The following is a 55,519-nucleotide window of genomic DNA, read 5'->3' as shown; positions in this document are numbered from 1 at the left end:
TCGATCACGAGATAGCAGAACAACTCGTCGGCGATGCGGAACTTGTGCACCCAGTCGTCGGAGACGCGGCGCCGCAGTTCGGCGGTGACCTCGTCGAGTCCGGCGCCCTCGGCGCGCACGCCCGCGTCCACCGCCTGCCGCCACCCGGTGTCCGGCACACCGTCGGCGAGGATCACGCCGCCGTTGCTGGCGATCGCGTAGCGCCACGGTGCGCCGGGCAGCGCGATGCGCCGGAACTGTTCCGGGGTGCGCGTGGTGGTCGGCACCACCACCGCGGCGGCGGCCAGGTCGCGCAGGCGCTGCGCGGACGTGACGGTCAGGTACGACAGGGGCGCACCGTCGTAGTGCTCGACACACACCAGATCGCCGTCGACGACGGGCGATTCGCCCATCGCGGCGCGCGAGTAGATCATCGTGCGGTCGAGGTCGGTCGCGACGAGGGCGGTGGTCACGGCAGATCCTTGATCAGTCCCATGCAGGAATACGCCAGGTCGGGAACCGTTTCGACCGGCACGTCGCGGGCGGCGGCGAGCATCCGGATGTGCGCGTGCTCCTCGGCATCGGCCTCGCGGACCAGCACCCGCCACGGCACGCGCCGCAACAGCACCCGGGTGGTCTCACCGACACCGGGCTTGACGTAGTTGACGGTGGAGATGCCGTACTCGGCCCGTACCCTCTCCACCGACTCCCAGCCCGCCCACGTGGGGGTGCGGTCGGACCGCAGGATGTCCCCGGCGGCGGTGACTGCGGCGTCCCGGTCTCCGAATTCCGCGGCGACGGTGTCGAGGAGGACGGCCGAGACGTCCTCGCCGGCAAGTTCGGCGTAGAACTTGGCGCCGTGGAACTCGCCCGGGCCGATCAGGGTTTCGTTGAGGACGGTGCGTGAGACCAGGCCGGAGACAGTGGAATTCAGGCACGCCGAGGCGATGAGGAAGTCGTCGCGGGTGCCGTAGGTCCGCACGCAGTACCCGGGGTCGGCGAGCACGGCGAGGTCGCCGGAGAGTTCCGGACCGCCCGCGGCCCGGTACTCGGCCAGGGCCGCCGCGAGTTCGCGGGCGATGGCGCCCTTGCCGGTCCAGCCGTCGACGAACACCACCGAGGCCGGATCGTGACGCGCCGTCACGTGGTCGAGGGCGGCGACGTCGATGCCACGGCCCCGCACGATCGACACCGCGTAGTGCGGCAGGTCCAGCCCGTGGTGCCGCTGCGCCCAGCGACGGATCAGGATGCCGACGGGAGTGCCTGCGCGGGCCAGTGATACGAGCGTCAGGTCCCGGCCCCGTTCGGCGAGCAGCAGTTCGGTGACCGTACCGACGGCGTGGGCGAGGCGCCCCGCCGTCGCGGCGAGTACCTTGTCGAACAGCTCGCGGTAGGCGGCATCGGGTTGGTATTCGATCGGCAGCGTCTCGGCGTAGTGGGCGAGACCCGACTGGATGCGGCGTTCGCGCTCGGCGATGTCGGCCTCGAGGGCGACGTGCGAGAGGTCCTTGAGGAGCCACCGCACCTCGTCCGGGGCGTAGGAGCCGAAGTCGGGTCCGGCCAGCGGAACGGTCATCGTCCCTCCCGGGCGGCGCGCAGCACCGACGGGTCGGTGGCGGGCACGACGGCGACGACCACGTCCTCCCCGGCGGCGGTCAGCACGTCGAGCAGGCCACCGTCGGCCCGGAGGCGATCGGTGTCGGCGGGATCGTCGAGCACCAGCAGCAGCCGTGCCCGTTCCTCCGGCCACCGCGCGTTGTACAGGTACCGCGGGACGTCGTCGGGTTCGGGTGCGATGAAGGTGAATCCGCGCCGAAGGGGGTAGCAGGGCACGTCCCGGACGTACGCAGGGGAGCGGGTGGTGGTCTGGAACCGCGTGGGGATCCCCCGGCGGGCGAGCGCGTCGGCGATGCGCAGCGGCAGGTACATCAGTTCCTCGTGGCCCACCACGACGACCGGCCGTCCCGGTCCGAGGGCGGTGGCCACGGCCTCGGTCGTGTGCTCGATCGCGGCGTCGAAAGCCACGGTGTCGGTGCGCAGGAAGCCGTGCCGCCCGCCGTCGGGCACGGTCGCCGGCCACGGCAACGTCACGAACTCCACGGAGCCCCGTTGTGAGGCAACGGGATTCATATCCGGATCGGGCAGTGCGGCGACCCGCTCGACGAGCCCGTCGGGAAGGATCGTGTGTCCCGCCGCGAGGCTTACGTGGTCGATCCGGGCGCCGAGTTCGGCGGCCGCCTCGTCGACCGCGCGACGGTGATCGGCGGTGCGCATGTCCACCAGCGACGCGACGACGTACCGGGCGCGGGGATGGTGCCGGTGCAGGGACCGGATCGCGTCGACGGCCGTGGCGCCGGTGGAGATCTCGTCGTCCACCAGGACCAGCGGTGCGTCGTTCGCGAACAGCTCCGGCGACGTCGGCTGGAGCAGGTGCGACGTGGCGTGCGAGTGGCCCTCCTCGAACCCGGCGAAGGTGCCGGCGCCGGGCACGTCACGCCGGGTGGAGTGCAGGTAGCAGCGCGCTCGCAGCCGGCTGGCCACACAATGACCCAGGCCCGTTGCGGTTTCGGCGAATCCGAGTACGACCGTGTCGTGCGCGGCGGAGCCCAGCAGGTCCGCGACGAGATCGCCGAGCCGGTCACCCGCGCCGATGACCGCGGCCGGGTCGGTGGGAATGTGCTTGCCGAGCACCGTGGAGACCAGCAGGTGTGCGCGACGGGGGTTGCGGCGCAGCCCCGGCACGACGAGGTCCGGCACGGTGTCGCCGGTCGCCGAGTCGAAGTGCTGCAGTTCCAGGCCGAATTGCTCCGTCGCCCAGGGTGACTGCAACCCTGCGGTCACCGGTCCACCAATGCCGTCAGCAGGTCCACGAAAGTGACTCCCTTGTTGGTGACGCCGAACACCGAGGCGCGCAGCAACGTCTGCTGCGCCCAGGTGCGGTGCGGACGCCGCTCGTTCATCTTGTTGCGGTAACCGGAGGCCTGCACGCCACCTGCGTCGCCGCCGAGGATGTCGACCGCGTCGTGGTACTCCTCGTGGGTGACCGCGGACAAGGCGTGCACCGCGGCCACATGGGAGGGATGGATCACGGTCTTGCCCTGGATGCCGTTCGCCCGGTCGAGGGCGATCTCGCGGAGCAGCCCGTCGAGATCCCGGCTGACGAGCTGCTGGCGGAACATCACCGCGTCGTGCTCGGCGAACGGCGTGGCCCGCAGCATCGGGCGGAACATGCGCTCGTGATCGGCGAAGTACTCCCAGACGGGACCGGTGATGACGAATCCGGTGCCGTCGGTGCGGCCGAGGTAGTTGACGACATCCGCAATGACATCGACGACCACGCGCACGTCGTAGATGGTCAGATCGCGGTCGCGGCGGATGCCGAACGTGCCGCACATGTCGGTGGCCCCGATCCGTACCGCCAGCACGCGGTCACGGTGTCCGGCGAGCAGTGCCGCGATCTGCTGCAGCTCGCCGTCGCGGGTCTGCCGGTGCACCAGCTCGGCGGACTCGAGCACCGGCATCGCGTACAGGTGCTTGCCGAGCCGCTCGGACGCCGCCGCCACCGCATCGAGGAAGGCCGGCCCCGACGCCGCGGTGAACTTGGGCAGAACGAATCCGGTCAACGCGGTGACGCCGGGCCCCAGGATGTCGGCGATGCGGTCGACACCGTCGGGGGTGCGCACCCGGACGAACAGCAGCATCGTCGCGGCCGCGGTGCCGGCGAGCTCGTCGAGGGTGGCGACCGCGTTGCGCAGGCCGTCCTCGACCTCGTGATCGGCGACGGCGTCCTCGAGGTCGATCACCATCGAGGCGACACCCTCGCGGGCTCGGCGGGCGATCGTGGCGGTCAGATCCGCGCGGGTGGCCGGGACGTACAGGGTGGCCCCGAGCGCGACGGCGAGCCGATCGCGCTCGTCGGCATCGGAGAATGCCTGCGGCGGATGCAGGAACAGCGTGTCCCGGGTCGCGCGGTCCATGTGGTGGAAATGGTGCATCGTGCGCATATCGGCGAAGGTTCCCCCACTCATGCCTCTTCCGTTCGTCCTCTCATTCGTTGCACCACGCCGGCGATGAAGCGCGAAACGGCGTCGAGCTCTCGGACGTACGCCCAGTAGTCGGGGTGTACGCCGGTGAGCGAACCGACTGCCCTGTCGATCCGATCGAGCTGCGCGTCGAGCACCGATCCCCATTCTGCGGTCAACCCCCGTTGCACCGCGAGTTGTTGCGCGTCGCGCAGACGGAACCGTACCTGCTCCACCTTCGCGGCCGGATCACGGCGGACCGCGCGGAGGACGGACAGCCGCTCGGTGACGGCGTCGACGTAGCGTTCCGCCTGGGTGAGCGATGCCCGGGCCGCCGCGGTCAGCTCGAGCGCCTGCTCGGGCCGGTTCCCGGCCGAAGCCGTTCGCGCCGCGGTCACGTCGGCGTCGGCCCGGTCGAGGAACTCGCGGGCGGCGCGCTCGTTGCCGGACAGGTCGGCGGAGCTGGCCGCGTTGAACTCGCGCAGCAGGGCCGAGAACGCCGGCGCCAGGCTCTCGGCGCGGGTGCGGACCGCCGACAGGCGGGTGGTGACGGATGCCACAGCTTTCCGGGCGGACTCGGCCTTGTCCGGCGCCTGCGCGAGGGCGCGACGCAGGGCGATGGCCGCCTCCTCGGCCCGCCGTGCCGCCGTTCGGACGGCGCCGGTTCCCACCGCCGAATCCAGGGCGCGGACCTCCGCGTCGAGCGCGTTCGCCGCGGACCGCACGGACGGGTAGTCGGCGTATGCGGCGTGCTCGGGCGCGTCCACCAGCGCCGCCGCGGCCTGCGCCTCGGTGCGGACCTGCCGGGCGAGCTGCGGGACGGTCTGTGCCACCGCGACCGAATGCTCGAGGTGTGCGCGGTGGCGATCGTAGAACTGGTCGAGGGTGCGGGTGGCGAGACCGATCTGCTGCAGAGCCTGTTCGTAGGCCGGGGCGGGAGCGAGCGGATCGGTCGGTTCGGTGCGGGCGAGGTGCAGGTACGTCTCGGCCGCGCGGTAACAGGCTTCGCGGACGGGCTCCCACTCGCGGCGCAGCCCGCGCTGCGGCGCGAGGTCGTGCGAGGCCGTGACGGCGGCCTCGGCGACGGACTGGCGGCGGTCCATGTCGAGGAACGCGGCGACCATCGCGTCGTAGGCGCCACGGGCCACCGGATCGTCGGTGCTCCCACCGCCGAAGAGGCGGCGCGTCCATCGGCTCGCCACGCCCCGAATGGTACTGGTCCGCGCGGTTCGGCCCCGTGCGCGCGCCTCGAGCATGGGGCGTCGGCGCGGAACAGCTATTAGGGTGGAGTGACACGCGCAAATCGGGCGTGCCCGCCCGGGCACCTCGTCCGGACCGACAGATCGAAAGGACCCCGCATGGGCGTCAGCTTGACCAAGGGCGGCAATGTTTCCCTCACCAAGGAAGCGCCGAACCTCACCGCCGTGGCCGTCGGCCTCGGCTGGGACATCCGCAGCACCACCGGTGCCGACTTCGACCTCGATGCCAGCGCGATCGCGACCGGCGCCGACAAGAAGGTCGTCTCGGACCAGCACTTCGTCTTCTTCAACAACCTCAAGTCCCCGGACGGCTCGATCGAGCACATCGGCGACAACCGCACGGGCGAGGGCGAGGGCGACGACGAGGTCGTCAACGTCGACCTGAGCGCCGTGCCGGCCAACATCGAGAGCATCTTCTTCCCGGTCTCGATCTACGACGCCGACTCCCGCAGCCAGTCGTTCGGACAGGTCCGCAACGCGTACATCCGCGTCGTCGACCGCGCCAACGGCAACGAGCTCGCCCGCTACGACCTGTCGGAGGACGCCTCCACCGAGACCGCCATGGTCTTCGGTGAGCTGTACCGGCACGGTGCGGAGTGGAAGTTCCGCGCCATCGGCCAGGGCTACGCGTCCGGCCTGGCGGGCATCGCCCGCGACTACGGCGTCAACGTCTGACGTCGCATCCGGATTCCGGATCCGGCCCCCGGCTTCGTCGCCGGGGGCCGCTTTCCTTGGTTCACCGATAATTTGCTGCAGTAACCACCCTGCACCGCCCCGATCCAGACAGAAAGGCCACGCTTCGTGGTTCTGCGCATCTTCGGCATATCGTTTGCCGTCACCGTCGTCTCCCTGGTGGTCGCCTTCCTCTACGGCGGACCCCAGGCCCTGTTCCTCGCCGCGATCCTCGGCATCCTCGAGGTCTCGCTCTCGTTCGACAACGCGGTCATCAACGCCACCGTGCTGCAGCGGATGAGCGAATTCTGGCAGAAGATCTTCCTCACCATCGGCATCCTCATCGCCGTGTTCGGCATGCGGCTGATCTTCCCGCTGCTCATCGTGTGGATCGCCTCCGGCCTCGGTCCGATCGAGGCACTCGACCTCGCCTTGAACCCGCCGCCGAACGACGCCGCGTACTTCCCCGACGGCAGCCCCAGCTACGAGACCATCATCACCGACGCCCACCCGCAGATCGCCGGGTTCGGTGGCATGTTCCTGCTGATGCTGTTCCTGAACTTCATCTTCGAGGAACGCGAGATCAAGTGGCTGGCCTGGCTCGAGCGTCCGCTCGCGCGGGCCGGCAAGCTGGACCAGCTCGAGGTCGTCACCGCCTCGGTGCTGCTGGTGCTGACCGCCACGATCCTCGCTCCCGAGGACAAGGTCTCCACCGTGATGATCGCCGGCGTGCTCGGCATGATCACCTACATCGTCGTCAACGGGCTCGGCGAGCTGTTCCACATCCCCGAGGAAGAGGAAGAGCCGACGGGCGGGCCCACCCAGCTGGCCAAGGCCACCGGCAAGGCCGGGTTCTTCCTGTTCCTCTACCTCGAGGTGCTCGACGCGTCGTTCTCCTTCGACGGCGTGATCGGCGCGTTCGCCATCACCTCGGACCCGATCATCATCGCCCTGGGCCTCGGTTTCATCGGCGCGATGTTCGTCCGCTCGATCACGGTGTTCCTCGTCCGCAAGGGCACCCTCTCGGAGTACCGCTACCTCGAGCACGGCGCGCACTGGGCGATCGGTGCGCTCGCGTTCATCCTGCTGTACTCGATCGGCCATCACGTGAACGAGATCGTCACGGGTCTCGTGGGGGTCGCGCTCATCGGTGCCGCGTTCGCCAGCAGCATCCGCCGCAATCGTCAGGAGGCGAAGGCGACCGTCGCCGCCTGACCCGCCCGGGTGAAGGGACCCTCCGATCGGTTCGACCGATCGGAGGGTCCCTTCACCGTTTCGCGGACAACTCGCGCAGCAGCGTCTCGGCGTCGGCGAACGCCCGCGCCCGTCGCACGACGGTCGGCGCCGCCGGCGGATGCCCGTCCCACCCGTGGAACAGCGTGCTCAGGCTCAGGACGATCCGCTCCGGGTGGATCCAAACGCCCCACCGGACGAATTCGGGATCCCGCACCAGCTGCCGGGCCGCCTCGAGCGGCCCGGCGCCGCGCGCGTACTGTTCCCGGCCGGCCTGCTCGAGCCACACCCAGTAGGCGCGCAACTCGCGGATCTCCGCGGGTCCGCACAGCGGCCCGTGACCGGGCACGTAGAGGTCCGCGTCCAGGGCCAGCAGCCGGTCGATCGCGGCGAGCCAGTTCTCCAGCGGCCCGTGCCACAGGATCGGGGTCGAGCCGATGAACAGCAGATCGCCGGCGAACACGATGCCGGCGTCCGGCACGTGCGCGATGAGGTCCCCGGCGGTGTGGCACGGCCCGAGGCGCTCGAGCTGGACCGGACGTTGCCCCACATCGAGCCGCAGGACTGTGTCGAAGGTGTGGTCGGGCAGCCGAGGCGATCGCAGCGGCAGGCGGGCGCCGCCCGGCACCCGGCGCATGTAGGCTGCCGCGGCGCCCAGCATCCCGGGCAGCGCGGCGAGCGGACGTCCGGCCGCCGCGAGCGCCGCCACCGCGGCGGGAGGGAGATCCTCGCGCATGCCGCGCAGCGCGGCCGCACTCGTCGTGATGCGGGCCGTCGCCGGAAGCGTGTCGTTGCCCCACCAGTGGTCGCCGTCGGAATGGGTGTTGACGGCCTCGGTGATCGGTGCCCGCGACACCAGCGGCTGCTGTGCCTCGGCGATCCGCCGCGCCAGCCGCGTGTCCCACGCGGTGTCCACGACCAGCGACGCCGTGCCCGCATCGACGACGAGACCGGTGTTCGCCTCTCCCCAGCCGCCCGGCGTCCGTACAACCGCCCACACCCCGTCGCCGATCTGCGTCAACCCGCCGTCGCCCACCGTTCGCCCCCCGTCCGCAGTGGCGGTGAGTCTAACCGCACGAGCCGGACCGTCGTTTGCCCCCGGCCCGGCCCGGGAACGCGGTATGAATCGCACGGACGGCGTCACGAGCGAAGGGGATCCCATGGGAACGACGGTTGCGGTCACCGGCCCCACCGGCGAGATCGGCAGGGCCGCGGTCGCAGCCCTCGAACAGGACCCGCGCATCGACCGGATCCTCGGCATGGCGCGAGGCCCGTTCGATCCTGCCCGGCAGGGCTGGACCAAGACCGAGTACCGGCAGGGCGACATCCTCGACCGCGGCGCCGTCGACGCCCTGGTCGCGGAGGCCGACGTCGTCGTGCACCTGGCCTTCGTCATCATGGGCTCGCGCGCCGAGAGTCACCGGATCAACATCGCCGGGACCCGCAACGTCTTCGAGGCGACGGTTGCCGCCGCCCGGCCGCGGCGTCTCGTGTACACCTCGTCCGTCGCCGCGTACGGATACCACCCCGACAATCCGACCCCGCTCTCCGAGGACGTGCCCACGCGTGGCTCGCACGAGCACTACTACTCCGAACAGAAGGCCCAACTCGAGCGGGTGCTCGACGAGGTCACCCGCGGATCGGACCTCGAGGTGTTCGTGCTGCGGCCCTGCATCGTCGCGGGGCCGCACGCGACCGCCCTGGCCGATGCCATGCCGTGGCGGCAGGTCGCCGGGCATCTGCCCGGGGCAGTGCGGAAGGCTGCCGGCGCCCTGCCCCTGCCGCGCCCGGTGTTCCCGGACCCCGGTCATCCGCTCCAGCTCGTGCACCACGACGACGTCGCGAGTGCCGTCGTCGCCGCCGTGACGTCCGAGGGGCCGCCCGGCGCGTACAACATCGCCGGCGACGGGGTGGTGTCGCTGTCGGACGTCGCGGCCGCGCTCGGCGCCCGGCCGATCCGGGTCCCGGCGTCGGTCGCGACGGCCGCGTCGGCCGTGGTGGCGCGGCTGCCGTTCCTGCCCTCCATGGTCGAGTGGATCCACACGGGCCGCACGTCCGTCGTGATGGACACGACGAGGGCCCGGACGCAGCTCGGCTGGCAGCCGCACTACACGAGCGCCCAGACCCTCGCGGCGCTGGCGAGCGCGGTGGGTGGCGCCCGGTAGCAGTGGGTCAGCGTCGTGCGGCCGCGTGCGCGGCCATGCGGATCGGGGCGTTGACCGTGCCGTGACCCCGGTAGCCGCCGCGCCGCTGCACCAGTTCGAAGAACACCCGGGCACTGACGACCTTGGTGAACACCTGGAACAGCTCGCCGCCGTCCTCGTCCCGATCGTAGAGCACGTTGTATTCCCGAAGGGCGGCAAGCATTTCCGGATCCGGAGCCAGGCGCGCATCCAGATCGTCGTAGTAGTTGCGGGGGATCTCGAGCACCGGTGCTCCCGAATCATGCAGGGCGCGAGCGGCTTCCACCGCATCGTCGACACCGAACGCGATGTGCTGGGGGTGCCGCACGCCCGGTGCCCATTCGCCGCGACGGAGCACGGGTGCGACCAGGCCGACCTCGAAACCGTCCGTGGCGAGGACGCGGCTGCGCACCAAGCCGAACGGTCCCGCGTATTCGGCGGCCTCGGCGTCGGTCAGGCCCAGCACCGACCGGTAGAACAGCGTGGCTTCGTCGAATCGGTCGTAGGCCTGGGTCAGCGCGACGTACTCGGTGCACCGCACGCCCACCGCCGTCGTCGGCGTCGTGCCGGTGGGGCGGAAGTCGTTGCGCCAGTTCGCCGGGCCGTCGCTCCGCGACGACAGGAACAGGGCGGTGCCGTCCGGGGAGACCACTGCGGACAACGGTGCCTCACCCGGGCCGACGACCCGCGCCAGCTGCGGTGCCAGCAGCTCGTGGGCGTGCCGGGAGACGGCGCCGACGTCCGCGACCTCGATCCCCAGAGCGGTGACGGCCGCGCCCTCGGCCGCGCTGTGGGCCGGGTTCGAGGTGTTCACCAGCACCCGCGCGTCCCCCTGCTCCCACAGCTCCACCGGCTTGCTGTGATGCTGCCCCGAGTGGGTGAAGCCGAGCGAGGCGAGGGCCGCACGGACCGGCTCCGCAGCGGTGGGCGGAGTTCCGATCTCCGTGAACGCGTGCCCGCGCACCTGTACCGGGTTGGGGTCACCGTCGAGCCGCAGTTCCAGATCGAGCAGCGAGCGCATCGCGTCGATCGCCGTCGGCACCGGCGCCGACTGGCGGAACACATCGTTGAACACCTCCAGCGAGAGCGGCCCGGTGTAACCCGCCGCGAGGACGTGCCCGACGAGTCCGACGAGATCGAACTCGCCCTCGCCCGGGAACACCCGGTAGTGGCGGCTCCACTGCAGGACGTTCATGTCCATCTCCGGTGCGTCGGAGAGTTGCAGGAAGAAGATCTTCTCGCCTGGGATGTCCGCGATGCCGGCGACGTCCTTGGTGCGGGAGAAGATGTGGAAGCTGTCGAGGCACAGCCCGAGGGCCGGATGATCGGCCCGGCGCACGATCTCCCACGAGCGCTGCCAGGTGTTCACGTGGCGGCCCCACGCCAGCGCCTCGAAGGCGATCCGCATGCCCCGCTGCGCTGCCGCATCCGCCAGTTCCCGCAGCTGCGCGGCCGCGAGATCGACATCGTCGACGGTGTGCGGCGACACCGACGAGCACACCAGCACGAGGTCGGTGCCGAGCTGTTCCATCACGTCGAACTTGTGCCGCGCGCGGCGCATGTTGCGGGCGTGGATCTCGGCCGGGACGGCCTCGAAGTCGCGGAAGGGCTGATACAGCGGGATGCTCAGCCCGAGTTCGGCGCAGCGTTCGCGCACGGCCGCGGGGGTGAGCGGGGAGCCGATCAGGTCGGGTTCGAACAGCTCGATGCCGTCGAACCCGGCGTGGGCGGCGGCGACGAGCTTGTCCTCGAGGGTGCCGGACAGGCACACGGTGGCGATTGCCTTGGCGCGCTTGGTCCCAGGACGGGGGTGGGTCATGGTCGGGCTCCTCCACGGTGCCGCCTGTGCGGGCGGACTTGGAATCGGGGACCGGTGCGCGAGGGCGGGTTTGCCCCGCACACCGGTATCGGCAGGGTGGCTCGCCGCGGGTCGCGCGCGAGGGGACCGGTCTCGGGGTGTGGGGGCGCCGGTTACGCCTGCGCCGTGCGCTGGGCCACGAGCGCGCGCAGCGCCCACTCGTAGCCGGCGACGCCGAGACCCACGATGATCCCGGATGCGACCGGGGAGATGTAGGAGTGGTGGCGGAACCCCTCGCGGGCATGGACGTTGGAGATGTGCAACTCGATGAGCGGTACGTGGGCGCCCTTGATCGCATCGTGCAGGGCCACCGAGGTGTGCGTGTAGGCGCCCGCGTTGAACACCACCCCGAGGGACTCCCCGCGGGCGACCGCGGCGCCGGCGTCGTGGAGGGCGTCGATGAGGACGCCCTCGTGGTTGGACTGCCGGAAGTCGATGTCGACGCCCAGTTCCTTGCCGACGTTGCGGCACAGGGTCTCCACGTCCTCGAGGGTCTGCGCGCCGTACACGCCGGGCTCGCGGGTGCCGAGCAGGTTGAGGTTGGGGCCGTTGAGGACGAGCACCGAGGTCATGGACGAATCTCCTTTGCTTTCTTCGTGTTCCGGGGGCATCTCCCGGCCGGGTCTGTCAGCCGACGGGCAGGCGGGCGGTCACGGTGCTCGAGCGCACGACGAGGTGGGTGCCGAGTTCCACGGGCGCAGCGCGGGGTGTGGTCTTTCCGTCGAGGACGTCGCACAGCAGGTCGATCGCAGTCACGCCGGCCTCGTCGAACGCGAGATGCACGGTGGTCAGCGGCGGCGAGGTCATCTCGCAGAGCCACGAGTCGTCGAACCCGACGACGGAGTAGTCGCGGCCCGCCCGCAGTCCGTGCTCGGCGAAGCCTTGCATGAGGCCGACGGCGGCCTGGTCGTTGTACGCGACGACGGCCGTCGTCCCGGTGCCGACCAGTTCCTCGGCCGCCTTCCGGCCCGCGACGACGAAGTCGGGCTCGAGGGGGCCGAGCACCGTGCCGGTGATGCCCCGGCCGGCGCAGGCCTCCACGAAGGCGGCGCGGCGGCGGCGCTGGGCGAGCCAGTACTCGGGGCCGCCGAGGTAGGTGACGGCGGTGTGCCCGGCGTCGGCGAGATGCTCGACGGCCTCGACCATGCCGTCGTCGGAGGACAGCAGCACGGCGGGCAGATCGCCGGCAGTGTGGTTGACGAGCACGACGGGCGTGACCCGTGCGAGGTCCTCGAGGTCGGTGTCGGACATGCGCGGGGCGATCAGAACCAGTCCGTCGACCTGCCGGGCGATCGCGCGGACGAGGTCCAGCTCGTCCGCGGACCGTCCCTCGCCCGCCGCGACGAAGAGGGAGTAGCCGCGCGCGCGGGCCCGGTCCTGTGCCGACTCGACGGCGGGGCCGAACACGGGGTTGCGGATGTCCGGGACGAGGAAGCCCAGGTTGTGGGTGCGGCCGAGGGCGAGCGAGCGGGCGGTGGGGTTGGGGGTGAAGGACAGTGCCTCCGCGGCGGTGAACACCTTCGCGCGCGTGTCGGGACTGACGGCCTCCGGGCGGGAGAACACGCGTGAGACCGTGGCGGTCGAGACGCCGGCGCGCGCTGCGACCTCGCGAAGCGTCGCCATGGGTTCTCCTCAGGTGTGGGGTCCACCCACTGTGCAAGCGGTTACATCGCTTTGTCAAGCTGCATGTAACCGCTTGCACGGAGGGGCGGCCTGGGCGTCGCCCGCCGACCGTACCCAGCGGGCGACGCGTCGCTCACCCGTCGATGCTGGACATGTCCCCGTAGCGCTCCCCCACGACCGCCTCCCGGGGTACCGCCGACTCGATCGCGCCCAGCTCGTCCGCGGTGAGCGACACGGCCGCGGCCGCGACGTTCTCCTCGAGGAAACGCACCCGCTTCGTCCCCGGGATGGGGACCACGTCGTCGCCCTGGGCGAGGACCCACGCCAGTGCCAGCTGACCCGGGGTGCAGTTCTTGGACCGGGCCAGGCGGCGGACGGCGGTCACGAGCGCCAGGTTCGCCTCCAGCGCCGCACCCTGGAATCGCGGGAAATACGCGGTGCGGCGAGAATCCGAGCTCTCGAGATCGGACGGCGCCGTGATCGCGCCCGTCAGGATGCCGCGCCCGAGCGGCGAATACGGCACGAGCCCGATGCCGAGGTCACGCAGGGCCGGCAGGATCTCGTCCTCGATGTCGCGGGTGAACAGCGAGTACTCGGTCTGCAGCGCGGTGATCGGGTGGACGGCGTGGGCCCGGCGGATCGTCTCCGCGGACGCCTCCGACAGACCCAGATGGCGGACCTTCCCCGCCTGCACCAGTTCGGCCATCGCGCCGACGGTGTCCTCGATCGGCACGGTCTTGTCCACGCGGTGCTGGTAGTAGAGATCGATGTGGTCGACGCCGAGGCGGCGGAGCGACGCGTCGCAGGCCGTGTGGACGTATTCGGGCCGGCCGTTGATGCCGAGGCGGGTGCCGTCCTCGGCACGCTCGTTGCCGAACTTGGTCGCGAGGACGACGCGGTCGCGGCGATCCGCGACGGCGCGGCCGACGAGGTTCTCGTTGGTGAACGGCCCGTACATGTCGGCGGTGTCGAGCAACGTCACGCCGCGCTCGAGGGCCCGGCGGATGGTGGCGACGGCCTCGGCCTCGTCCCCGGTGCCGTAGAACTCGGACATGCCCATGCACCCGAGTCCCATCGCCGAGACCGTCAGCGGCGACGCGGTGCCGAGCGTGCGGGTGCCGAGTGGGGGCCGGGAGGTGTTGTTCGTGGTCATGGCGTCGAGTCAAGACCTTCGAGCGCGCTCGAAGTCAAGCGCGAGCGCTCTCGCACGGTCCGTCGTCGCGGCCGCTCGTCCGGGAGAGGTAGATCTCGATCTTGCCGTCGATCGCGGCGAGGTGCTCGGTCACCTCGTCGAGTTGGGTGAGCACCCGCGCCCGGTGCGCGCGGAGCAGCGCGAGGCGGTCCTGTTCGTTGCCGCCGCCGGCCCGGCAGAGGGCCGCGTACTCGCGGATCTCGCGGATCGGCATGCCCGTCGCCCGCAGCCGGGTCAGCAGCACCACCCAGGAGAGGTCGTCCTCGGTGTAGAGCCGGTGGCCGGAGGAGGAGCGGCCGATTTCACGCAGCATGAGGCCGTCGCGCTCGTAATAGCGGAGGGTGTGGGTGGTCAGACCGGTGCGCTCGGCGGCCTCGGCGATGGTCGCAACGGTCGTCGCGGAAGGGGCGGTCGTCATGGCTTCATGATCCGCCTCGGGGGTGGTCCTGCGCTCCGAAGGCGATCCGGGGTGGCCGCATCGGCACCACAGGGTGCCTGTCGAGGACCCGGATGGCGGCCGACGATGGGCGAACCCCGTTTCTCACCACCCTCAGGAGGCTGCCATGAAGACCCGGATCCGCACCACCGTCGCGGTCGTCGCGACCTTGTTCACCGTCGTCCTCGGCACCGCAGGCGCCGCGAACGCCGCCACCGCGAGCGCGTCCGTCAAATGCGGCCACGTGACCATCCACTGCCCGGGCTGAGCACGGGCGGCGTCGGGGACGTCGCCGTTCCCGACGCCGCCCACCGTGGGCGCGGTGCGCGGCCCTCCGCGATGACGAACAGATGGATGATGAACAGATGATCGAGACACCCGTGATCGTGGGCATCGTGTCCATCTGCGTCGGATTCGTGCTCTTCGTGCTCGCCGCGAGCGGAACGCGCGGCGGATGGAACAGGAAGCTGACGATCACGCTGTTCGTCCTGTCGGTCCTGTTCCTGACGCTCGTGCCGGTGACCGGTGCGGTCTTCTTCGCCACCTGATTTCCGGTCACCTATCGAGGACCGAAACTGTCCGCATTCGTCCCTACCGTCGTAGTCGTAGCCGCAGAATCGACATCACGAAGGGCGGAAGCGACATGACCGAGCGGACCCTCTCCGGAGAACGGGCCGACATCCTCGACATGCTGGCCGAGCAGCGGAAGATGTTTCTGATCACCCTCCGCAACCTCGACGACGAGCAGGCCCGCACCCGCAGCACCGTCAGCGACCTGACCCTGGGTGGGCTGCTCAAGCACGTCTCGACCACCGAGCAGCACTGGATCGACACGATCCGCACACTCGACGACACCGCCGAGTTCGACATGGAGTCCGCGATGGAGCAGTACTACATGCGCGACGACGAGACCGTCGCCGGTCTGCTCGAGCGGTACGAGGCGATCGCGGAGCAGACGGAGGCCTTCGTCGCCGGCCTCGCGGACCTCGACCTGCAGGTGCCGCTGCCCACCGCGCCGTGGGCGCCGGAGCGACAGTGGTGGAGCGCCCGAAAGATGCTGCTGCACATCATCCGGGAGACCGCCCACCACAGCGGTCATGCCGACATCATCCGCGAATCCCTCGACGGGGCGAACACCACCATGCAGCAGGGAACCGACGCCGGCATGACCTTCGACTAGACGTCCGCGCGCGGCGGTGCTTCCCGCGCGCGTCCGTACGAGCGCGGGAAGCACTTTCGGTCGCGGGACGGCAGCCCGATCCGCGACACGCGCACGAATGTCGTTGGCCGTGCGCTCGACACGGAGCAGTATCGGGCCATGTCGGCACTCTGGGACGAAGACGGCCGCGTCGCCTGGGAACTGCACGCGTCCGGGTGGGACTGGGAACAGATCGGTCGCGAACTCGCGTGCCCCGAACACATCGCACGCGAGATGTGCGAGAGACACGGCGCGGTGCTCGCCGAACAGGCGCAGCAGGACCATCCGACGCTGTTCGACCTGCCCTGACGACGGCGACGCGACGGGCACCCCGCTCGGACCTGGCCGAGTGCGGGTGCCCGCCTGCGTCGTCGTCAGTGGGCGGTCGCGACCTCGGCCCCGATCCCGGTTTCCGCGCGCACCAGCATCTCGGCGAACTTCTCGTCCTCGTGCGCGGAGCGTCCGCGTCGCTTCTCGGCCACGAGTGAGCCGACGACGCACGCGGCAAGGCCGAGCGGCATGGTGACGATCACCGGAAGCTGGATCGTCAGGGGTGCCGGGCCGCTGCCGAGCCACAGCGCCTCGGTGAGCATGAGACTGACGATGGTCGAGACCAGGCCGGTGAGGATTCCCCACACGGCACCGGTGCTGTTGAAGCGCCGCCAGTTCAGGCTGAGCACCAGCGACGGCAGGTGGGCGCTGCCGGCCACCATGAACGCCATTCCCATGAAGTAGGTGATGTTCGTGTCGTCGCCGATCAGCATGGTCAGCCCGATCGCGACGGCGCTGAACGCCACCGCACCGAACCGGGCGACACGGGCCTGGGCGTTCTCCTCGCGCGTGCGCGCCGTGACGTCGAGTTCGTCCACCGGCGGCTTGCGGGTCAGCGCCGGCCAGATGTCGCGGGCGAAGGTGCCCGCGGCGGAGATCACCACGCCGGCGACAACGGCGACGATGCTCGCGAACGCGACCGCCGCGACCATCGCGAGGGCGATCGAGCCGCCGATCGTGCCCACGCCCCCGCCGAGTTCGGTGACGAGCACGGGCGCCGCGAGATTGCCGCCGGCGCCGACCCGATCGGCGCCGCCGTCCCCCAGCAGGGCTGCGGCGCCGAAGCCCATCACGATGACGATCAGGTAGAACATGCTGCACAGCGCGACGGTCCAGCCCAGCGAGCGTCGGGCGGTGCTCGCCTCGGGGACGGTGAAGAAGCGGATCAGGATGTGCGCCATGCCCGCCGTGCCGAGCGCGAACGCCAGCGAGTACGAGACGAGGTTCAGCGCGCTGGTCTGCCCGAAGATCAGGCCCGGGGACAGGACGGCCTCGCCCGCAACCGCGTGCTCGGTCGCGGTGTCGAGGACCTTCGGGAAGCTGAACCCGAACTGCGCGAGAATGCCCAGCCCGACCACGATCGCGAGGACCGACAGGATCGTGGACTTGATGACCTGCACCCACGTGGTGGCGAGCATGCCGCCGACGAAGACGTAGATGCCCATGAGGGTGCCGGCGACGATGACGGACAGCCAGAACGGGATACCGGAGACCGACTCGAGCAGCACCCCGGCCGCAACGAGTTGCGCGAGCAACACGAAGGTGCCGGTGGCGATGGTGCTCAACGCCACGACGACCCGCACACTGCGTGCCTCGGTGCGGAACACGAGTACGTCGGCGAGGGTGTACTTGCCCACGTTGCGCATCTTCTCGGCGAGCAGGAACAGCACGGGCAGGAACGAGATCACCGAGGTACAGAGGATGACGGCACCGTCGACGCCCTTGTAGAAGATCAGGCCGGTGGTTCCGAGAAAGCTTCCGGCCGAGATGAATTCACCGGCGATCGCGAAGCCGTTCTGCCAGCTCGAGATCGAGCGGCCGGCGGCGAAGAATCCGTCGGCGCTGCGGGCCCGCCGGGACACGGCGAACGTGACCCACAGGGTCAGCGAGATCACCGCCGCGCAGATCGCGATCGCGAGGTAGTCGGCGTCGCCGGTCATGCCGCACGCTCCTGGTTCTCGAGGACGGCCGCGACGGCGGCGTCGGCGGCGGGCTGGATGTAGATGCGGGTGAGCCGGAAGTAGGCGTAGACGAGGACCCACGTCCCGGCGAACTGGGAGAACACGACCCACAGCGAGAGGGGAACTCCGAGGAGCTCGGTGTCACCGAGGAATTCGGGGAAGTAGGCGAAGCCGACGAGGAAGGACGCGAAGAGCGTGATCGCGAGGGCGCCGAGGGAGTTGGTGACGGTGCGCCGGCGGCGGCGCAGTTCGACGACCTCGGGCAGGGAGAGCATCGCGCTCCAGGTCGGTTGCGTTCCGGTCTGCAACTCGGTCACGGCCGCACCGCCGCCCGGCGTGCCGTCTCCAGTGCGAAGAGGTTCTCGTCCCAGCCCTGCTCGAGCGGACCGAAGAAGTGGAAGCGGACCTGCTTGACCCGGTAGCGCCAACGACCGTCGACCTTGACCACCTCGTCGGTGTAGCGGCCGGCGGCGATGGCGGGGGCGCCGTCGGTCACGCAGGGCTGCCACAGGAAGGACCGCACGGTGGCGCGGTCGCCGTCGAGGTCGATCTCCATGTTCGTGATGAAGTGCCAGAACGTGGTCAGCCCTCCGGCGGCGAGGCCCGCGAAGAACTCGCGCATCTCGGCCTTGCCGCGGGGATGGGACAGGCCGTCGAACTCGCCGTCGTCGGTGAACAGGTCCATCAGGGCGTCCCAGTCGCCGTCGTCGAGGTGACGGCAGTAGCGGGCGTCGAGCGAACGGATCGCCTCGAGGTCCTCGAGGCGGGTGATGCGCTCGGTGAGCGTGATGTCGGGGATGGTGGTCACAGGTGCGCCCTCCGAAGAAGTGGTTAACGCATGTTCATGTGAGGTGGACCATAGACGGGCGGCAACCGCACCGTCAAGACCGGCTTCTTGCTGGTCCCGACCTGGGCCTCTACCCTCCATCTCATGAACACTCGATCGGGCACGACCCTGATGGGCGTCCGGGACCGGATCCTCGACGCGGCGCTCGACGAGTTCTTCGCGGCCGGTTTCCACGGCGCGACGATGCGCACCATCGCCAATCGTGCTGGTTGCAGCGCTGCGAACGTCTACAACCACTTCGAGAACAAGTCGGAGTTGCTCGTCGAGATCCTCCGGGCGGCCAGCGACGAGCAATTCACCGCCACGCGCAACGCGCTGCGCAAGGCGGGTACGGATCCCGCCGAGCGCTGGCGGGCCGCCGTGGTGGCGCACGCGCTGTTCACCGCCCGTAATCCGCGGGAGTGCCTGGTGGCGAACACCGAGCTCCGGTATCTCGGCGAGGTGGATCGCAAGCGGGTGGTCGGTTCGCGGGACGCGCAGGAGCAGCTGTTCGTCGAGATTGCCGAACAGGGTTCCCGGATAGGGATTTTCGATGTTCCGCACGTGCACCAGGCCGTGACCGCGGTCCTCACGATGTGCGCCGGTATCCCGCTGTGGTTCCGCCCGGACGGGCCGCTCGGCGCGGCCGAGGTGGCCGACGACTACGGCCGGTACGCGCTCAACCTGCTCGGATACCGCCCCGCCTGAACTCCGGCGTTGACGCCCGGGCGGGGGCGTGCTGTACTGGGTGAACAAGCGTTAATAACCAGATTCTGGTTCACCGAGGGAGTCCCCCATGACCCACCGGCCGTCGCAGCCCCGTACCGACACCCCGCGGTACCTCACCGAAGAGCGCCTCGCCGTCCGCGACCTCGCCCGTGACTTCGCCATGACGAAGGTGCTGCCCGTCGCCAACGAGCTCGACCCCGTCCAGGGCACCATCCCCGACTCGCTGAAGAAGGAGATGGCCGAGATCGGGTTCTTCGGCATCATGATCCCCGAGGAGCACGGCGGCCTCGGTCTCGGCGTGTTCGAGTACTGCCTGGTCGCCGAGGAGCTGTCCCGGGCCTGGATGAGCGTGTCCGGTCTCCTCGCCCGCGGCAACGGCATGGGCGGTGGCTTCACTCCCGAGCAGGAGGCCGCCCTGCTGCCGAAGGTGGCTCGCGGCGAATACCTCGGCGCGTACGCCCTGTCCGAGGCGGAGGCCGGCTCCGACGTCGCCAACATCTCCTGCCGGGCGACCCGCGACGGGGACGAATGGGTCGTCAACGGCACCAAGATGTGGTGCACCTACGCCGACGAGGCCGACTACCTGGTGCTGTTCGCCCGCACCGATCCGCACAAGGATCCGGCCAAGCCGCACCGCGGGATCAGCGCGTTCCTCGTCGAGAAGCAGCGCGGCGTGTTCCCGGAGGGAATCTCGGGCACCAAGGTCCGCAAGATCGGCTACTTCGGCTGGCACACCTGGGAGCTGTCGTTCGACAACTTCCGCATCCCCGCCGGCAAGATGCTCGGCGAGGAGGGCAAGGGTTTCTATCTCGCCGTCTCCGGGCTCGAGGTCGGCCGGGCCCACACCGCGGCCCGCGCGATCGGCCTCGCCCGTGCGGCCCTCGAGGACTCGATCGCCTACGTACACACCCGGCGCCAATTCGGCCGTCCCATCGGGGACTTCCAGCACCTGCGGTTCAAGATCGCGAAGATGGCGGCCGACATCGAGGCGGCCCGCCAGCTGATGTACTCCGTGGCCACCGACATCGACACCGGGCGGCGCTGCTCGCTCGAGGCGTCGATGTGCAAGCTCGTCGCCACCGAGATGGCCGAGCAGGTGACCAGCGAGGCCGTGCAGATCCACGGCGGTGCCGGCTACACCACGGACTTCCAGGTCGAACGGCACTGGCGCGACGCCCGCCTGACGAAGATCTTCGAAGGCACCAGCGAGATCCAGATGCGCATCATCTCCGACGAGCTGCTCGGAAGGCCGGAAACCGCATGAGCACCACACTGAACACCCTCCGCGTCGGCGATCGCACCGCCGGTTCCGGCCGGATGGCCGCCGACCTGCTCGCAGAGTCCGGAATCGTCCTCCCGACAGGGACGTTCGCGCTCGGGACCGTCGCCGCCGAGCTGCTCACCCCGCCTGTGCCCGCCGCGCACCGCACGGGACTGCGCTGGACGGCGATCACGCCGGTCACGGCGGTGGACCGGATCCGGTCGGAGGCCGTCGTCACCCGCGTCGAGGGCACCACCGCCGAGCGGTTCGTCCGCGTGCTCGATGCCGCCGGCGCCGTGCGGGAGGAGGGCACCGAGACCTGGCGGCTCGCCACGCCATCCGAACCCGTTCCGGCACTGGACTTCTGCACTCCGGCCTGGGGTGAGCTGCTCCGTGACCACCTCGAGGCCGACCCCGCCTTCGGGTCCGCCCTGGCCACCTGGGACGGCACCGTCGGCCTGCGCTGCGGCGACCGGGAACTGCACCTGCGGATCTACCGCGGCCGCATCGTCGACGTCACGCGGCGCACCCCGCACGGGGCCACCTTCACGTTCGTCGCACCCGACCACACCTGGGTCGACCTGATCCTCGGTGCGCACGACGACTTCATGCGCCGCGCAATCGGCGGCGAATTCTCCTCCACCGGAGACGGATACGAGTATCTCCGGCTCACCAAACCGCTGAACCTGATCATCGGCCACGCCCGTGCCGTCGCGAGAAAGGCCCGCTCATGATCGAGGCCCGTTACCTGGACATCGACGGAGCCCTCGGATTCGTCGAGATCGTCACCCCCGCCGGCGAACACGCCCCCGACGCGCTTCCCACCGTGCTGTGCATCCACACCGCCGGGCAGAGCGGGGTGCAGTGGCGGCACGTCGCCCACGACCTCGCGGCCCGCGGCTACCGCGTGCTCGTGCCCGACCTGCCGGGACACGGCCGATCCGAGCCCGCCCCGGACGGACCGGTCACCAGCCTCACCACGTACGGCGACTGGCTCACCGCCCTGCTCGACGCGCTCGACGTGCACCGGCCGTACGTGCTCGGCTGCTCGATCGGCGGCAAGCTGACCCTCGAACTCGCCACCCGACCGGACCGGCCGCTCGCCGGCGCCGTCGCGATGGAGGCCGAGGCCGGCCCCGGCCGCGTCAACGTCTCGGGTCTGCGCCGCGAACTCGAGGACGTCGCCGGGCCGTCGCGCGCCGAACGCACCTATCTGGGCACCCTCGCCTCCGTCGGGCGTTCGGTACCCGCCGCGACGGCGCACCGGATCGCCCTCATGCACAAGCGGGAGGACCCGGAGATCTCGTCGTCCGACCTCATCGGCTGGGGCACCCACGACGTGCGCGACCGGCTGCCGCTGCTGACCTGCCCGCTCCACCTCGTCGTCGGGGCCGACGATCCGTGGCTCGACCCGGACGCCGTCGCGGACCTCGCCGTCCGGATCAACGACATCTCGCCGGGACGGGCGCGGTTCACCCGGCTCGACGGCGTCGGCCACTACCCCATGGAGGAGGTGGAGGACTTCGCCGTCCTCGCCGACTCGTGGCTGACCGACCTGCGGGGCGCCACCGCGGAGGTGCTGTCGTGACCGCGACCACCACCTCCGGACTGGCCGCGTTCCTCGACGACCTCGTCGCCGCCGATCCCGGTGCCGTCGCCACCTACGACGTCGCCGACGGGCGGCTGCTGATCTGCAACAGGGCGGAGCTGCGGCGCCGCGTGCAGGCGGTGCGGGCCGAACTCGCGGCCGTCGGCGTCCGGCGCGGCCGGTGCATCGCGGTGCTGTTGCCCAACTGGTCCGACGCCCTCGTGTGGCAGTTCGCGGCCGCGGCGCTCGGCGCCCACGTGATCGGCGTGAACACCCGCTACAACACCGCCGAGGTGGCCCACATCCTCACCGCGGCGCGGCCGGCGGTCGTCGCCGTCGCGGCCGGCTTCCACGGCCTGGACCTGTTCGGCACGCTCCGTGCCGCCTCGGAGGTCGCCGCGGTGCCGGCTCCCGCGGTCGCGGTCGTCGCCGGACCCGGCGGGGGATCCGCCGATCCGGCCCCCTTCGACCTCGGCGCCGGGTCCTGGTGCGCGGGCGGCGGCGACACCCGCGGCGTGCGCGCCCCGGACACGCCCGACACCGCGACGCTCACGCCCGCCGGCGCGGAGGACGATCCGGCGGACCCGCTGGCCGTCGCGTTCACCACGTCCGGCTCCACCGGAACCCCCAAGCTCGCCGCCCACCGCGACTCGGCGATCGTGCGGCACGCTCGCGCCGACGCCGCGATCATGCGGGTCGAGCCCGGCGACGTCGCGCTGTGCGTGCTGCCGGTCTCCGGGGTGTTCGGCTACAGCACCGCCATGGCCGCGCTCGCCGGCGGTGCCGCGCTGCTGATGGAGCCGGTCTTCGATGCCGCGGCGACCCTGCGCCGCATGGAACAGCTGTACGTCACGCACGTCGTCGGGGGCGACGACCTGTTCGGCCGGCTCCACGACACGTGGCACGCCGAGATGCGCGCCGACCTGTCGGCGCTGAAGTGGCTCGGCATCGCCGACTTCCTCGGCCGCTCGCACGAGATCGCCCGCTGGGCGCGCGACGAGTTCGGCGCCCACACCTCGGGCGTGTTCGGGTCGTCCGAGGTGTTCGCGCTGGCGTTGCTGTGGTCGGCCGGCGACCCGGAGTCGGTGCGCTGGAACGGCGGCGGCCGCCCGGTCGACCCGTCGGTCGACGTCCGCATCGCCGACCCGCTCGACGACCGTGTCCTCCCGGACGGGGAACAGGGCGAGCTGCAGGTGCGCGGCCCCAACGTCGTCGACGCCTACCTCGGCAACCCCGATGCCGCCCGCCGCGCATTCACCGCCGACGGCTGGTTCCGCAGCGGCGACCTCGCCGTCGCGACCGGAGACGGCGGCTACACCTACGTGTGCCGGATGGGAGACGTGCTGCGGCTGCGGGGGTTTCTCGTGGACCCGGCCGAGATCGAGCACCGTCTCGCCGAACACCCCGGGGTGCGGACCGCGAAGGTCGTCGGCATCACCGGCGAGGGCGGCTACACCCGGGCGGTGGGGTTCGTCGTCCCCGTCGAGGACGCCGTCGAGTTCGATGCGGCATCGCTGAAGGCGTGGTGCGCCGAGACGCTGGCCGCGTTCAAGGTGCCGGCGACGATCCACGTGATCGAGACGATGCCCACGACGGTGGGCGGCAACGGCACCAAGATCCGCGCCGTGGAACTGCGTGAGTGGGCGCAGCAATGGACCGACCGCGAAAGGGACTTCAGACGTGACCGCAACTGATGTGACCGCAACCGATGTGGTGATCTGCGAACCGCTGCGCACACCGGTGGGCCGGTACGGCGGGGCGTTCGTCGACGTCCCCGCCACCGACCTCGCCGCCGGGGTGATCTCGGAACTGCTGGCGCGCACGGGCATCGACCCCGAGTCGGTGGACGACGTGATCTTCGGCCAGTGCTATCCCAACGGCGAGGCCCCCGCGATCGGCCGCGTCGCCGCGCTCGACGCGGGCCTGCCGGTGACGGTGCCGGGCCTGCAGCTCGACCGCCGGTGTGGGTCCGGGCTGCAGGCCGTGCTCGACGCGGCGATGCGCGTGCAGACCGGCGTCGCCGACGTCGTGATCGCCGGTGGCGTCGAATCCATGAGCCGCGCCGAGTACTACACCGAATCGATGCGGTGGGGTGCCAAGGGGGCTCCGGCCGCCCTGCACGACCGCCTCGCCCGCGGCCGGGTCACCGCCGGCGGCCGTCACCATCCCGTCCCCGGCGGGATGCTCGAGACCGCCGAGAACCTGCGCCGCAAGTACGGCATCGGCCGACGCGAACAGGACGAGCTGGCCGTCGAATCGCACCGGCGCGCGGTGGCCGCCATCGAATCCGGGGTGTTCGCGCAGGAGATCGTGCCGGTGGCGGTGCCCCAGCGCAAGGGCGACGACCGCATCGTGGACCGGGACGAGCATCCGCGCGCGGACGCCTCCGTCGACACCCTCGCGAAACTGCGGCCGATCATGGCGGCGCAGGATCCGGAGGCGACGGTGACCGCGGGCAACGCCAGCGGTCAGAACGACGGTGCCGCAGCCTGTCTCGTCACCACCCGCGCGCAGGCGGACCGCCTGGGCCTGCGTCCCCTGGGCCGGTTGGTGACCTGGGCGGTGGCCGGCGTCGCGCCGGCGGAGATGGGCATCGGCCCGGTGCCGTCCACCGAGAAGGCCCTGAAGCGCGCCGGCCTGACGCTCGCCGACATCGACCTGATCGAACTCAACGAGGCGTTCGCGGCGCAGGCACTCGCGGTGACCCGTGAATGGAACTTCGGGACAACCGATTTCGAGCGGACGAACGTCAACGGTTCGGGAATCTCGCTCGGCCACCCGGTCGGGGCGACCGGCGTGCGCATCCTCGCCACGTTGCTGCGCGAACTGGATCGTCGCGGGGCGCGCTACGGCCTCGAGACGATGTGCATCGGTGGCGGGCAGGGGCTGACGGCGATCTTCGAAAGGGCCGCATGACGACCCGGCCGCTCGAGGGGATCCGCGTCGTCGACCTGTCGAGCTTCGTCGCCGGTCCGACCGCCGGGCGCATCCTCGCCGAGCTCGGTGCCGACGTGGTCCGTGTCGATCCGGTCGCCGGCGCGGTCGACGGCGGGCGGTGGCCCCTCGCGGAGTCGGGGGCGAGCCTGTACTGGACGGGGTTGAACCAGGCGAAGCGGTCCGTCGCGGTGGACCTGCGCAGTGCGGACGGTCGTGCCGTCGTCACCGAGCTGATCGCCCGGTCCGGGGTGGTGCTCGAGAACGCGGCCCACGCACCGTGGCTCGCCCACGAGGTGCTCGCCGCGCGACGACCCGACCTGATCCACCTGCACATCGCCGGCAATGCCGACGGCACCCCCGCCGTGGACTACACGGTCAACGCCGCTGTCGGGCTGCCTCTCATGACCGGGCCCGTCGATGCTGCGGCCCCGGTGAACCACGTGCTCCCGGCCTGGGACCTGATCACCGGGGTGCAGGCGGCCCTCGGCATCGTCGCCGCGCTGCGCAGGCGGGACCGCACGGGGGAGGGCGCGTACCTCGAGCTCGCGCTCGAGGACGTCGCGGTGTCTGCGGTCGCGAGCATGGGCTGGCTGGCCGAGGCCGAGGAACGCGGCTCGGCCCGCGATCGGCAGGGCAACGCGCTCTACGGCAGCTACGGGTCCGACTTCGCCACGGCGGACGGCCGCGCCGTCATGGTTGTCGGCCTCACCCCCGCACAGTGGCGATCGCTCGTCGAGGTCACCGGCACCGCCGAGGTCTTCGCGGCGCTCGAACGGCACCGCGGGCTGCGGTTCGCCGACGAGGGTGACCGCTACGCCGCGCGCGACGAGATCACGGCGATCCTGCGTCCGTGGTTCGCGGCGCGCACGCTCGCCGAGATCGAGAAGGAACTGTCCGGCAGCCGGGTGCTGTGGGCGCCGTACCGGACCATGGACGAGGTGGCCGCCCGCGAGTACGCGGTGATCGAACGCGTCGAGCAGCCCGGCGTCGGCCCGGTGCCGACGGCGCGCTCCCCGTTGCGCTGGGACGGGACGTACACCGAGGCGCGCCCGGCGCCGCGCCACGGGCAGCACACCCGAGAGGTACTCGAAGAACTCGGTCTCTCCCCCGAGCGTGGAGACGAACCCGGCGGAGCGCGCTGACCGCGGCCGTGTCGAGTGCGCTGAGCGCCGTTCGGTCCGGTGACGAGTCCGGTCACTCCTCGGCGAAACCGCCGAAGAACAGCGCAACGAGCACGTCGGTGAACTCGTCGGTGGTGTATCCGTCCCGTCCCGGCCAGTGCATGCTCGCCCACAGCGCGTCCCGCACCGTGCGGTAGAAGACCTCGGCGGGGATGTCGGAGCGGAAGCTGCCGTCGGCGACGCCGGTGGCGATCGTGGTCAGCCAATAGTCGCGCACCGTGCGCGACGGTGCGTCGACGACGTCGAGCAGGCCGTTGTCGCGCAGGTACTGCCGGTTCTGCTGGTAGATCGCCGTCGGATGGGGATGCTCCTCGATCACGACGAGGGTCTGGTGGATCAGGCCGCGCACAGTCTCGCGGGGACTCGTCGAGATCTCCACGACGCGCCGGAAGCGCTGGTCGATGTCGGCCATGAAGCCGCTGAGGATCTCGGCGACGAGTGCATTCTTGGATCTGAAGAAGTGGTACAGGCTGCCGGAGAACACTCCGGCGCGTTCGCCGATGTCGCGGACCGTCGTCGGCCCGATCCCCTTGGTTGCGAAGAGTTCGGCCGCGAGCCGCATGATCTCGTCGCGTCGGTCCGACGTCATGGTCACCTCACCTTCCGATTCGCCGGTTCGGCGCGAGTCTTCCGCCCTCTGTTCCAACTGAGTGGGAGTGGGCAGTCCTGGCGGGGCGCCCGCGCCTACCGTACTGCACCAAGCGCTTGCTCAAGAAAGGTGGTGCGGACATGCCGACGCTGGAACAGGAGTTGGAACGCGAGTTCGAACAGTACGTCGGGAAGGTGGCCGAGCCCGCCCGGGTGGCCCGGTACGCCGTCGACGAGGCGATGATCCGGAACTGGGTCGAGGCCCACGACGACTACAACCCCGTCTACGTCGACCGGGACGCGGCCCGCGCGACCGGACGACCGGACGTGGTGTGCCCGCCCGCGATGATCTCGACGTGGGTGATGGCCGGCTACCGCCGCTGGCGCGAGGTGCAGCGGCTGCGCGCCGAAGGACGGACCGAGGACTTCGCCTACTCCGCGCTGATGACACTGCTGGACCGGCACGGTTTCACCTCCGTCGTCGCCACCAACGCCGAGCAGGACTATCACCGCGAACTCGTCCCGGGCGACCACGTCACCGCGCACTTCACCATCGAGTCGATCTCCCCGGTCAAGCACACCGGCCTGGGCCGCGGCTGCTTCGTCACCCTGCACAAACGCTACGAGAACCAGCATGGCGAACTGCTCGTCGAGGAGCGGTTCCGATTGCTCCGCTTCAACCCGAACACCACCGAGGAGGCGTGATGACGGCCGTTCCCAGGTTGACCGTCACCCAGGACAACGAGTTCTGGTTCGCAGCCGCCCGCGAGGGCCGGCTCGAGATCCAGCGCTGCAGCGACTGCGGCGCGCTCCGGCATCCGCCGGGACCGGCGTGCCCGAAGTGCCGCTCCTTCAAGTGGGACACCGTCGAGTCGTCGCGCCGCGGCACCCTGCACAGCTGGACCGTGATCCACCACCCGAAGGACCCGTCCTTCGACTATCCCCTCGCGGTCGGGCTGATCGACCTCGAGGAGGGCATCCGGATCGTCGCCGACATCGCCGGGGTCGAGCACGACCGGCTGCAGATCGGGATGGAGCTCGAGGTCGGCTTCGCCGAGCACGCACACGGCGAAATCCTTCCGCAGCTGCGCCTTCCGGGCGGGGGTGCCGCATGAGTCTGCCACCGGTCGTCGTCGGCACCGAGCTGCCGGCACTGGATCTGCCGCTCGATCGCAGCACCATCGTCGCCACCGCCCTCGCCTCCCAGGACTTCGAGGACGTGCACCACGATCCGGGGGCAGCCGAAAAACGCGGCACGCCGGACATCTTCATGAGCATCAACTCGACGAACGGGTTCGTCGACCGCTACATCACCGACTGGGCCGGGCCGACCGCCCGCATCCGCCGCGTCGCACTGCGGCTGGGCGTCCCCAACTTTCCCGGCGACATCATGCGCCTGACCGGGACGGTGACCCGCGTCGACGCCGGCGCCGTGACCGTCGAGGTTCTCGGCCGTAACGCCCGAGGAACGCACGTGACCGCCGAGGTCACCGTCGCACCGTACGAAGGACAGACACGATGAGCGGCAGGATAATTCCCGGCGGGGGCTTCGCCCGCAGGGCGGCGATCGCCGGCATCGGCGCCACCGAATTCTCCAAGAACTCCGGGCGCAGCGAATGGCAACTGGCCTGCGAGAGTGTGCTCGCCGCGCTCGAGGATGCACAGATCGGCGTCGAGGAGGTGGACGGCTTCGCGCTGTTCACGATGGAGACCAACCCCGAGATCGCGGTCGCCCGCGCACTCGGCATCCCCGAACTGACGTTCTTCAGCCGCATCCCGCACGGCGGCGGCGGCGCATGCGCACCCGTGCAGCAGGCGGCGCTCGCCGTCGCGAGCGGTGTCGCCGACGTCGTGGTCGTCTACCGGGCCTTCAACGAACGTTCCGGCACCCGGTTCGGCGCCGGCCCGCCGCCGTTCGCCTACACGGCCAACACCGATCAGGAATACCGCAACTGGATCAATCCCTACGGGCTGCTCACCCCCGCCCAGCAGGAGGCGTTCCTCGCCCGGCGCTACATGCACAAGTACGGCGCGACCAGCGCCGACTTCGGCCGCGTCTCCGTGCTGTCGCGCAAGCATGCCGCAAACAACCCCAAGGCATGGTTCTACGAGCGGCCCATCACCCTCGACGAGCACCAGAACTCCCGGATGATCGCCGACCCGCTGCGGCTGCTCGACTGCTGCCAGGAGAGCGACGGCGGACAGGCCCTGGTGATCGTCAGCACCGAGCGGGCCCGCGACCTGCCGCACCCGCCGGCCGTCGTCTCCGCCGCCGCGCAAGGCGTCGGGCCGCAGCAGATCTCCATGAGCAGCTACTACCGCGAGGACATCGACGAGATGCCCGAGGTCGAGCTGGTGGCACGGCAGCTGTGGGATCAGGCCGGCATCGATCCGGACGACATCGACGCCGCAATCCTCTACGACGCGTTCACCCCGATGGTGCTGCTGCAACTCGAGGAGTACGGGTTCTGCGCCCGCGGTGAGGCCAAGGACTTCATCGCGGACGGCAACCTCGAACTCGACGGCCGTCTGCCCGTCAACACCCACGGCGGACAACTCGGCGAGGGATACATCCACGGCGTCAACGGAATCGCCGAGGGCGTGCGGCTGATCCGCGGCACGTCGGTGAACCAGCCCGGCAAGGACGTGGCGAACGTTCTGGTCACGGGCGGCTCCCCGGTGCCGCACAGCGCACTCGTGCTCTCCACCGACAACTGACCGACCACCCATCCAGAGGAAGTCCCGACATGACCGAACGCATCACCTATGCCCGCGCCACCCACGGCGAGGACGAAATCCGAGCGGTGGTCGACGTCCTGCGCAGCGGCCATCAGGGGCTGCGCATCGGCAAGAACGTCCTCGAGCTCGAACGCCGCATCCCCGAGCTGTCCGGGAAACAGTACGGCGTGATGTGCAACTCCGGATCCTCCGGCCTGTACCTCGCGGTCGAGCTGCTCGATCTGCCGAAGGGCAGCGAAGTCATCACCTCGCCGCTGACCTTCTCCACCGACGTCGCGCCCCTCGTGCGCGCCGGCCTGATACCGGTCTTCGTCGACGTCGAACCGAACACGTTCAACGTCGACGTCACCAGGATCGAGGCGATGGTCACCGACCGGACCCGCGCCGTGCTCATCCCGAACCTCGCCGGCAACTGCCCGGACTGGGACGCGATCCGGGCCGTCGCCGACCGGCACGACCTGAAGGTGATCGAGGACACCTGCGACACCCTCGGCGCCCGGCTGCGCGGCACGCCCACCGGCGCGCGCGCCGACCTGACCGTCACCAGCTTCTCCATGGCCCACATCATCACGTGTGCCGGCACCGGCGGCATGGTCATGATGGACGACGAGCAGACCCGCGATCGCGCACTCCTGCTGCGCCGGTGGGGACGTCGATCCGAGCCGAACCTGTTCGGCAACGGACGTGGACGCGTCTTCCGGGAGGATCTGGACGGGGTCGACTACGACAACGACTTCATCTTCGACCTGCTGCCGTGGAACTTCGAGCCGTCCGAACTCGGCGCCGCCTACGGTGTCGTGCAGCTGAACAAGCTCGCGCAGAACTACGAGCGGCGCCGCAAGACCTTCGCGGAGTTCACCGCCGCGTACGGCGCCTACCCCGAGTTCTTCAGCACGCCGGTGGAGACCGACGAACTCGACACTGCCTGGTTGTGCTATCCCGTCACGGTCACCGCCGACGCCCCGTTCTCCCGTAGCGACCTGCAGGAATTCGTCGACGCGCAGGGCATCGACACGCGAACCGTGTGGAGCGGCAACATCACCCGCCACCCGATGATGGCGGGCGTCGAGCACCGCGTGCCGGACGAAGGCCTGCCCGAGGCCGATGCGGTGTTCGAGCGCGGCATGACGCTCGGCATGAGCCACGGGCTGTCCGACGAGGAGGTCACCCGCGTGACCGACGCGATCCACGCCTTCGCCGCGAAGTGGAGGTGACCGCCGTGCCGTCTCGTTTCACCGGCCGCATCTGCGACAGCCTCGGCCTCGTCGACGAATTCGGGCGCGAGGTCCGCGGGCTCGACAATCGGCAGTGGACCCGGGTGCAGGTGCCCGCATGAAGCCCGTGATCGTCGACGCCGCACGCACCCCCTTCGGCAAGCGCGACGGCTGGATCTCCGGTCTGCACGCCGCCGAGCTGCTCGGTCTCGCGCAACGCGGCGTGCTCGACCGGCTCGACCTCGATGCCACCCTCGTCGAGCAGGCCGTCGGCGGGTGTGTCACCCCGATCGGGGAGCAGTTCGGCAACATCACCCGCACCGCGTGGATGCACGCCGGCCTGCCGTCCCACACCGGGACCACCACCATCGACGCCCAGTGCGGCACCGCGCTGCAGGCGGTGCATCTCGTCGCCGGGCAGATCGCGCTCGGCACCCTCGAGGTCGGCCTGGCGTGCGGCGTCGAACTGATGTCGCGGGTCCCGCTCACCTACAAGGTCGGCACCGGCGCCGGCACCCCGCGGCCGGCGTCGTGGTCGGTGGACACCCCCGACCAGTACACGGCGGCCGATCGCATCGCCCGGCACCGCGGCTTCTCCCGCGAGGACCTCGACGCGTTCGGCCTGCGGTCGCAGCAGCGGGCGCGCGACGCCTGGGACGCCGGGTGGTTCGACCGGCAGATCATCCCCGTCGCCGTCCCGAGCGACGACGGCGACACCACGGTCACCCGGGACCAGGGACTGCGCGAGACCGGCATGGAGGCGCTCGCGCGGTTGCGTGCCACGATCGAGGGCGGTCTCCATACCGCCGGCACCTCGTCGCAGGTGTCCGACGGGGCGAGCGCCGCGGTCCTGATGTCCGAGGACAGGGCACGTGAACTCGGTGCGGCGCCGCGGGCCCGGCTGCTCGCGCAGTGCGTCATCGGCGGCGACACCGAGTTCATGCTCGACGGCCCGGTGGCCGCGGCGCAGGTGCTGTTCGACCGCACCGGGATGACGGTCGCCGACGTGGACCTGTTCGAGGTCAACGAAGCCTTCGCGGCCGTGCCGATGTCGTTCGCCCAGGTGCACAAGGTCGACCCGGACGTGCTCAACGTCGGCGGCGGTGCCATCGCCCTCGGTCACCCGGCCGGCGCCACCGGAATCCGGCTGCTGGCCACCGCGATCGACGAACTCGAACGCCGGGACCGGCAGGTCGCGATGATCGCCATCTGCGCGTCGGCTGCCACCACGTGCATGATTCTGGAACGGATGTAAGTCATGGCCATTGCACTCGACGCCGACCATCGCGACCTTGCCGACTCCGTCGCGGGCCTCGCCCGTCGCCATGCCCCGATCGAACGCACCCGCGCCGCGTTCGCCGACCTGGCGGCGGGCAAGCGGCCCGAGATCTGGGATGCGTGCATCGCGCAGGGCCTGCACGCCCTGCACCTGCCCGAGGAGCACGGCGGCGGTGGGGCGGGACTGCCGGAACTCGCGGTCGTGGCCGAGCAGCTCGGCCGCGCCCTGGTACCCGGGCCATGGGTGCCCACCGTCGTGGCCGGCGCGCTGACCGCCACCCTCCCGGCCGAGGGCACCGCGGCGGAGTTGCTGCGGCGGTTCGCCGACGGAGCGACCGGTGCCGCCGTCACCACCCCCGGTCTCGTCGCGATCACGTCGGGGCGGGGATGGACGGTCACCGGTGTCTCCGAGCCGGTGCTCGGGTTGCCCGGCGCCGACGAGGTGATCGTGCGCGCCACCGCCGACGGCGCGCCCGTGTGGTTCCGGCTCCCGCCCGCGGCCGGAGAGGTCGAGCTCGCCGACGGCGTGGACCCCACCCGCTCGGTGGGACGACTGCGACTGTCCGGAGCGGCGATCACGCCCGAGCACCTGCTCCCGGCGATCGACGACGACGACGTGCAGCTGATCGTCAACACCGTGCTCGGCGCCGAGGCGGCCGGGCTTGCGGCGTGGGCGCTGGACACCGCCGTGGACCACGTCCGCAACCGGCACCAGTTCGGCCGCCCGGTGGGCAGCTTCCAGGCCGTGCAGCACAAGGCTGCGATGATGCTGGTGCGTAGCGAGATCGCCTGTGCCGCAGCGTGGGACGCGGCCCGGTCGGTGCAGCAGGGCCGGGAGCAGCAGCGGCTCGCGGCGGCGCAGGCAGGACTGACGGCAGTGCCGGCGGCCGTCGACGTGGCGCTCGAATGCGTCACCCTGCTCGGCGGTCTCGGCTTCACCTGGGAACACGACGCGCACCTGTACTGGCGACGGGCACTGTCGATCGCCTCCGTCGCCGGCCCGGAGGACGTCTGGGCACGCCGGCTCGGTGAGCTCGCACTGTCGGACGAGCGCGACTTCTCCTTCGTCGAGGCCGATGCGCTACCCGAGCTGCGCGCGCAGGTCGGCGCCGTCCTCGACGAGGTACGGGCACTGCCGGACGACGCGGTGCACAGCGACGGATGGGCTCCGGCGCGAGGCGGGGCACGTCGCGCCCGCCTCGCCGAGGCCGGTCTCGTCGCGCCGCACTATCCCCGGCCGTACGGGCTGGCCGCCGGACCGCAGGAGCAGGCCGTGATCGCGGACGAATTCGCGCGCCGCGGCCTCGAACAGCCGACCACCGTCATCGGCGAGTGGGCCCTGCCCACCCTGCTGCTGCACGGCAGCGAGGACCAGCAGCGCCGCTTCGTCGCGCCCACCCTGCGCGGCGAGATCGTCTGGTGCCAGTTGTTCAGCGAACCGGGCGCCGGCTCGGACCTGGCCGGGTTGTCCACCCGGGCCCGCAAGGTGGACGGCGGCTGGATCCTCACCGGACAGAAGGTGTGGAATTCGATGGCGCACGAGGCGGATTGGGGTATCTGCCTGGCCCGAACCGATCCCGATGTGCCCAGGCACGAGGGCATCTCGTACTTCCTCGTCGACATGCGCAGCGACGGGCTCGACGTGCGGCCGCTGCGGCAGGCGACCGGGCGCGCGGAGTTCAATGAGGTGTTCTTCGACGACGTCTTCGTCCCCGACGACTGTCTGGTCTCCGAACGGGGGCAGGGCTGGCGCCTCGCGGTGACCACGCTCGCCAACGAACGGCTCAGCATGGGCGCACAGCTCGCGCACGGCGCGGCCGCGCGGGTGCGCGACCTCGTCGAGTCGGGCCGCTACGCCGCCGGCCGCGACGACGCGCTGCGCGTCCTCGGCCGCAACACCGGCCGCGAGATGGCCCTGTCGGCGATGAACCTGCGCAGCGTGCTGCGACGGTTGTCCGGTCTCGACGCCGGCGCGGAGATCAGCGTCCAGAAGGTCTTCAGCGCCCTCGCCCAACGCGACGGCTCGCGCGGGCTGGTCTCGCTGCTCGGCCCGGTCGGCGCCGTCGACGACGACGGCCACATGCTCGACCACATCGGCCTGCCCGCGGTGCTGTTCGGCGGCGGCACCATCGAGATCCAGCTCAACGTGATCGCCCGTCGCGTGCTGGGACTGCCGCGCTGACACCGAATCCATCACACGAACCTGGAGGGGCCATGCACCCGGAACTGTCCGACAACTCACGTCGGCTCCGCACCGAACTGCGCAACTACTTCGCCGAGATCATCGACGACGACGACCGGCGCGCACTCGTCGACCAGACCGAGGGCGGTCCCGTGTTCGACCGCATCCTGCGGCGGATGGGCCGCGACGGGTGGCTCGGTCTCGGCTGGCCCACCGAATACGGCGGCCGGGGAGAGGATCCCGAGGCCCTGTACGTGTTCTACGACGAGGTGATCCGCGCCGGCGCACCGCTGTCGCTCGTCACCCTCAACACCGTCGCGCCGGCGCTGATGAAGCACGGTACCCAGGCGCAGAAGGACTTCTTCCTACCGCCGATCCTGGCGGGCGAACTCATCTTCGCCATCGGCTACACCGAACCGAACGCGGGCACCGACCTCGCCTCGTTGCAGACCCGCGCCCGCATCGAGGGCGACGAACTGGTCATCAACGGCAACAAGATCTTCACCAGCGCCGGGGTCTACGCGGACTGGATCTGGCTGGCCGTCCGGACCGATCCGGACGCGCCGCGGCACGAGGGCATCTCGGTGGTGCTGGTACCGACGTCGGCGGCCGGGTTCTCGGTGACCGAGATCCACACCGTCGGTGGCATCAGCACCTCCGCCACCTACTACGACGACGTCCGCGTGCCGCTGACCAACGTCGTCGGCGAGCTGAACCAGGGCTGGGGCCTGATCACCAACCAGCTCAACCACGAGCGGGTGGCGCTCGCCGCCCGCGGTGGCATCGCGAACGAGTTGTACGACGCCGTCCTGGCCTGGGCACAGTCCGAGCCCCTGGGCGCCGGGACGGTCTACGACCTGCCCTGGGTGCGCGCCAATCTGGCGGAGACGTACGCGCTGCTCAGCGCCGCCGACCTCGTCAACCTCCGGCTCGTCGCGGACGTCGCCGCGAACACCCTCGGCGGCGGTGATTCCGCGGCGGCGAAGATCTTCGGCACCGAGGCGGTCGTCACCGCCTACGGCAAGATGCAGGAGATCCTCGGCGTGCGGGGTCTGCTCCGGCCCGGCAGCCCCGGTGCCGTCCTCGAGGGGCGCGTCGAAACCCTGGCGCGCAGAGCCCAGAACAACACCTTCGGCGGCGGCACCAATGAAGTGATGCGCGAGATCGTCGCCGCCAAGTGCCTCGGCATGACGCTCGCCGCCCGTCGCCGCACCGACGCCCCCACCAGCACGAGGAGCTGACATGGATTTCGAACTAGACGACGACCTGACGAGTGTGCAGGACCTGGCGTCCCAGCTCTTCCGGCAGCTCGCGCCGGTCGATCGGGTTGTCGAGGTGGAAAAGAACGAGGGCGGCTTCGACGCGAAGCTGTGGAGTGCCCTGGCCGACGCCGGTCTGCTCGGCATCGCGGTGCCGGAGGAGTCCGGTGGCGCCGGGATGGGCCTGCTCGGCCTGATCACGGTGCTCGAACAGCAGGGCCGGCACGTGGCGCCGGTACCGCTGTGGTCGGTGACGGCGGCCGCATCGGCGATCGTCCGTTTCGGCACGGCCGAACAGGTCGAACGCCTGGTCCCCGGCATCGTGGACGGATCCCGACCGGTCGTCGCGGCGTTCGATGCGCCCTACGGTGAACTCACCTCGCTGTCGGCGGTGAGCAAGGGCGACGACCTGGTCGTCAGTGGAACTGTCGCCGGTGTGCCCGCCGCAGCCGTGGCCGCCGCGACGATCGTTCCGGTCCGGTGCGACGACGGGTCGCTCGCCGTCGCGGTGATACCGACCGGGGCGGACGGGGTCACGGTGGAACCGGTCGCCGCAACCGACCGCGGCAGCCTCGCCCACGTCCGGTTCGACGACGTCGTGGTGCCCGCGTCCGATCGCCTGCCGGGCGACGGCGCGGAGACGGTCACCTGGGTGCGCCGCCGGATCCAGCTCGCGCTCGCCGCGGTGCAGCTGGGCGTGTGCGGGCAGGCGCTGAAGACGACGGCCGAATACACCTCGCAGCGAATCCAATTCGACCGTCCGCTGTCGACCAACCAGGCGGTGGCGGTGCGGGCCGCAGACGCCTACCTCGACACCGAGGCGATCCGGCTCACCACCCGGAGGGCGGCGTGGCTGCTCGACGCCGGACGGGAGCAGGAGGCCGAATCCGCGGTTCTCGTCGCCACATGGTGGGCGTCGCGCGGCGGTCTGCGGGTGGTGCACGCGACGCAGCACCTGCACGGCGGTATCGGTGCGGACGTGGACTACCCGATCCACCGCTACTTCCTGTGGGGACGGCAATTGTGCTTCACCCTCGGCGGTGCGGACGCCACCGCGGCCGAGCTGGGAGACGTCCTCGGATCCGCACCAGGAATCGGGGCGCCCGCATGACGAACGCCGGGCAGCTCGTCACCGGCGCGAGCCGCGGCACCGGCCGGGCGATCGCTCGAGATCCACTTCGGCGCGGACGAGGCGCGCCCGGCTGATCGCGAACGCCCTGCACGAGGGCCCGCCCGACAGCGTGCACGGCGGGTTCAGCGCTCACCTGCTGGACTGCATGCTCGGCATCCTCATGCAGGCACGGGGCAGTCGTTCGCTGACGGCGTCGCTCGACCTGCGCTACCTGCGGCGCACGTCGCTCGACGAGCCGCTGGATCTGTATTCGCGGATCGTCGAGATCGAGGGCCGGAAGACCGTCGCCGGGGGTTGGATCGAATGCCGCGGTGAGTGCACGGTCGAGGCGCGGGGAGTGTTCGTCCGCGTCGAGGAATGACCGGTTCCGTCGACGGAACGGTGTGCAGGCAGCTCGAATTCGCGGCGCGCCGGACGACCTCCGGCGCGCCGCCACGTTCTAGTTCACGACACCCACGTGCGTTCGGTGCGACAGACGGGTCCGCGCGGTGGAACCGGGCCGGCCGGGTGTGAGCAACCGCGAGGTGCGGCGCGCGGTGGCCCAGACCATCGGTGCGATGTGGGCGAGTTCGACCGTTCCGCGGCACGCCACCGAGATCGCACCCACGACGCCGTCGGGACCGACGACCGGTGCGGCGACCGCGCTGATGGACATGGGGCACGCGTGGCCGGGCACGAACGCGAGACCCTGCCGCTGGCGCACCCGGTTCAGACGGTCGTGCAGTGTCGACAGGTCGGCCCGGGACCGTACGTGCGGTCCGGCCGTCATGAGGGCGTCGACCTTCTCCGGCTCGAGACCGGCGAGCAGCGCCCGTCCGCTGACGGTACTCTCGGCCGGCAGCCGGGCCGCGACCTGGGAGGGGATGCCCGCGCTCGCCGTGCCCCCGATCCGGTCGAGGAAATAGACGGACGAGCCTTCGAGCACCGTCAGGTGCGCGACTCCGCCGGTGCCGATCTGCAGGTCGTTGAGCATCCCCGCGGCTGCGGCGCGCAGCTGCGAGTAGTCCCGGGGTCGGGCCATCGTCTGCATCCGCAGGCCGGGGCCGTATCCGCGGGAGTCGTGTTCGACCCAGTGAAGGTCGACGAGCTGGGTGAGCAGGCGGAAGGCGGTCGAGCGTGGCAATCCGGTGGCGGCCGTGATCTCCTCGAGGAACATCCGGTCGGGACCGGATGCGAACACGTCGAGGATCTGGGTGAACCGTTCCGCCACGCTGGGGCGTTGCTCGCGCGGCATGTCCGACGTCGGAATCGAGTCACTACGCGTCACTGTCAATGTCTGGCCTCCTTCGGTGCACTTTACCTAGCATTTGCTTGGTGCGCTATGCGGAATGCGGTGCGCTCCCGTCAGGCGGGAACGGGCCGTGTCTGCTGTGACTGCTCTGATGTGATGCGCTCGTACAGAATCGAGGCGTTGCAGCCGCGGCGACGATTCCGCACCGGACGGTTCCCGGCGGTGCGTCGAACCGGACGGCAGGCGCCGCATGCTGCACACAGCGGAGGTGGACGGTGGAGACATTCACGGACGTGCTGCTCGCGCGGCGAGGCGACCCGAAAGTCGGACTGCGTTTCGAGGGGAGAGACTGGACCTGGGACGAGGTGGTGTCCGAAAGCGCCTGTAGAGCAGCCGCTCTCGAGTCGATCGTGACCGCCCCGGCCGGTCGGCAACGCCACGTCGGGGTCCTGCTGGACAACGTGCCCGATTTCGTGTTCTGGATAGGAGCCGGGGCGCTCGCCGGCGCCGTCGTAGTCGGAATCAACGCCAGCCGCGGCGGGCCCGAGATCGCTCACGACATCGCCCACGCGGACGTCGACCTCCTCCTCACCGAGAACCGGCTCGCGCACCTGGTCCACGGTGAGGAGCACGGCCTTGCGGAAGAGCGGATCCTGAACGTCGACTCGGACTCCTACGCCGAACTGCTCGCACCGTTCCGCGGCGTGGAGCCGCCCGCCGCGACACCGTCGCCTGAGCAACTTGCCCTTCTGCTGTTCAGTTCGGGATCCACCGGGGCGCCCAAGGCGGTCGTCGTCGGCCAGGGGCGACTCGGCCGGCTGATCGACGTTCTCGTCGACCGGACACAGATGCGCCGGGACTCGGTCGCCTACCTGTGCATGCCCTTGTTCCACGGCAATGCGCTCATGCTCAACCTGGGCACGGCGATGCGCGTGGGGGCCACGGTGGCGATGGTCCGCAAGTTCTCCGCCTCGCGTTTCGGGGACGACATCCACCGGTACGGCGCGACGTTCGTCAACTACGTCGGCCGGGCCCTGTCCTACGTGCTGAGCCGGCCCGAGGATCCCCGGGACCGGACGGGCACACTGGAACTGGCGTTCGGCACCGAGGCCTCCGAGGCCGACGTCGCGCGTTTCGCCGAGCGATTCGGCTGCACGGTGATCGAGGGTTACGGCCTCAGTGAGGGAGTGTTCCGGATCAACCGCACGCCCGGGACTCCGCCGGGCTCGCTGGGCCTGCCCGCCGGCGACGCCGACGTCCGGATCCTGGACGAGGCGACCGGACACGAATGCCCACGCGCCCGGTTCGACGCCACCGGCCGGCTGACGAACCCCGAGGCGGTGGGGCAGATCGTCGCGGTGGGGGCTGCCGGCATGTTCGAGGGCTACTACAAGAACCCGGGGGCGATGGCGGACCGCGTCCGGGGCGACGACTTCTGGTCCGGGGATCTCGGATACCGGGATGCCGACGGGTACTTCTACTTCGCCGGCCGCTCCTCCGACTGGCTACGGGTCGACAGCGAGAACTTCTCCGCGGCACCGATCGAACGGATTCTGCAGCGTCATCCGGCGGTCCTGTCCGCCCCGGTCTTCGCGGTGCCCGATCCGGTCACCGGCGACCAGGTCATGTGTGTACTCGAACTGTCGCCCGGCGCGCACCTGGACGGGCGACAGTTCGGTTCGTTCCTCGCCGCGCAACCGGACATGGGCGACAAGTGGTGGCCGCGGTTCGTGCGGATCGTCGAGCGAATCCCGTTGACAGGCAGCAACAAGGTGAACAAGGCGCCGTTGCGGTCCGCGGCGTGGCGCACCGACGATCCGGTCCTGGTCCGGGTGGGACGAACCAGCGAGTACGTTCCGTTCGGCGAGGACGCGCGGGACCGCTACGAGGCCGAGTTCGTCGCGCACGGCCGGGCAGGACTGCTTCCGGCCCGATCGGTGGCCGCAACCCCGGTCGCCTGACCGGAACGACGGCACCCCGAGCCGGGCGGGGCGATCGGCGAAGTACCCGGAGACCTGCGCCTCGAGTTCGTCGCCGGTGCCCGGGGAACGGCCCGCTCGGTGCTCGGGGGAGAGGCCCGCTCGGTGCTCGGGGGAGCGGCCCGCTCGGTGCTCGGGGGGAGCGGCCCGCTCGGTGCCGGGGTGGGGAGCGGCCCGCTCAGTGCCCGGGCGTCCGGTACGCGGCGTTGCGATGCACCGCGTCGTCCATCTCCTGCGGGGTGAGCAGCCGGATCGGCACGGAACGCGCGATGCCGGACGCCCGGGTGCGGAACTCGAGCGTGGCCGCGGCGAGGTCGTCGGGCACCTCCCCGATGACGTAGAGGTCGTGCCCGCCGAGTGCGAAGTGCACGGACTCGACGCTGCCGCCCACGCTCTCGACCATCTCGGTGATGGCGGAACTACGGACGGAACCACCCTCGGAGAGCAGCCCCTGCGCGCCCTCCGGGGTGTAGGTGACCTGCCACAGGTACTTCGGCATGTTCTCAGCTCCTCGGCTGTCGGACCATTCCATGGTCGGGCTCGTGGACCCTCCCATCGTCGGCCCGGAGGCCCTGTCGCGGGATGGTTTCCGCCGGAACCGGCGTAGGTTCGTGATCGAACATCCGCCACCGTCCGCCGAGGAAAGGACCACGCCGTGCCCGAAGCCCCGCTGCCGCAGGCCGTCGCCGAGATGCTGGCCCAGCCGAATTACGCCACGATCAGCACGTTGCGCGCCGACGGACATCCGGTGTCGGTGCCCACCTGGTATCTGTTCGAGAACGGCCGCATCCTGGTCAACATGGACGCCGGTCGCACCCGCCTCGGGCACCTGCGGCGCGATCCCCGGGTCAGTCTCAGCGCCATGGACCCGACGGACTGGGTGACGCACGTGAGCATCCAGGGCCGGGTCACCGAGTTCGCCGACGACCCGGAACTGACCGACATCGACCGGATCGCGCGGCACTACACCGGCAAGCCGTATGGGGTGCGCAACCGGCCGCGGGTGAGTGCCTGGATCGACATCGACCGCTGGCACGCGTGGGGCCGGCTCAAGGACGTCGCCTGAGCCGGCCCCGGGCGGCCGGGCTCACACGAGCCCGGCCGCCTTGGCCACCTTGCGGATCTGGAAGGAAAGGACGATCAACAGCACGCCGAAGAGGATCGCGTAGATGCCGAGCAACCAGATCAGGCTGATGATGCCGCTGCCCGGGAAGATCAGCAGCACGACGCCGAGCAGGACGGCGAGGATCCCGGCGAACAGTGACCATCCCCACCCGGAGTTCGGTACCTTCCGGAAGCTCAGCGCACCGATGATGCCGGTGACGCCGAAGAGGATCGCATAGAACGCGATGATGTACAGCACCACGAGCGCGGTGGCCGCCGGCCAGACGAGGGCGACGATGCCGGCGGCGATGGAGACCAGGCCCATCGCGAGCCACCAGCCCCAGCCGTCGAGGCGGGCCCGGTCACGAATCGAGTGGTAGACGAGCACCACGCCGTCGACGATGGCATAGATGCCGAACACCACCACCAGGGCCCAGACGGTGATCCCGGGCCACACCAGGGCGACCACGCCGAACAACACGGCGAGGATGCCGCGGATCAGCACCAACCACCACATCTGTTTGAACAGGGGACTGAACTGATCGTTTGCGGTGAAAGCTCTCTCGGACACGGCCACTCCTAGGATGCGGTCTCGTAGTTCGGGCACAGCGTAGGCCCGTGCCGCGCCCGGCGCCCGCCGAATGACGATCCGATTCCCAGTCGTGACGAGCGTTACCGTGTAGCGGTGGCTCAGGTGCGGATCGGGATCTCCGGCTGGCGGTACGCCCCGTGGCGTGGCGACTTCTATCCGTCCGGCCTGCCGCAGCGCCGCGAACTCGAGTACGCCGCGGAGCGGTTCGGCTCCATCGAGATCAACGGCACCTTCTACGCGCTGCAGCGGCCGTCGAGCTTCCTGCGGTGGCGCGACGAGACGCCGGACGGGTTCGTCTTCGCCGTCAAGGGCGGACGGTTCGTCACCCACATGAAGCGTCTCGTCGACGTGGACGACGCCCTCGCCAACTTCTTCGCCTCCGGTGTGCTCGCCCTCGGTCCCAAGCTCGGACCGGTGCTGTGGCAACTGCCCCCCACTCTGGCATTCGAGCCGGAGCGCCTCGGCGCATTTCTCACGAGCCTGCCCGCGTCGACGCGCGAGGCCGCGGCGCTCGCGGCGCGGCACACGGACAAGGTGCGCGAGGACCGGGTGTGGACCGAGATCGACGCGGACCGGCCGATCCGGTACGCGCTCGAGGTGCGCCACCCCAGCTTCGCCGACGAGGAGGCGGCCGCCCTGCTCCGCCGGCTCGACGTCGCCCTCGTCGTCGCGGACACCGCGGGCCGCTTCCCGTTCCTCACCGAGGCCACCACCGATTTCGTCTACGTGCGGTTGCACGGCGATACCGAGCTGTACGCCAGCGGCTACACCCCCGAGGCGCTGGACGAGTGGGCGGCCCGGATCCGCGGTTGGCGCTCCGAGGGGCGCGACGTGTACGTGTACTTCGACAACGACATCAAGGGCTACGCGCCGTGGGACGCGCTCGAGCTGCAACGCCGGGTGTGACACGGATGTCGGTGCCGGCTGGCAGGCTGGCGCCGACACGTCGACAACCCCAGGAGGACATCGTGTGGCCAACGCAGTGGCCGGAGATCGCACGCGACGTTGCGGATCACACCGCGACCGCGCTCGCCGCGGCCCGGGCGCAGTCGGTGCCGGCGTGGGAGGACGCGGTGGCCGAGCTCGCCGCGTTGCCGTACGAGCAGGTCGCCGGGGTACACGCGACGATGATGCGGGAACTGCTCGAGGAGTTGCATCCGGACGGGCTGACCGGCGAGGACGTGCAGGCGGTGCTGGAGCGCAGCGCGCGCACGGCGTCGACGTGGCTGCCGTCGCTGCAGCCGGACACGCTGGTCGCGGTGCTCACCGGCACGCTCGGGGTGTCCGATCCCGACGCGCCGAAGGCTCGCCCCGACGAGTACCTGCGGGCGGGGCTGGTCGTGCTCGCGGATCTGCTCGCGGCCCGCCGGGCGGGTCCCGAGCTCTACCTGCGCCGCGCGCTGGGCGAGATCGAACGCGCAGAGACGATCGAGCTGCCCTGACGTCCCGGATCAGGGCCGGGTCTGCGCCTCGACCTCGCGGGTGAGGCGCCGCAGCAGAGCGGTGAGGGTGTCGAGTTCGCCGTCGGTGAATCCGTCGAGCAGGTGGCGTTCCCGGGTGAGGCGGCGCGGGAACTCGGTGTCGACCACGGCTCGCCCCGCATCGGTGAGTGCGAGCAGGACCACGCGACCGTCCCGCTCGAAGCGCTGACGTTCGACGAGGCCGAGCCCGACGAGGCGGTCCGCGTGCTTGGTGGTGGAAGCGCCGCTCAGTCCGGTGACGGAGGTGACTTCGCTGGCGCGCAGCGGTGATTCGCTGCGGGCGAGGGCGCACAGCACCTCGAATTCGGGGCGCGTGACGCCGCTGGGGACGAGTTCGCGGTCCAGTTGGGCGAGCACCAGGGAGCTGATCCGCGTGATGCGGCCGACGACGTCGATGGGTCGCGTGTCGATGTCGGGGTACGTCTCGGCCCAGCCGACCCGCACGCGGTCGACGAAGTCCTCGGGCTGGGTGGCGTCCGTCATGGGCCCATTCTAGCGATGAGTCTCACAATCGATTTATATTTAATTTATACGTGAAGTATCTACACTGGGGGAGTGCCCCTCGCTACCTCTGTCCCGGACCGCAGCCGCCTCCGTCACTCGCGGATCGCCCTCGCGCACTCCCTCTCGCCGACGGCGTGGCGCGAGTCGCTCGAGTTCCGCAGTGCGGACGCCACGCGCGCTCCGGCGCTGCGCGTCGGGGCGGCAGTTCTCGTAGTCCTCGTCGCGGGAGGGCTGCTGGATCTGCCGCATCCGGCCGGCTTCGCCGCCCTCGGTGCACTCGCCTCGGCGTTCGGCCGGCACGAGCCCTACTCGCAGCAGGCCGGCAAGATCGCGGTGGTCGGCCTCGGGGTGGTCGGGTACGCCGCACTCGGTGCCGCCGTGGGGACCACCGGTGCGGCCATGTGGACGCAGATCGCGGTGCTCTCCGTCGCGGCCGCGATCGCCTTCTGGATCCTCGGCGCCTTCCGGCTGTCCGGCCCTGGCCCGGTGATCCTCATCTTCGCCGCGGCCGGTGCCGCCGGATTCGCACGCACCGCCGTAGACGTGCGCGACGTGGTCGTCGCGACGGCCCTCGGCGCGCTCGTCGGCTGGGCCGTCGCGATGCTGCCCGCGCTGCATCACCCGCACGGTCCCGCCCGGCTCGCCGTGGCCCGGGCCCTGGCGGCGGTCGCGGCGATCGAACGCGACGGCGAACGGGCCGTGCCGGGCGCCCGGGCGGCGATCGCCCGCGCCCACGAGGTTCTCGCGCTCGGATTCAGCCGGACCGACCGGCACACCCACGAACTGCTCGCGCTGCTCGACGCGGCCGAGACGGTCGTCGACGGGGCCGCATCCGGCGTCGCGGCCGATCGCGTCGCCGAATTCGCCCTGTTCGAGGCCGAGCTGCGAAAGGTGCGGCGCGACATCGCGATTCCTCGCGTCGATGCGGCTGGGGCGCCGGTCCTCGCGCGGCCCGCCGGGTTCGCGCGAGAGGGATTCGCCCGGTTGCGCGATCGCGCGCTTCTCGTCGGCGCGGGCCGGGTGCTGCTCGCCGCGCTGATCGCGGGCTGGTTCGCCGAGGCCGCCGGTCTGCAGCACCCGCTGTGGGCGACGATGGGCGCGATGGCCGCGTTGCAGGGGGCCAACTACCGGAACACCGTGCAGCGCGCGATCCAGCGGTTGCTCGGCAACGTCGCAGGCGCGGTGCTCGCCGCCGCGCTGCTCGCGCTGTCCCTCGACTACTGGCCGTACGCGCTGGCCATCGTCGTCCTGCAGACGGTGGCGGAACTGTACGTGATGAAGAACTACGCAGCGACCTCCGTCGCGGTGACCGCGATGGCGCTGCTCCTCACCGGTCTCGGGGCGTCCGTCGGGCCGGAGATCGCGCTGAGCCGGATCGCCGACACCCTCGTCGGCGTGGTGGTCGGCGTACTCGTCGCGGCCGCGACGATCGACCGCGCCGACCGGCATCACCTCACGGCAGCGCCGGCGCGCTGAGTGAGCCCCGCGCGGCGGCGCTGCGTGACCCCGCGGATCGCGGGTCACCCGTTAGCATCGGCGCATGCGCGTGCGCCGGATCGTCGACCTGAGCCGCACCGTCTCCGGCGACACCCAGGTCTACCCGGGCGATCCCGTGCCGGTGCTGACGCCGCACGCGACGCTCGAGCGCGACGGGTACAACCTGCTGCGGGTGGAGATCGGCTCGCAGACCGGAACGCACGTCGACGCCCCGCTGCACATGCGCGCCGGGGCCGCGCCGATCGACCGGGTGACGCTCGAACATTTCGTGGGTCGCGGGATCGTCCTGGACGTGCGGGGCCTGCCGCCGCGCACCGCGGTGACGCGGCGGCACGTCGTCGACGGAGTGGCCGGCGGACCGGACCCGGGCCCCGGCGACATCGTCCTCCTGCATACCGGGTGGGCCGAGCACTACGGCACCGATGCCTACTTCGAGCACCCCTATCTGTCGGAGGACGCGTGCCGGTGGCTGCTCGGGCGGGGCGTGCGCACCATCGGCCTCGACGCCCCGAGCATCGATTCCGCCCTCGGCAGTGACTATCCAGCGCATCGCCTCGTCGCCGAGGCCGGCGGCATCGTGTGCGAGAACCTGTGCAACCTCGAACTCGTGGACTTTCCCGATCCGCTGATCAGTCTTCTTCCGCTGCGGCTGCGGGACGCGGACGGCGCCCCGGTGCGGGCCGTGGCGATCGCGCTCGAGCCGTGATCAGGGCACCTGCGTCGCGACGATGCGTGCGGTGCCGTACGCCGCGGTACCGAGCGTGACGACCGCGAACGCCACGATCCATACCGCCGTCGGCACCCGGGTGAGCCACCGCAGCTGATCCGCGTCGGAGCCCTGCCCGCGGCCGCGCCGGTGGGTGCGCGCCAGTTCGAGCACCGGCCGGGTGGCGCCGAACAGCAGCACCCAGGTGGTCAGGTACGCGACGGTGTAGCGCACCAGCTCGTCGCCGTAGTAGGCGGCGGTCCCGATCACCGCGCCGGCCGCCAGCACCGAGACGAATCCGAAGAAGTTGCGGATCAACAGGATCAGCAGGGCGAGCGCGGCCAGCACGGACCACAGCACCGCCGCGGGCCGGTCGACGGTGAGCAGGGTCGCGGCCACGAACCCGAGCACGGCCGGGCCGGTGTACCCGGCGAACGCGGTGGCGATCATGCCCGGCCCGCGTGGGTTGCCGGAGGACACGGTCACGCCCGAGGTGTCGCTGTGCAGGCGGATGCCCGCCAGCTGCCGGCCCACGAGCCGTGCGACGAGCGCGTGCGAGCCCTCGTGTGCCTGGGTGATCACATGCCGGGTCACCAGCCACAGCGGGCGCACCGTCACCAGCACCAGCGCGACGGTGGCGGTGAGGGCGACGAGCAGGGGCGGCGCGGGCTCGCTCACCGCGGAGACGGCGTGCCATCCGGCGCGGACCGCCGACCCGAAGGACTCGAGTGGCGTGGACGGATCGGCCTCAGGGTCCACGGTCGGCACCTTTCTCTCGGGAGTCCGCCATCGTACGGGCCGGCAATTCGCTCCACGGGCGCCGGGAATGTGCCACTCTCTATAGGGGCTAATCATTCATATCAATAGGGAGGCCGGGTGTCGGTCGAGGTTCTGGAAAGGCGCCGGGTGGCTCGGCCGTCGTGGATCGCACTGTCGGTGTTCCTCGTGTTCGCGGCGAGCAATGCCCCGGCTCCGCTGTATGTGGTCTGGCAGCGCGAGATGGGTTTTCCACCCAGCACGGTCAGCCTGATCTTCGTCAGTTACATAGTCGGGTCGGTCGTGGCGCTGGTGTTCGGTGGCCGCGCTTCGGACCGATTCGGACGTCGGGCCGTCCTGCTGCCCGCCCTGGGTCTCGCGATCGTGGCCTGCCTCGTGTTCGCGACGGCCCGCACGCCCCTGTGGCTGGAGGCGGGGCGGTTCTTCATCGGCCTCGCATCCGGGGCGTTCGGCGCGGCGGGGTCGGCGGCGATCGCCGACGCGTTCGGCCCCGGCCGCGGAGCGCGTGCCGCGCTGTACGCGAGCGCGGCACCCGTCGCCGGGTCGGCCGTGGGGCCGCTGCTCTCCGGGGTGCTGGCCGACGTCGCGCCGGCGCCCACACGGCTGGTCTTCCTGGTGCTGATCGTTCCGCTGGCGGCGGCCGCGATACCGCTGACCGCCGTCGGCGGTCGTCCGGCCGGGGTGGGCGGTCGCTGGGTGCAGCTGCCGAGCATCCCGCGCGAGATCGCGGGAACCGTGCTGCTGTCCCTGGCTGTGGCCGGCAGCCCCTTCGCGCTGGCGGGGCTGTTCATCTCCCTCGGCCCGGCGTTGATCGCCGACCTGCTCGGCAACGACACGCGAACCCTGGCCGGCGCGGTGTCGTTCGTGGTCTTCGGGGCCGGGGCCGGGGCGCAGTTCCTCGTCCGCCGGATGAGCATCTACCGGGTCGCGGTGGTCGGGCTCTCGGTTTCCGCGCTGGCCGCGGTGCTCATCGCCGTCGCCGTCGGCGCCGCCTCGGTGCCCGTCATCGTCGTGGCCGCGATCGCGGCAGGCCTGGGTCAGAGCCTGGCACAGCTCGCCGGGCTCACCCTCGCGCGCGGGTATGCGCCGGAGGGGCGGACCGCCGAAGTGGTGTCCATGGTGTGGCTCGCCGGATACGCCACCGTCGGGTCGGGGATCCTCGGGCTGGGATTCCTGGCGGACGGAATCGGCTTGCGCCCGGCGACTTACGCCTTCTGCGGGTTCTTCCTGGCCTGCGTCTGCGGTGCCGAGGTCGCGGTGGTGCGTCGCCGGCCGGTCGTCGAGGCACTCGGAGCGGACACCCATTGACACCCGACAATCAATGAATATGATTATGACCTAAATCACGCGGTCATCGAATCGGAGGAGTGCGCAGTGACCTACACCATCACCGAGCCCTGTGTCGACGTCCTCGACAAGGCGTGCATCGAGGAGTGTCCGGTGGACTGCATCTACGAGGGCGGCCGGATGATGTACATCAACCCGGAGGAATGCGTCGACTGCGGCGCCTGCGAACCCGTCTGCCCCGTGGAGGCGATCTTCTTCGAGGACGACGTCCCCGAGGATCGCGCCGGGTACACGCAGATCAACGCCGACTTCTTCGCCGAGATCGGCTCACCGGGCGGCGCTTCCAAGATCGGAAAGACCGACTACGACCCACCGCTCGTGAAGAGTCTGCCCGTACGGGCATGATCGCGGTCCGGGCTCCGCGACCCGGCCGGGGACCGGTGCTCCTGGGCGCCGCGGTGGCGGCCGCATTCACGTTCGCCGTCGTCGGGTCCAACATTCCGGGCCCGATCCTGCCGTTGTACGAGGACCATCTGGGCCTGTCCCCGTTCGTGCTGGCCGCCCTGTTCGTGACGTACTTCGTCGCCCTGGTGTCGATGTTCCTGGTCGTGAGCAGGACCGCGCTCGGACGGTTCGCGTGGGCCGTCCTGCCGGGTGCGCTCGTCGTCGGGGTCCTCGGCGACGTCGCCCTGTGGTCCGGTGCCGACACCGTCTGGCTGCTCTTCGTCGGCCGTGCCCTGACCGGAACGTGTGTCGGGCTCGCCACCGGATCCGCCGCCACGCTCGCCGTGGCGGCGCGCGGCGACGCGGGCCGCACCCTTGCGGCGACCGGCGCGATCGCGGGCTCGTTCCTCGGCCTGATCGCCGCGGCCACCGTCGCCCAATTGCTGCCGGAGCCCACCGTTCTCATCTATCGGCTGCACGCCGTCTCCCTCGTGCTCTCGGGACTGCTGCTCGCCGCCGCGCTGTGGGGGAACAGGCGCCGGCTCTCCGCGCTCCGGCACGCCGAGCCCCCGCGCCCGGCGGGACCCGTTCCGGCCGGCGCGGGCGCCGCGTTCGACCGGAACAGGTTGCCCGCCTACGGATTGGGTGCGGCCGGGTGGACGGTCGGCGGCATCGCCGTCGGCGTGCTGCCGTCGGCGTTGCGCGACGGGATCGGGTCCGAGCTGCTGGTGGTCGGCGTCCTCGCCGCCATCATCCTGCTCGTCACGGCCTGGTCGGGCCCCTACCTCGCCCGGGCCGCAGGCCGTTTCCCGGGGCCCCAGCTGTGTCTGCTCCTGCTCGCCGGTGGTGGCGTGTTCGTCGCCGCCGGCCTCGTCGCCCGCACGCTGTGGCCGGTACTGGCCGGCAGCTTCCTGTGGGGCATCGGGCAGGGCTTCGCATACGCGCAGGGCCTCATCCTGCTCACCGCCGGCATGACGCCGGTGGAGCAGGGGAGGAGCACGTCGCTGTACGCGTGTTCGTCGTACGGCTTCGCGGCGGTGATGATCCTGGTGGCCGGCGCCTTCTCGTCGGCGTGGGGATACTCCTACGGATCCGCCGGTGCGGTAACGATTTTTGTCCTCTTCTGTGTGGCCGTCGCGGGGGCGGGACGGGGTCGGTGGACACCGGCCGTCGCCGTGGACCCCGTACGCGTCCCCGCCCGCAAATAATTCCTGCGCATATCCGGATCGACCTCTGGACATTTCGTCGGCGTGGCTCTACTGTGACGGGCATCACGACTAATGATGCATATCATTCGACCGGAAGGTGCACACATGTCTCGAGTCGACCGGAAAGTCCGGCGTCGTCTGCTCGGAGCCGCGAGCGCGTTCGGCGTCCTGTTCACGGCCGCCTGCGGCTCCGGCGGAAACGGCACCGTCGCCGACGGTGACCTGCCGGCCGAGATCAAGGTCGTCTCCGTGACCGACCAGACCGGCACCACGGCGTACGTCGGCAACAGCCAGCTCAAGGGCATCGAACTCGCGATCCAGGAGATCAACGAGCAGAATTACCTGGGTGACTCGAAGATCGTTCTGCAGAAGCGTGATTCGGCGAGCGATACGCAGACCGCGGTCAGCCAGGCCACCGAGACGCTGACCGACAAGAGTGTCAGCGCCCTGCTCGGACCAGTGCTCAGCGCCCATGCCGTCGCGATCGCCCCGCTCGTGGAACGGGCCGGGCTGCCGACGATCTTCACCCAGTCCGGCAGCGAGGGCGTCGTCATCGGCGACTACACCTACCGCGCGACGGCTCCGATGGAGACCTACTTCGTCAAGGCGCTCGAGCGGCTGCAGCAGCAGGGTGTGAAGACCGTGAGCGTGCTCTACAACGCGGGCAACGTCACCCTCGCCGGACTCGGTGAGAAGACCATCCCCGAGGGCCAGGAGAAGTACGGCTACCGGATCCTGTCGAGCACCTCCGTCCAGGCCACCACGCAGGACTTCGGCACCACCGCAACGAAGATCGCCGGTGAGAAGCCCGACGCGGTCATCGTCCTGCTCGTCGGCGCCGGCAACTCCACGGCCATGTCGCAGCTGCGCCAGGCCGGCTACACCGGCACCGTGGTGGGCAACCCCGCCGCCGGCGCGGGCAACCTCGCACCCGCCGGTGCCGCGGGCGCGGGCATGTACTGGGCCACCGACTTCAGCTTCCACCAGAAGGACGAGTCCTCGCAGCGGTTCGTCGAGGCGTACCGCGCCGAGTACAACGGGGAGAATCCGCTCAACTACGCGGCCGAGGGCTACGACGCGACCTGGATGCTCGCCCACGCTGCCAAGAACGCCGGCGGTGCGTCCCGCGACGACCTGCAGCGCGGCCTCGAGCAGGTCGTGGCCGAGGGCTTCGACGGCGCGCTCGGCCCGGTGCGCTTCGAAGGCAACGACATGCGCGTCAACGGCGTGCTCGTGGAATGGAACGGCACGGAAGAAGTGCTGATCGACGACCAGGAATCGGCGAAGTAGTGCGGATCGCTCCGCACCTGTGCACCAAGGAGTTCGACGAATGACCGGAAGAACATCGCACCGCCGCCGGGGCATCCCGGCCGGAGGAAGGCAGGCGTCATGTCACAGCTGGTGATCGACGCGCTCGTGCTCGGCTCCATCTACCTGCTCTTCTGCCTGGGAATGAGCATCTCCTGGGGAACGATCGACATCCTCAACTTCGCCCACGGCGGGATCTTCATGTTCTCCGCGTTCGTGGCCTCCCAGATCGTGTCCAACGTCGGTCTCGGGCTCGTCACGGTCTGCCTGATCTCCGTCGTGGTCGGGGCGGCGCTCTCGGCGGCCATCGACGTCTTCGCGTTCCAGCCGATCCTGCGACGGGCCAAGAACCAGCGGACCGCCGAACTGCAGATCCTCATCGGCGGCATCGGAATCGGCACCATCCCGGTCGCCGTCGTGCAGTTCCGCACGCTGAGCGAGCCGTTCGGCTTCGTGGGCAGCTCGTACGAGACGTCGGTCTACACCGTCGGCGACCTGCGACTGACGAGCACGGGCCTGATCGTGCTCGGCTGCGCGCTGATCCTCACGCTGGCGATCTCCTTCTGGCTCAAGAACACCAGCCACGGGCTCGCCCTGCGGGCCATCGGCGTGGACTCGGAGACCGCCGAACTGATGGGCGTCAAGCGGCGCCAGCTGTCGCTGCTGACGATGGCGGTGTCGGGCGGCCTCGCCGGCCTCGCCGGTGCCCTGCTCACGTACAACCTCGGCGCCATCACCGCCGAGAGCGGTGAGACCCTCCTCATCAAGGCGTTCGCCATCATCATCCTCGGCGGCGTGGGCAGCACCGGCGGCGCCGCGCTCGGTGCGATGGTGCTCGCGTTCTCCGAGGTCCTGGTGCTCCGCTACACCGGCGGCGGCTGGGTCGACGCAGTCGGCTTCGGCCTCATCCTCGTGGTTCTGCTGCTGCGGCCGCAGGGCATCTTCGGAAGGAAGGAGGTGCGACGGGTATGAGCGACTTCTACTTCTCCAACATCGTCCTCATCCAGAGCACGTTCACGGTGCTGCTGCTCGCCCTGAGCATCCAGATCCAGTTCCGGATGGGAGTGTTCTCCTTCGCCGGCGCCGCCTTCTACGGTATGGGCAGCTACGGCGCCGCAATCTTCGTGCTGCACTATGGATTCGACGCAATCTCCGCGACCGCCGCCATCGTCGTGATCTGCGCGGTCATCGGATACCTGATCTCGCTGATCCTGCAGCGCCTCGCCGGCCTGTACCTGGCCATGGCCACCGTCGCGTTCGTCATGATCGTCACCGTCGTCGCCCACAACGGCGGCGAGCTCACCGGCGGCTCGGTCGGCCTGTTCGGCGTTCTCACCACCCCGGAGATCTCCGTCCCGCACCTGGCCGTCGTCTGTGCCGCCGTCGTCGCGGCGATGATCCTCAGCGAGCGTGGCCGCATGGGCCGGCGCATCGAGGCGGTCCGCGAAGACCCGGAACTCGCCTCGGCCATGGGCATCAACGTCGCCCGCTACCGCCGGATGTCCTTCGTGATCAGCGGTGTGCTCGGCGCGCTCGGAGGCGCCCTGAACATCCTGATGATGACGGCCATCGCCCCGGAGAACATCGGCTTCCCGCTGATCGTGCTCGCGCTGACGATCATCATCGTCGGTGGCTCCCGGTCCTGGCTCGGTGTGCTCATCGGCGCCCTCATCTTCACGTGGCTTCCGGTGATGCTGGAGCAGGTGGGCACCTACCAGAGCATCGTCTACGGCATCATCGTCGCCATCGCCGCGATCTTCATGCCCGGCGGCATCACCGGCGTCGTCACCGACCTGTACCGTCGCCGCCTCGCCCGTCGCGACAGCGCGGCCCTCGAGGACGCGGCTGCCGCGGAACGTCTCGCCGACGCGGCCGACGACGAGGCCGCCGCAGAACTCGGCGCCGAACTCGCGGGCACCGGTGCCCACTCCGCCTCGACAGGAGAAACGCGATGACCACCGAAGTCGCTCCCCAGGAGGGCGTTCCCGGCCGGGTTCCGGATCAGGTGCTACGCATCGAGGATCTCGCGGTCCACTTCGGCGGCATCAAGGCCGTCGACGGCATCACCCTGGGCCTCGAGCGCGGCCTGATCTCCGGCATCCTCGGACCCAACGGGTCGGGCAAGAGCACCCTGCTCGGCGCCGTCACCCGGCTCACGCCCCTGACCCGCGGATCGATGCACTTCGAGGGGCGGGACTTCTCCGGCGTCCAACCCGAGCAGGTGGCGCGGCTCGGCATCGGGCGCACCTTCCAGACCGTCCGTCTCCTCGACGATCTCACCGTGCACGAGAACGTCGAACTCGGGCACGACCTGATCGCGGGACCGCGACGGTGGTGGCGACGGGTCGACAGCACCGAACGCGACGCCGCCGAGGCGGCCGTGCGCACCGCCCTCGAACGCACCGGGCTCGACGGCAAGGAGAAGCTGCGCCCCGGCCAGCTCTCGTACGGCCTGCAGCGCCGGGTGGAGATCGCCCGCGCCATCGTGATGTCCCCGAAGCTGCTGCTGCTCGACGAACCCACCGCCGGCATGAACCGCTTCGAACGCGAGGAGATCGGCGGGCTGATGTCCGACCTGCGCTCGGAAGGACTCACCCAGCTGATCGTCGAACACGACGTGCAGATGATGGTGGACGTCTGCGATCACCTCTTCGCCATGAACTCCGGACAGCTCATCGCCTCCGGTTCCCCCGCCGACGTGGTGCGTGATCCGGCGGTGCGCGAGGCCTATCTCGGAAAGCAGGACAACGATGATCGAGATTCGTGATCTGCACGTCGATTACGGCAAGGTCAGTGCCGTGCGCGGGGTGTCCGTCACCGCGCGGCCGGGCCGGGTGACGCTCGTCCTCGGCGCCAACGGCGCCGGCAAGACCACCACCCTCCGCACCGTCGCGGGGCTGACCACGCCCAGTTCCGGGGACGTGCTTCTGGACGGCGAGTCGATCAAGGGATGGCCCGCCCACAAGATCCTCAAGCGGGGCATCTCGCTGGTTCCCGAGGGCCGCAAGGTGTTCGGCTCGCTCACCGTCCACGAGAACCTCAAGATCGGGGGCCTGGTGGCGTCGAAGAAGGCCCGCGAGGAATCGATGCGGACCGTGTTCGAGATGTTCCCCATCCTCGAGGAGCGGCAGTCCGGCCCCGCCGGCCTGCTCAGCGGCGGCGAGCAGCAGATGCTCGCCTTCGGCCGCAGCCTCATGTCGCAGCCCGGGTACATCCTCATGGACGAGCCGTCGATGGGTCTGGCCCCCGCCGTGGTCGACCGGGTCATGGCCAGCGTGCGCAGCATCGCCGACCGTGGCATCGGCGTCCTCATGGTCGAACAGAACGCCGAGGCCGGCATGAAGATCGCGGACGACGTCGTCGTCGTCAACCGCGGCGAATCCGTGTACTCCGGACCGGTCGACGAGGCGCGGAACCACTCGTCCGTGGTGCTGGCCTTCCTCGGTGAAGCCGCGCTCACCGGAACCGACAACTGAACCGAGAGCGGAAGAGAATGAAGAACAAGCGCATTGCCGTCGCCGCGTTGGCCGGTGTCGCCGGGCTCGCCCTGACCACCGCGTGCGGCTCGGGCGGCGGCGGAACCGTGGGGTCCGGCGAGATGCCCGGCGAGATCAAGATCGTGTCCGTGACCGACAAGACCGGTCTGACCGCCTTCGGCGGCCTGCCCCAGTTCCGGGGTATCGAGCTCGCCGTCGAACAGGTCAACAGCAGTGGCTTCCTCGGTGAGTCGAAGCTCGTGCTCGAGAGCCGCGATGCGGCCAGCGACACGCAGACCGCTGTGAGCCAGGCGACCGAAGCGACCGCGGACCGGTCGGTCAGCGCCCTGCTCGGCGGCATCTCCAGTGCCCAGGCGATCGCGATCTCGCCGCTCGTCGACCGGGCGAAGCTGCCGACCGTCTACACGCAGTCCGCCAGCGACGGTGTGCTCGGCGGCGACTACACCTTCCGGGCGACCCCGCCGCAGACCACGCACATCGACACCTCCCTGGCTCATCTCGAGGACCTCGGCGTCGAGCGGGTCAGCGTGTTGTTCAACGCGGCCAACCCGGCCCTCGCGGAGATGGCGGAGAAGAACCTTCCCGAGGGGCAGACGGAGCACGGCTACCAGATCGTCTCGACCACGTCCGTGCAGAACACCACCCAGGACTTCGCGTCCTCGGCGACGAAGATCGCCGGGGAACGGCCCGACGCCGTGGCGATGCTCCTCACCGGCGCCCAGAACGCCACGGCCATGCGGCAGTTGCGCCAGGCCGGATACACGGGACCGGTGCTCGGCCAGACCGGTGCAGGCGCGAAGAACCTCGTCCCGGCGGGGGCTGACGGCGCCGGCATGTTCTGGACCGCCAACTTCACTCTCGACCAGCCGGCGGCATCGTCCCAGGAGTTCGTCGCGGCGTATCGGGCGAAGTACAACGAGGACCCGCTGAACTACGCGGCCGAGGGGTACGACGCCGCGTGGCTGCTGGCGCGCGCGATCAAGGCCTCCGGCGGTGCGTCCCGCGAGGACATCCAGCGTGGTCTCGAGCAGGTCACCGCCGAAGGATTCGACGGTGCACAGGGCGAGATCACGTTCGAGGGTCACGACATGCGTACCCCGGGCGTGCTCGTCGAATGGGACGGCAGCCGTGAGGTGGTCGTCGCCAAGCCGTCGGCCTGATTCATCCTGTGGCCGAATGTCACACCGCTTCGATCAGGGCGGTTTCAGGCGGCCGATGCGACAAGCTCGGTGAACGCTTCGGTTGGCGTGCGCCAGCGTAGCGTCTGCCGGGGGCGGCCGTTGAACTCGTCCTGGACCTGCTGCAGGTCCTCGGGCGTGTACA

At 70.5% G+C, this 55,519-nt stretch carries 59 protein-coding genes and 1 pseudogene (1 of these 60 cut by a window edge); 39 read left to right on the top strand and 21 right to left on the bottom strand.

Translation table 11 applies throughout. The features are described from left to right. The 5 genes in view from G6039_RS04785 to G6039_RS04765 are tightly spaced (at most 35 nt apart) and all read right to left on the bottom strand, a layout consistent with a single transcriptional unit that may run on beyond the window. A protein-coding gene (locus G6039_RS04785; RefSeq protein ID WP_050036473.1) for an HAD family hydrolase crosses the window boundary here: on the bottom strand, positions 1–413 show its 5' end (the start). Its footprint begins 430 nt before the window's first position; only the first 413 of its 843 coding nucleotides appear in the window; the start codon lies at positions 411–413; the stop codon falls past the left edge of the window. Between the two features lie 35 nt (positions 414–448). Next, positions 449–1,555: a cysteine protease StiP family protein gene (locus G6039_RS04780; RefSeq protein ID WP_006941747.1), complete on the bottom strand. Its 1,107-nt coding sequence runs from the start codon at positions 1,553–1,555 to the stop codon at positions 449–451. Further along, positions 1,552–2,820 (bottom strand): phosphoribosyltransferase family protein, encoded by a 1,269-nt coding sequence (locus tag G6039_RS04775; protein ID WP_043799922.1) that lies wholly within the window; start codon positions 2,818–2,820, stop codon positions 1,552–1,554. Before G6039_RS04775 ends, G6039_RS04780 begins: the two co-directional genes overlap by 4 nt. Next, positions 2,817–4,007 (bottom strand): HpcH/HpaI aldolase/citrate lyase family protein, encoded by a 1,191-nt coding sequence (locus G6039_RS04770; RefSeq protein WP_029546599.1) that lies wholly within the window; start codon positions 4,005–4,007, stop codon positions 2,817–2,819. Before G6039_RS04770 ends, G6039_RS04775 begins: the two co-directional genes overlap by 4 nt. Continuing rightward, the gene (locus tag G6039_RS04765; protein ID WP_043799993.1) at positions 4,004–5,125 is read right to left on the bottom strand and encodes a hypothetical protein; all 1,122 of its coding nucleotides are present in this window, start codon (positions 5,123–5,125) and stop codon (positions 4,004–4,006) included. The genes G6039_RS04770 and G6039_RS04765 overlap by 4 nt, the downstream gene beginning before the upstream one ends. A gap of 234 nt (positions 5,126–5,359) precedes the next feature. Between G6039_RS04765 and G6039_RS04760 the strand changes: the two genes are divergently transcribed. Continuing rightward, positions 5,360–5,935, top strand: a complete 576-nt coding sequence (locus tag G6039_RS04760) for a TerD family protein (RefSeq protein WP_006941734.1) — start codon at positions 5,360–5,362, stop codon at positions 5,933–5,935. A 126-nt stretch (positions 5,936–6,061) separates the two neighbouring features. Further along, positions 6,062–7,147, top strand: coding sequence for a DUF475 domain-containing protein (locus G6039_RS04755; RefSeq protein ID WP_006941733.1), 1,086 nt, complete (start codon positions 6,062–6,064; stop codon positions 7,145–7,147). A 52-nt stretch (positions 7,148–7,199) separates the two neighbouring features. Here G6039_RS04755 and G6039_RS04750 read toward each other — a convergent pair whose 3' ends face one another. Beyond that, entirely contained in the window at positions 7,200–8,201 is a 1,002-nt protein-coding gene (locus G6039_RS04750) for an MBL fold metallo-hydrolase (RefSeq protein WP_029546597.1), read from the bottom strand. A gap of 124 nt (positions 8,202–8,325) precedes the next feature. Between G6039_RS04750 and G6039_RS04745 the strand changes: the two genes are divergently transcribed. Continuing rightward, entirely contained in the window at positions 8,326–9,330 is a 1,005-nt protein-coding gene (locus tag G6039_RS04745) for an NAD-dependent epimerase/dehydratase family protein (protein WP_043803098.1), read from the top strand. Positions 9,331–9,337: 7 nt separating this feature from the next. Here the strand turns inward: G6039_RS04745 and G6039_RS04740 are convergent, their stop codons facing one another. The 5 genes from G6039_RS04740 to G6039_RS04720 form a co-directional block, all read right to left on the bottom strand. Next, positions 9,338–11,167 (bottom strand): sugar phosphate isomerase/epimerase and 4-hydroxyphenylpyruvate domain-containing protein, encoded by a 1,830-nt coding sequence (locus tag G6039_RS04740; protein WP_006941727.1) that lies wholly within the window; start codon positions 11,165–11,167, stop codon positions 9,338–9,340. Between the two features lie 152 nt (positions 11,168–11,319). Next, the gene (aroQ, locus tag G6039_RS04735) at positions 11,320–11,778 is read right to left on the bottom strand and encodes a type II 3-dehydroquinate dehydratase (protein WP_006941726.1); all 459 of its coding nucleotides are present in this window, start codon (positions 11,776–11,778) and stop codon (positions 11,320–11,322) included. A 55-nt stretch (positions 11,779–11,833) separates the two neighbouring features. Then, on the bottom strand, positions 11,834–12,829 hold the full coding sequence (locus G6039_RS04730) for a LacI family DNA-binding transcriptional regulator (RefSeq protein WP_043803105.1): 996 nt from the start codon (positions 12,827–12,829) through the stop codon (positions 11,834–11,836). Positions 12,830–12,962: 133 nt separating this feature from the next. Next, the gene (locus G6039_RS04725) at positions 12,963–13,904 is read right to left on the bottom strand and encodes an aldo/keto reductase (protein WP_235194131.1); all 942 of its coding nucleotides are present in this window, start codon (positions 13,902–13,904) and stop codon (positions 12,963–12,965) included. Between the two features lie 112 nt (positions 13,905–14,016). After that, positions 14,017–14,439, bottom strand: coding sequence for a MerR family transcriptional regulator (locus G6039_RS04720; protein ID WP_029546595.1), 423 nt, complete (start codon positions 14,437–14,439; stop codon positions 14,017–14,019). 145 nt (positions 14,440–14,584) lie between these two features. Here G6039_RS04720 and G6039_RS04715 point away from each other — a divergent pair, with 145 nt between their 5' ends. The 4 genes from G6039_RS04715 to G6039_RS04700 all read left to right on the top strand — a co-directional run bounded on the left by G6039_RS04715 (position 14,585) and on the right by G6039_RS04700 (position 15,964). Next, positions 14,585–14,725 (top strand): hypothetical protein, encoded by a 141-nt coding sequence (locus G6039_RS04715; protein ID WP_006941722.1) that lies wholly within the window; start codon positions 14,585–14,587, stop codon positions 14,723–14,725. A 97-nt stretch (positions 14,726–14,822) separates the two neighbouring features. Next, on the top strand, positions 14,823–15,005 hold the full coding sequence (locus tag G6039_RS04710; RefSeq protein WP_006941721.1) for a hypothetical protein: 183 nt from the start codon (positions 14,823–14,825) through the stop codon (positions 15,003–15,005). A gap of 95 nt (positions 15,006–15,100) precedes the next feature. Next, positions 15,101–15,637 (top strand): DinB family protein, encoded by a 537-nt coding sequence (locus tag G6039_RS04705; RefSeq protein ID WP_043803113.1) that lies wholly within the window; start codon positions 15,101–15,103, stop codon positions 15,635–15,637. Between the two features lie 138 nt (positions 15,638–15,775). Continuing rightward, a complete protein-coding gene (locus tag G6039_RS04700; protein ID WP_003938775.1) occupies positions 15,776–15,964 on the top strand; it encodes a hypothetical protein in 189 nt (62 codons plus the stop codon). A gap of 65 nt (positions 15,965–16,029) precedes the next feature. Here G6039_RS04700 and G6039_RS04695 read toward each other — a convergent pair whose 3' ends face one another. The 3 genes from G6039_RS04695 to G6039_RS04685 are packed head-to-tail and all read right to left on the bottom strand — an operon-like array spanning position 16,030 to position 18,475. Next, positions 16,030–17,646, bottom strand: coding sequence for a solute symporter family protein (locus tag G6039_RS04695; RefSeq protein WP_006941717.1), 1,617 nt, complete (start codon positions 17,644–17,646; stop codon positions 16,030–16,032). Then, positions 17,643–17,984 (bottom strand): DUF485 domain-containing protein, encoded by a 342-nt coding sequence (locus tag G6039_RS04690; RefSeq protein ID WP_006941716.1) that lies wholly within the window; start codon positions 17,982–17,984, stop codon positions 17,643–17,645. Before G6039_RS04690 ends, G6039_RS04695 begins: the two co-directional genes overlap by 4 nt. Next, on the bottom strand, positions 17,981–18,475 hold the full coding sequence (locus G6039_RS04685; protein ID WP_006941715.1) for a nuclear transport factor 2 family protein: 495 nt from the start codon (positions 18,473–18,475) through the stop codon (positions 17,981–17,983). The genes G6039_RS04690 and G6039_RS04685 overlap by 4 nt, the downstream gene beginning before the upstream one ends. A gap of 123 nt (positions 18,476–18,598) precedes the next feature. On the opposite strand from G6039_RS04685, the gene G6039_RS04680 reads away from it, so the two are divergent. The 7 genes from G6039_RS04680 to G6039_RS04650 all read left to right on the top strand — a co-directional run bounded on the left by G6039_RS04680 (position 18,599) and on the right by G6039_RS04650 (position 26,150). Beyond that, positions 18,599–19,201: a TetR/AcrR family transcriptional regulator gene (locus G6039_RS04680; protein ID WP_029546592.1), complete on the top strand. Its 603-nt coding sequence runs from the start codon at positions 18,599–18,601 to the stop codon at positions 19,199–19,201. An 88-nt stretch (positions 19,202–19,289) separates the two neighbouring features. Next, complete coding sequence (locus G6039_RS04675; protein ID WP_043803120.1) at positions 19,290–20,486, top strand: acyl-CoA dehydrogenase family protein; 1,197 nt, start codon at positions 19,290–19,292, stop codon at positions 20,484–20,486. Beyond that, the gene (locus tag G6039_RS04670; protein WP_006941709.1) at positions 20,483–21,217 is read left to right on the top strand and encodes a hypothetical protein; all 735 of its coding nucleotides are present in this window, start codon (positions 20,483–20,485) and stop codon (positions 21,215–21,217) included. Before G6039_RS04675 ends, G6039_RS04670 begins: the two co-directional genes overlap by 4 nt. Beyond that, entirely contained in the window at positions 21,214–22,071 is an 858-nt protein-coding gene (locus G6039_RS04665) for an alpha/beta fold hydrolase (protein WP_043803125.1), read from the top strand. The genes G6039_RS04670 and G6039_RS04665 overlap by 4 nt, the downstream gene beginning before the upstream one ends. Further along, positions 22,068–23,765, top strand: a complete 1,698-nt coding sequence (locus tag G6039_RS04660; RefSeq protein ID WP_043803128.1) for an AMP-binding protein — start codon at positions 22,068–22,070, stop codon at positions 23,763–23,765. The genes G6039_RS04665 and G6039_RS04660 overlap by 4 nt, the downstream gene beginning before the upstream one ends. Continuing rightward, entirely contained in the window at positions 23,752–24,987 is a 1,236-nt protein-coding gene (locus tag G6039_RS04655) for an acetyl-CoA C-acetyltransferase (RefSeq protein WP_006941705.1), read from the top strand. Before G6039_RS04660 ends, G6039_RS04655 begins: the two co-directional genes overlap by 14 nt. Then, positions 24,984–26,150 (top strand): CoA transferase, encoded by a 1,167-nt coding sequence (locus tag G6039_RS04650; protein WP_043803132.1) that lies wholly within the window; start codon positions 24,984–24,986, stop codon positions 26,148–26,150. Before G6039_RS04655 ends, G6039_RS04650 begins: the two co-directional genes overlap by 4 nt. A gap of 52 nt (positions 26,151–26,202) precedes the next feature. On the opposite strand, the gene G6039_RS04645 is transcribed toward G6039_RS04650, so the two are convergent. Continuing rightward, positions 26,203–26,778 (bottom strand): TetR/AcrR family transcriptional regulator, encoded by a 576-nt coding sequence (locus tag G6039_RS04645; protein ID WP_043803136.1) that lies wholly within the window; start codon positions 26,776–26,778, stop codon positions 26,203–26,205. A 140-nt stretch (positions 26,779–26,918) separates the two neighbouring features. On the opposite strand from G6039_RS04645, the gene G6039_RS04640 reads away from it, so the two are divergent. From G6039_RS04640 to G6039_RS04595, 10 genes are all read left to right on the top strand, one after another. Continuing rightward, complete coding sequence (locus G6039_RS04640) at positions 26,919–27,482, top strand: FAS1-like dehydratase domain-containing protein (protein WP_006941702.1); 564 nt, start codon at positions 26,919–26,921, stop codon at positions 27,480–27,482. Then, positions 27,482–27,892 carry a Zn-ribbon domain-containing OB-fold protein gene (locus G6039_RS04635; RefSeq protein WP_043803139.1) on the top strand — a complete coding sequence of 137 codons (411 nt, stop codon included), beginning with the start codon at positions 27,482–27,484 and terminating at the stop codon, positions 27,890–27,892. The genes G6039_RS04640 and G6039_RS04635 overlap by 1 nt, the downstream gene beginning before the upstream one ends. Next, complete coding sequence (locus tag G6039_RS04630; RefSeq protein WP_043803143.1) at positions 27,889–28,299, top strand: hotdog family protein; 411 nt, start codon at positions 27,889–27,891, stop codon at positions 28,297–28,299. The genes G6039_RS04635 and G6039_RS04630 overlap by 4 nt, the downstream gene beginning before the upstream one ends. Beyond that, on the top strand, positions 28,296–29,495 hold the full coding sequence (locus G6039_RS04625) for a lipid-transfer protein (protein ID WP_043803147.1): 1,200 nt from the start codon (positions 28,296–28,298) through the stop codon (positions 29,493–29,495). The genes G6039_RS04630 and G6039_RS04625 overlap by 4 nt, the downstream gene beginning before the upstream one ends. A gap of 29 nt (positions 29,496–29,524) precedes the next feature. Next, positions 29,525–30,730, top strand: coding sequence for a DegT/DnrJ/EryC1/StrS family aminotransferase (locus G6039_RS04620; protein WP_006941691.1), 1,206 nt, complete (start codon positions 29,525–29,527; stop codon positions 30,728–30,730). Between the two features lie 118 nt (positions 30,731–30,848). Further along, complete coding sequence (locus G6039_RS04615; RefSeq protein WP_029546581.1) at positions 30,849–31,985, top strand: steroid 3-ketoacyl-CoA thiolase; 1,137 nt, start codon at positions 30,849–30,851, stop codon at positions 31,983–31,985. Positions 31,986–31,988: 3 nt separating this feature from the next. Next, on the top strand, positions 31,989–34,190 hold the full coding sequence (locus G6039_RS04610; protein ID WP_043803152.1) for an acyl-CoA dehydrogenase family protein: 2,202 nt from the start codon (positions 31,989–31,991) through the stop codon (positions 34,188–34,190). A gap of 32 nt (positions 34,191–34,222) precedes the next feature. Next, a complete protein-coding gene (locus G6039_RS04605) occupies positions 34,223–35,431 on the top strand; it encodes an acyl-CoA dehydrogenase family protein (protein WP_006941685.1) in 1,209 nt (402 codons plus the stop codon). Position 35,432: 1 nt separating this feature from the next. Then, positions 35,433–36,560 (top strand): acyl-CoA dehydrogenase family protein, encoded by a 1,128-nt coding sequence (locus G6039_RS04600; RefSeq protein ID WP_029546579.1) that lies wholly within the window; start codon positions 35,433–35,435, stop codon positions 36,558–36,560. Between the two features lie 166 nt (positions 36,561–36,726). Next, positions 36,727–36,942 carry a hypothetical protein gene (locus G6039_RS04595; RefSeq protein ID WP_235194129.1) on the top strand — a complete coding sequence of 72 codons (216 nt, stop codon included), beginning with the start codon at positions 36,727–36,729 and terminating at the stop codon, positions 36,940–36,942. 78 nt (positions 36,943–37,020) lie between these two features. On the opposite strand, the gene G6039_RS04590 is transcribed toward G6039_RS04595, so the two are convergent. Then, a complete protein-coding gene (locus G6039_RS04590; RefSeq protein WP_231385969.1) occupies positions 37,021–37,848 on the bottom strand; it encodes an IclR family transcriptional regulator in 828 nt (275 codons plus the stop codon). Between the two features lie 239 nt (positions 37,849–38,087). Between G6039_RS04590 and G6039_RS04585 the strand changes: the two genes are divergently transcribed. Next, complete coding sequence (locus G6039_RS04585) at positions 38,088–39,773, top strand: AMP-binding protein (RefSeq protein ID WP_043803156.1); 1,686 nt, start codon at positions 38,088–38,090, stop codon at positions 39,771–39,773. Between the two features lie 196 nt (positions 39,774–39,969). On the opposite strand, the gene G6039_RS04580 is transcribed toward G6039_RS04585, so the two are convergent. Next, a complete protein-coding gene (locus G6039_RS04580) occupies positions 39,970–40,290 on the bottom strand; it encodes a GYD domain-containing protein (protein ID WP_010594059.1) in 321 nt (106 codons plus the stop codon). A gap of 156 nt (positions 40,291–40,446) precedes the next feature. Between G6039_RS04580 and G6039_RS04575 the strand changes: the two genes are divergently transcribed. Beyond that, positions 40,447–40,857 (top strand): PPOX class F420-dependent oxidoreductase, encoded by a 411-nt coding sequence (locus tag G6039_RS04575; protein ID WP_006941679.1) that lies wholly within the window; start codon positions 40,447–40,449, stop codon positions 40,855–40,857. 21 nt (positions 40,858–40,878) lie between these two features. On the opposite strand, the gene G6039_RS04570 is transcribed toward G6039_RS04575, so the two are convergent. After that, complete coding sequence (locus tag G6039_RS04570; RefSeq protein ID WP_037201226.1) at positions 40,879–41,472, bottom strand: HdeD family acid-resistance protein; 594 nt, start codon at positions 41,470–41,472, stop codon at positions 40,879–40,881. Positions 41,473–41,580: 108 nt separating this feature from the next. On the opposite strand from G6039_RS04570, the gene G6039_RS04565 reads away from it, so the two are divergent. Both G6039_RS04565 and G6039_RS04560 read left to right on the top strand, forming a co-directional pair. Beyond that, positions 41,581–42,393 carry a DUF72 domain-containing protein gene (locus G6039_RS04565; RefSeq protein WP_029546575.1) on the top strand — a complete coding sequence of 271 codons (813 nt, stop codon included), beginning with the start codon at positions 41,581–41,583 and terminating at the stop codon, positions 42,391–42,393. Between the two features lie 62 nt (positions 42,394–42,455). Beyond that, positions 42,456–42,929 carry a hypothetical protein gene (locus tag G6039_RS04560; protein WP_043803162.1) on the top strand — a complete coding sequence of 158 codons (474 nt, stop codon included), beginning with the start codon at positions 42,456–42,458 and terminating at the stop codon, positions 42,927–42,929. A gap of 9 nt (positions 42,930–42,938) precedes the next feature. Here the strand turns inward: G6039_RS04560 and G6039_RS04555 are convergent, their stop codons facing one another. Beyond that, positions 42,939–43,451 carry a MarR family winged helix-turn-helix transcriptional regulator gene (locus tag G6039_RS04555; protein ID WP_006941674.1) on the bottom strand — a complete coding sequence of 171 codons (513 nt, stop codon included), beginning with the start codon at positions 43,449–43,451 and terminating at the stop codon, positions 42,939–42,941. A 72-nt stretch (positions 43,452–43,523) separates the two neighbouring features. On the opposite strand from G6039_RS04555, the gene G6039_RS04550 reads away from it, so the two are divergent. Both G6039_RS04550 and G6039_RS04545 read left to right on the top strand, forming a co-directional pair. Next, a complete protein-coding gene (locus G6039_RS04550) occupies positions 43,524–44,948 on the top strand; it encodes an FUSC family protein (protein WP_029546572.1) in 1,425 nt (474 codons plus the stop codon). Between the two features lie 64 nt (positions 44,949–45,012). Continuing rightward, on the top strand, positions 45,013–45,675 hold the full coding sequence (locus tag G6039_RS04545; protein WP_043803167.1) for a cyclase family protein: 663 nt from the start codon (positions 45,013–45,015) through the stop codon (positions 45,673–45,675). Here the strand turns inward: G6039_RS04545 and G6039_RS04540 are convergent, their stop codons facing one another. Beyond that, entirely contained in the window at positions 45,676–46,434 is a 759-nt protein-coding gene (locus G6039_RS04540; RefSeq protein WP_043803186.1) for a M50 family metallopeptidase, read from the bottom strand. Between the two features lie 117 nt (positions 46,435–46,551). Here G6039_RS04540 and G6039_RS04535 point away from each other — a divergent pair, with 117 nt between their 5' ends. From G6039_RS04535 to G6039_RS04495, 9 genes are all read left to right on the top strand, one after another. Next, on the top strand, positions 46,552–47,760 hold the full coding sequence (locus G6039_RS04535) for an MFS transporter (RefSeq protein ID WP_235194130.1): 1,209 nt from the start codon (positions 46,552–46,554) through the stop codon (positions 47,758–47,760). Between the two features lie 66 nt (positions 47,761–47,826). Beyond that, positions 47,827–48,144: a ferredoxin gene (gene fdxA / locus G6039_RS04530; RefSeq protein ID WP_029546568.1), complete on the top strand. Its 318-nt coding sequence runs from the start codon at positions 47,827–47,829 to the stop codon at positions 48,142–48,144. Next, the gene (locus G6039_RS04525; RefSeq protein ID WP_043803175.1) at positions 48,141–49,391 is read left to right on the top strand and encodes an MFS transporter; all 1,251 of its coding nucleotides are present in this window, start codon (positions 48,141–48,143) and stop codon (positions 49,389–49,391) included. Before fdxA ends, G6039_RS04525 begins: the two co-directional genes overlap by 4 nt. Before the next feature lie 105 nt (positions 49,392–49,496). Beyond that, positions 49,497–50,681, top strand: a complete 1,185-nt coding sequence (locus G6039_RS04520; RefSeq protein WP_043803178.1) for an ABC transporter substrate-binding protein — start codon at positions 49,497–49,499, stop codon at positions 50,679–50,681. A 99-nt stretch (positions 50,682–50,780) separates the two neighbouring features. Continuing rightward, positions 50,781–51,671 carry a branched-chain amino acid ABC transporter permease gene (locus tag G6039_RS04515; RefSeq protein WP_006941660.1) on the top strand — a complete coding sequence of 297 codons (891 nt, stop codon included), beginning with the start codon at positions 50,781–50,783 and terminating at the stop codon, positions 51,669–51,671. Next, positions 51,668–52,654 carry a branched-chain amino acid ABC transporter permease gene (locus tag G6039_RS04510; protein WP_043803180.1) on the top strand — a complete coding sequence of 329 codons (987 nt, stop codon included), beginning with the start codon at positions 51,668–51,670 and terminating at the stop codon, positions 52,652–52,654. The genes G6039_RS04515 and G6039_RS04510 overlap by 4 nt, the downstream gene beginning before the upstream one ends. Continuing rightward, positions 52,651–53,466: an ABC transporter ATP-binding protein gene (locus tag G6039_RS04505; RefSeq protein WP_029546564.1), complete on the top strand. Its 816-nt coding sequence runs from the start codon at positions 52,651–52,653 to the stop codon at positions 53,464–53,466. Before G6039_RS04510 ends, G6039_RS04505 begins: the two co-directional genes overlap by 4 nt. Beyond that, a complete protein-coding gene (locus G6039_RS04500; RefSeq protein ID WP_006941656.1) occupies positions 53,450–54,175 on the top strand; it encodes an ABC transporter ATP-binding protein in 726 nt (241 codons plus the stop codon). The genes G6039_RS04505 and G6039_RS04500 overlap by 17 nt, the downstream gene beginning before the upstream one ends. Positions 54,176–54,192: 17 nt before the next feature. Beyond that, the gene (locus G6039_RS04495; RefSeq protein WP_043803183.1) at positions 54,193–55,356 is read left to right on the top strand and encodes an ABC transporter substrate-binding protein; all 1,164 of its coding nucleotides are present in this window, start codon (positions 54,193–54,195) and stop codon (positions 55,354–55,356) included. Between the two features lie 44 nt (positions 55,357–55,400). Here G6039_RS04495 and G6039_RS31375 read toward each other — a convergent pair. Further along, positions 55,401–55,519, bottom strand: a pseudogene (locus G6039_RS31375) (IS30 family transposase); the annotation flags it as partial.

The sequence above is a fragment of the Rhodococcus aetherivorans genome (genome assembly GCF_011058165.1).
In the GTDB taxonomy this organism is placed as follows: domain Bacteria; phylum Actinomycetota; class Actinomycetes; order Mycobacteriales; family Mycobacteriaceae; genus Rhodococcus; species Rhodococcus aetherivorans.
Note: the sequence above shows the minus strand (reverse complement) of the source record. Positions and strands in the feature narration are given on the sequence as shown.

Excerpts from the sequence above, each read along its gene's own strand:
- G6039_RS04505 (WP_029546564.1), top strand. The coding sequence starts at position 52,651 with ATGACCACCGAAGTCGCTCCCCAGGAGGGCGTTCCCGGCCGGGTTCCG.
- G6039_RS04700 (WP_003938775.1), top strand. The coding sequence starts at position 15,776 with ATGTCGGCACTCTGGGACGAAGACGGCCGCGTCGCCTGGGAACTGCAC.
- G6039_RS04745 (WP_043803098.1), top strand. The coding sequence starts at position 8,326 with ATGGGAACGACGGTTGCGGTCACCGGCCCCACCGGCGAGATCGGCAGG.
- G6039_RS04520 (WP_043803178.1), top strand. The coding sequence starts at position 49,497 with ATGTCTCGAGTCGACCGGAAAGTCCGGCGTCGTCTGCTCGGAGCCGCG.
- G6039_RS04740 (WP_006941727.1), bottom strand. The coding sequence starts at position 11,167 with ATGACCCACCCCCGTCCTGGGACCAAGCGCGCCAAGGCAATCGCCACC.
- G6039_RS04645 (WP_043803136.1), bottom strand. The coding sequence starts at position 26,778 with ATGACGTCGGACCGACGCGACGAGATCATGCGGCTCGCGGCCGAACTC.
- G6039_RS04725 (WP_235194131.1), bottom strand. The coding sequence starts at position 13,904 with ATGGGACTCGGGTGCATGGGCATGTCCGAGTTCTACGGCACCGGGGAC.
- G6039_RS04610 (WP_043803152.1), top strand. The coding sequence starts at position 31,989 with ATGGCCATTGCACTCGACGCCGACCATCGCGACCTTGCCGACTCCGTC.
- G6039_RS04720 (WP_029546595.1), bottom strand. The coding sequence starts at position 14,439 with ATGACGACCGCCCCTTCCGCGACGACCGTTGCGACCATCGCCGAGGCC.
- G6039_RS04500 (WP_006941656.1), top strand. The coding sequence starts at position 53,450 with ATGATCGAGATTCGTGATCTGCACGTCGATTACGGCAAGGTCAGTGCC.
- G6039_RS04600 (WP_029546579.1), top strand. The coding sequence starts at position 35,433 with ATGGATTTCGAACTAGACGACGACCTGACGAGTGTGCAGGACCTGGCG.
- G6039_RS04515 (WP_006941660.1), top strand. The coding sequence starts at position 50,781 with ATGTCACAGCTGGTGATCGACGCGCTCGTGCTCGGCTCCATCTACCTG.
- G6039_RS04580 (WP_010594059.1), bottom strand. The coding sequence starts at position 40,290 with ATGCCGAAGTACCTGTGGCAGGTCACCTACACCCCGGAGGGCGCGCAG.
- G6039_RS04635 (WP_043803139.1), top strand. The coding sequence starts at position 27,482 with ATGACGGCCGTTCCCAGGTTGACCGTCACCCAGGACAACGAGTTCTGG.
- G6039_RS04620 (WP_006941691.1), top strand. The coding sequence starts at position 29,525 with ATGACCGAACGCATCACCTATGCCCGCGCCACCCACGGCGAGGACGAA.
- G6039_RS04665 (WP_043803125.1), top strand. The coding sequence starts at position 21,214 with ATGATCGAGGCCCGTTACCTGGACATCGACGGAGCCCTCGGATTCGTC.
- G6039_RS04760 (WP_006941734.1), top strand. The coding sequence starts at position 5,360 with ATGGGCGTCAGCTTGACCAAGGGCGGCAATGTTTCCCTCACCAAGGAA.
- G6039_RS04525 (WP_043803175.1), top strand. The coding sequence starts at position 48,141 with ATGATCGCGGTCCGGGCTCCGCGACCCGGCCGGGGACCGGTGCTCCTG.
- G6039_RS04595 (WP_235194129.1), top strand. The coding sequence starts at position 36,727 with ATGCTCGGCATCCTCATGCAGGCACGGGGCAGTCGTTCGCTGACGGCG.
- aroQ (WP_006941726.1), bottom strand. The coding sequence starts at position 11,778 with ATGACCTCGGTGCTCGTCCTCAACGGCCCCAACCTCAACCTGCTCGGC.
- G6039_RS04615 (WP_029546581.1), top strand. The coding sequence starts at position 30,849 with ATGAAGCCCGTGATCGTCGACGCCGCACGCACCCCCTTCGGCAAGCGC.
- G6039_RS04670 (WP_006941709.1), top strand. The coding sequence starts at position 20,483 with ATGAGCACCACACTGAACACCCTCCGCGTCGGCGATCGCACCGCCGGT.
- G6039_RS04730 (WP_043803105.1), bottom strand. The coding sequence starts at position 12,829 with ATGGCGACGCTTCGCGAGGTCGCAGCGCGCGCCGGCGTCTCGACCGCC.
- G6039_RS04495 (WP_043803183.1), top strand. The coding sequence starts at position 54,193 with ATGAAGAACAAGCGCATTGCCGTCGCCGCGTTGGCCGGTGTCGCCGGG.
- G6039_RS04640 (WP_006941702.1), top strand. The coding sequence starts at position 26,919 with ATGCCGACGCTGGAACAGGAGTTGGAACGCGAGTTCGAACAGTACGTC.
- G6039_RS04680 (WP_029546592.1), top strand. The coding sequence starts at position 18,599 with ATGAACACTCGATCGGGCACGACCCTGATGGGCGTCCGGGACCGGATC.
- G6039_RS04780 (WP_006941747.1), bottom strand. The coding sequence starts at position 1,555 with ATGACCGTTCCGCTGGCCGGACCCGACTTCGGCTCCTACGCCCCGGAC.
- G6039_RS04675 (WP_043803120.1), top strand. The coding sequence starts at position 19,290 with ATGACCCACCGGCCGTCGCAGCCCCGTACCGACACCCCGCGGTACCTC.
- G6039_RS04650 (WP_043803132.1), top strand. The coding sequence starts at position 24,984 with ATGACGACCCGGCCGCTCGAGGGGATCCGCGTCGTCGACCTGTCGAGC.
- G6039_RS04545 (WP_043803167.1), top strand. The coding sequence starts at position 45,013 with ATGCGCGTGCGCCGGATCGTCGACCTGAGCCGCACCGTCTCCGGCGAC.
- G6039_RS04765 (WP_043799993.1), bottom strand. The coding sequence starts at position 5,125 with ATGGTCGCCGCGTTCCTCGACATGGACCGCCGCCAGTCCGTCGCCGAG.
- G6039_RS04705 (WP_043803113.1), top strand. The coding sequence starts at position 15,101 with ATGACCGAGCGGACCCTCTCCGGAGAACGGGCCGACATCCTCGACATG.
- G6039_RS04605 (WP_006941685.1), top strand. The coding sequence starts at position 34,223 with ATGCACCCGGAACTGTCCGACAACTCACGTCGGCTCCGCACCGAACTG.
- G6039_RS04625 (WP_043803147.1), top strand. The coding sequence starts at position 28,296 with ATGAGCGGCAGGATAATTCCCGGCGGGGGCTTCGCCCGCAGGGCGGCG.
- G6039_RS04710 (WP_006941721.1), top strand. The coding sequence starts at position 14,823 with ATGATCGAGACACCCGTGATCGTGGGCATCGTGTCCATCTGCGTCGGA.
- G6039_RS04630 (WP_043803143.1), top strand. The coding sequence starts at position 27,889 with ATGAGTCTGCCACCGGTCGTCGTCGGCACCGAGCTGCCGGCACTGGAT.
- G6039_RS04695 (WP_006941717.1), bottom strand. The coding sequence starts at position 17,646 with ATGACCGGCGACGCCGACTACCTCGCGATCGCGATCTGCGCGGCGGTG.
- G6039_RS04510 (WP_043803180.1), top strand. The coding sequence starts at position 51,668 with ATGAGCGACTTCTACTTCTCCAACATCGTCCTCATCCAGAGCACGTTC.
- G6039_RS04715 (WP_006941722.1), top strand. The coding sequence starts at position 14,585 with ATGAAGACCCGGATCCGCACCACCGTCGCGGTCGTCGCGACCTTGTTC.
- G6039_RS04770 (WP_029546599.1), bottom strand. The coding sequence starts at position 4,007 with ATGAGTGGGGGAACCTTCGCCGATATGCGCACGATGCACCATTTCCAC.
- G6039_RS04555 (WP_006941674.1), bottom strand. The coding sequence starts at position 43,451 with ATGACGGACGCCACCCAGCCCGAGGACTTCGTCGACCGCGTGCGGGTC.